Annotated in this window: 65 protein-coding genes (1 of these 65 only partly in view); 40 read left to right on the forward strand and 25 right to left on the reverse strand. The window is 37.9% G+C overall.

Features of this window, described 5'->3' with window-relative positions; all coding sequences use genetic code 11:
* Window positions 1–48: 48 nt before the first annotated feature.
* From V7112_RS11330 to V7112_RS11345, 4 genes are all read left to right on the forward strand, one after another.
* Window positions 49–642 (forward strand): YpjP family protein, encoded by a 594-nt coding sequence (locus V7112_RS11330; protein ID WP_335419247.1) that lies wholly within the window; start codon window positions 49–51, stop codon window positions 640–642.
* 200 nt (window positions 643–842) lie between these two features.
* The gene (locus tag V7112_RS11335) at window positions 843–1,559 is read left to right on the forward strand and encodes an anthrax toxin lethal factor-related metalloendopeptidase (protein ID WP_335419249.1); all 717 of its coding nucleotides are present in this window, start codon (window positions 843–845) and stop codon (window positions 1,557–1,559) included.
* Window positions 1,560–1,616: 57 nt separating this feature from the next.
* The gene (locus V7112_RS11340; RefSeq protein WP_335419252.1) at window positions 1,617–2,573 is read left to right on the forward strand and encodes a thymidylate synthase; all 957 of its coding nucleotides are present in this window, start codon (window positions 1,617–1,619) and stop codon (window positions 2,571–2,573) included.
* A gap of 68 nt (window positions 2,574–2,641) precedes the next feature.
* Window positions 2,642–3,136, forward strand: coding sequence for a dihydrofolate reductase (locus V7112_RS11345; RefSeq protein WP_335419254.1), 495 nt, complete (start codon window positions 2,642–2,644; stop codon window positions 3,134–3,136).
* Window positions 3,137–3,569: 433 nt separating this feature from the next.
* Here V7112_RS11345 and trhA read toward each other — a convergent pair whose 3' ends face one another.
* Window positions 3,570–4,223, reverse strand: a complete 654-nt coding sequence (trhA, locus tag V7112_RS11350) for a PAQR family membrane homeostasis protein TrhA (RefSeq protein WP_335419257.1) — start codon at window positions 4,221–4,223, stop codon at window positions 3,570–3,572.
* Window positions 4,224–4,451: 228 nt separating this feature from the next.
* Here trhA and ilvA point away from each other — a divergent pair, with 228 nt between their 5' ends.
* From ilvA to V7112_RS11365, 3 genes are all read left to right on the forward strand, one after another.
* The gene (ilvA, locus tag V7112_RS11355; RefSeq protein WP_335419259.1) at window positions 4,452–5,723 is read left to right on the forward strand and encodes a threonine ammonia-lyase IlvA; all 1,272 of its coding nucleotides are present in this window, start codon (window positions 4,452–4,454) and stop codon (window positions 5,721–5,723) included.
* Window positions 5,724–5,817: 94 nt separating this feature from the next.
* The gene (locus tag V7112_RS11360) at window positions 5,818–6,069 is read left to right on the forward strand and encodes a DUF2535 family protein (protein WP_335419262.1); all 252 of its coding nucleotides are present in this window, start codon (window positions 5,818–5,820) and stop codon (window positions 6,067–6,069) included.
* Between the two features lie 135 nt (window positions 6,070–6,204).
* The gene (locus V7112_RS11365) at window positions 6,205–7,047 is read left to right on the forward strand and encodes a DegV family protein (RefSeq protein WP_335419265.1); all 843 of its coding nucleotides are present in this window, start codon (window positions 6,205–6,207) and stop codon (window positions 7,045–7,047) included.
* A 37-nt stretch (window positions 7,048–7,084) separates the two neighbouring features.
* On the opposite strand, the gene V7112_RS11370 is transcribed toward V7112_RS11365, so the two are convergent.
* The 3 genes from V7112_RS11370 to V7112_RS11380 all read right to left on the reverse strand — a co-directional run bounded on the left by V7112_RS11370 (window position 7,085) and on the right by V7112_RS11380 (window position 9,315).
* Entirely contained in the window at window positions 7,085–7,564 is a 480-nt protein-coding gene (locus V7112_RS11370; RefSeq protein ID WP_335419268.1) for a PCYCGC motif-containing (lipo)protein, read from the reverse strand.
* Window positions 7,565–7,788: 224 nt separating this feature from the next.
* Window positions 7,789–8,076, reverse strand: coding sequence for a hypothetical protein (locus V7112_RS11375; RefSeq protein ID WP_335419272.1), 288 nt, complete (start codon window positions 8,074–8,076; stop codon window positions 7,789–7,791).
* Window positions 8,077–8,091: 15 nt separating this feature from the next.
* The gene (locus V7112_RS11380) at window positions 8,092–9,315 is read right to left on the reverse strand and encodes an MFS transporter (protein WP_335419510.1); all 1,224 of its coding nucleotides are present in this window, start codon (window positions 9,313–9,315) and stop codon (window positions 8,092–8,094) included.
* Between the two features lie 268 nt (window positions 9,316–9,583).
* Between V7112_RS11380 and V7112_RS11385 the strand changes: the two genes are divergently transcribed.
* The 5 genes from V7112_RS11385 to cysC are packed head-to-tail and all read left to right on the forward strand — an operon-like array spanning window position 9,584 to window position 13,366.
* Complete coding sequence (locus V7112_RS11385; protein ID WP_335419275.1) at window positions 9,584–10,351, forward strand: phosphosulfolactate synthase; 768 nt, start codon at window positions 9,584–9,586, stop codon at window positions 10,349–10,351.
* On the forward strand, window positions 10,336–10,896 hold the full coding sequence (locus tag V7112_RS11390) for a histidine phosphatase family protein (protein ID WP_335419278.1): 561 nt from the start codon (window positions 10,336–10,338) through the stop codon (window positions 10,894–10,896). Before V7112_RS11385 ends, V7112_RS11390 begins: the two co-directional genes overlap by 16 nt.
* 31 nt (window positions 10,897–10,927) lie before the next feature.
* Window positions 10,928–11,584, forward strand: coding sequence for a phosphoadenylyl-sulfate reductase (locus V7112_RS11395; protein ID WP_335419512.1), 657 nt, complete (start codon window positions 10,928–10,930; stop codon window positions 11,582–11,584).
* Window positions 11,585–11,607: 23 nt separating this feature from the next.
* Window positions 11,608–12,756 carry a sulfate adenylyltransferase gene (sat, locus tag V7112_RS11400; protein ID WP_335419281.1) on the forward strand — a complete coding sequence of 383 codons (1,149 nt, stop codon included), beginning with the start codon at window positions 11,608–11,610 and terminating at the stop codon, window positions 12,754–12,756.
* Window positions 12,757–12,766: 10 nt separating this feature from the next.
* Complete coding sequence (gene cysC, locus V7112_RS11405; protein ID WP_335419284.1) at window positions 12,767–13,366, forward strand: adenylyl-sulfate kinase; 600 nt, start codon at window positions 12,767–12,769, stop codon at window positions 13,364–13,366.
* Between the two features lie 30 nt (window positions 13,367–13,396).
* On the opposite strand, the gene V7112_RS11410 is transcribed toward cysC, so the two are convergent.
* On the reverse strand, window positions 13,397–14,017 hold the full coding sequence (locus tag V7112_RS11410) for a YitT family protein (protein ID WP_335419289.1): 621 nt from the start codon (window positions 14,015–14,017) through the stop codon (window positions 13,397–13,399).
* Window positions 14,018–14,236: 219 nt separating this feature from the next.
* Between V7112_RS11410 and V7112_RS11415 the strand changes: the two genes are divergently transcribed.
* On the forward strand, window positions 14,237–14,797 hold the full coding sequence (locus V7112_RS11415) for an SCO family protein (protein WP_335419515.1): 561 nt from the start codon (window positions 14,237–14,239) through the stop codon (window positions 14,795–14,797).
* 40 nt (window positions 14,798–14,837) lie between these two features.
* On the opposite strand, the gene V7112_RS11420 is transcribed toward V7112_RS11415, so the two are convergent.
* Window positions 14,838–14,987, reverse strand: a complete 150-nt coding sequence (locus tag V7112_RS11420) for a hypothetical protein (RefSeq protein ID WP_335419293.1) — start codon at window positions 14,985–14,987, stop codon at window positions 14,838–14,840.
* Between the two features lie 141 nt (window positions 14,988–15,128).
* On the opposite strand from V7112_RS11420, the gene V7112_RS11425 reads away from it, so the two are divergent.
* From V7112_RS11425 to V7112_RS11455, 7 genes are all read left to right on the forward strand, one after another.
* Complete coding sequence (locus tag V7112_RS11425) at window positions 15,129–15,680, forward strand: YkoP family protein (RefSeq protein WP_335419296.1); 552 nt, start codon at window positions 15,129–15,131, stop codon at window positions 15,678–15,680.
* A gap of 72 nt (window positions 15,681–15,752) precedes the next feature.
* Window positions 15,753–16,598: a metallophosphoesterase gene (locus tag V7112_RS11430; protein WP_335419299.1), complete on the forward strand. Its 846-nt coding sequence runs from the start codon at window positions 15,753–15,755 to the stop codon at window positions 16,596–16,598.
* Between the two features lie 189 nt (window positions 16,599–16,787).
* Window positions 16,788–17,570 carry a GDSL-type esterase/lipase family protein gene (locus V7112_RS11435; RefSeq protein WP_335419302.1) on the forward strand — a complete coding sequence of 261 codons (783 nt, stop codon included), beginning with the start codon at window positions 16,788–16,790 and terminating at the stop codon, window positions 17,568–17,570.
* A gap of 24 nt (window positions 17,571–17,594) precedes the next feature.
* On the forward strand, window positions 17,595–18,176 hold the full coding sequence (locus tag V7112_RS11440) for a YpmS family protein (RefSeq protein ID WP_335419305.1): 582 nt from the start codon (window positions 17,595–17,597) through the stop codon (window positions 18,174–18,176).
* 106 nt (window positions 18,177–18,282) lie between these two features.
* Window positions 18,283–19,221, forward strand: coding sequence for an aminoglycoside phosphotransferase family protein (locus tag V7112_RS11445; RefSeq protein ID WP_335419310.1), 939 nt, complete (start codon window positions 18,283–18,285; stop codon window positions 19,219–19,221).
* A gap of 183 nt (window positions 19,222–19,404) precedes the next feature.
* Entirely contained in the window at window positions 19,405–20,649 is a 1,245-nt protein-coding gene (locus V7112_RS11450; RefSeq protein WP_335419314.1) for an aminopeptidase, read from the forward strand.
* A 298-nt stretch (window positions 20,650–20,947) separates the two neighbouring features.
* On the forward strand, window positions 20,948–21,886 hold the full coding sequence (locus V7112_RS11455) for a magnesium transporter CorA family protein (RefSeq protein WP_335419319.1): 939 nt from the start codon (window positions 20,948–20,950) through the stop codon (window positions 21,884–21,886).
* Window positions 21,887–21,906: 20 nt separating this feature from the next.
* On the opposite strand, the gene V7112_RS11460 is transcribed toward V7112_RS11455, so the two are convergent.
* Complete coding sequence (locus V7112_RS11460; RefSeq protein WP_335419322.1) at window positions 21,907–22,434, reverse strand: HD domain-containing protein; 528 nt, start codon at window positions 22,432–22,434, stop codon at window positions 21,907–21,909.
* A gap of 153 nt (window positions 22,435–22,587) precedes the next feature.
* Here V7112_RS11460 and V7112_RS11465 point away from each other — a divergent pair, with 153 nt between their 5' ends.
* On the forward strand, window positions 22,588–23,328 hold the full coding sequence (locus tag V7112_RS11465; protein ID WP_335419324.1) for an AAA family ATPase: 741 nt from the start codon (window positions 22,588–22,590) through the stop codon (window positions 23,326–23,328).
* Window positions 23,329–23,372: 44 nt separating this feature from the next.
* Here V7112_RS11465 and V7112_RS11470 read toward each other — a convergent pair whose 3' ends face one another.
* Window positions 23,373–24,539: a chromate transporter gene (locus V7112_RS11470; RefSeq protein ID WP_335419326.1), complete on the reverse strand. Its 1,167-nt coding sequence runs from the start codon at window positions 24,537–24,539 to the stop codon at window positions 23,373–23,375.
* Between the two features lie 149 nt (window positions 24,540–24,688).
* Between V7112_RS11470 and V7112_RS11475 the strand changes: the two genes are divergently transcribed.
* A complete protein-coding gene (locus V7112_RS11475; RefSeq protein WP_335419329.1) occupies window positions 24,689–25,384 on the forward strand; it encodes an AIM24 family protein in 696 nt (231 codons plus the stop codon).
* Window positions 25,385–25,621: 237 nt separating this feature from the next.
* On the opposite strand, the gene V7112_RS11480 is transcribed toward V7112_RS11475, so the two are convergent.
* Window positions 25,622–25,906: a phage holin family protein gene (locus V7112_RS11480; RefSeq protein WP_335419331.1), complete on the reverse strand. Its 285-nt coding sequence runs from the start codon at window positions 25,904–25,906 to the stop codon at window positions 25,622–25,624.
* Between the two features lie 146 nt (window positions 25,907–26,052).
* Window positions 26,053–27,264 (reverse strand): MFS transporter, encoded by a 1,212-nt coding sequence (locus tag V7112_RS11485; RefSeq protein ID WP_335419332.1) that lies wholly within the window; start codon window positions 27,262–27,264, stop codon window positions 26,053–26,055.
* Between the two features lie 215 nt (window positions 27,265–27,479).
* Here V7112_RS11485 and V7112_RS11490 point away from each other — a divergent pair, with 215 nt between their 5' ends.
* A complete protein-coding gene (locus V7112_RS11490; protein WP_335419335.1) occupies window positions 27,480–27,962 on the forward strand; it encodes a hypothetical protein in 483 nt (160 codons plus the stop codon).
* Window positions 27,959–28,342 carry a hypothetical protein gene (locus V7112_RS11495; protein ID WP_335419338.1) on the forward strand — a complete coding sequence of 128 codons (384 nt, stop codon included), beginning with the start codon at window positions 27,959–27,961 and terminating at the stop codon, window positions 28,340–28,342. Before V7112_RS11490 ends, V7112_RS11495 begins: the two co-directional genes overlap by 4 nt.
* Before the next feature lie 30 nt (window positions 28,343–28,372).
* On the opposite strand, the gene V7112_RS11500 is transcribed toward V7112_RS11495, so the two are convergent.
* Complete coding sequence (locus tag V7112_RS11500) at window positions 28,373–28,654, reverse strand: hypothetical protein (RefSeq protein WP_335419341.1); 282 nt, start codon at window positions 28,652–28,654, stop codon at window positions 28,373–28,375.
* On the reverse strand, window positions 28,638–28,895 hold the full coding sequence (locus V7112_RS11505; RefSeq protein WP_335419344.1) for a CGCGG family putative rSAM-modified RiPP protein: 258 nt from the start codon (window positions 28,893–28,895) through the stop codon (window positions 28,638–28,640). Before V7112_RS11505 ends, V7112_RS11500 begins: the two co-directional genes overlap by 17 nt.
* A gap of 220 nt (window positions 28,896–29,115) precedes the next feature.
* Here V7112_RS11505 and V7112_RS11510 point away from each other — a divergent pair, with 220 nt between their 5' ends.
* On the forward strand, window positions 29,116–30,129 hold the full coding sequence (locus V7112_RS11510) for an acyltransferase family protein (protein WP_335419346.1): 1,014 nt from the start codon (window positions 29,116–29,118) through the stop codon (window positions 30,127–30,129).
* A gap of 121 nt (window positions 30,130–30,250) precedes the next feature.
* Here the strand turns inward: V7112_RS11510 and V7112_RS11515 are convergent, their stop codons facing one another.
* A complete protein-coding gene (locus V7112_RS11515; protein ID WP_335419349.1) occupies window positions 30,251–30,496 on the reverse strand; it encodes a DNA alkylation repair protein in 246 nt (81 codons plus the stop codon).
* A gap of 117 nt (window positions 30,497–30,613) precedes the next feature.
* On the opposite strand from V7112_RS11515, the gene msrA reads away from it, so the two are divergent.
* Together msrA and cspD are read left to right on the forward strand one after the other, a co-directional pair.
* Window positions 30,614–31,576: a peptide-methionine (S)-S-oxide reductase MsrA gene (gene msrA, locus V7112_RS11520; protein ID WP_335419352.1), complete on the forward strand. Its 963-nt coding sequence runs from the start codon at window positions 30,614–30,616 to the stop codon at window positions 31,574–31,576.
* A gap of 251 nt (window positions 31,577–31,827) precedes the next feature.
* Complete coding sequence (cspD, locus tag V7112_RS11525; RefSeq protein WP_229140071.1) at window positions 31,828–32,028, forward strand: cold-shock protein CspD; 201 nt, start codon at window positions 31,828–31,830, stop codon at window positions 32,026–32,028.
* Window positions 32,029–32,463: 435 nt separating this feature from the next.
* Here cspD and V7112_RS11530 read toward each other — a convergent pair whose 3' ends face one another.
* Window positions 32,464–33,330, reverse strand: coding sequence for a LysR family transcriptional regulator (locus V7112_RS11530; protein ID WP_335419357.1), 867 nt, complete (start codon window positions 33,328–33,330; stop codon window positions 32,464–32,466).
* 115 nt (window positions 33,331–33,445) lie between these two features.
* Between V7112_RS11530 and V7112_RS11535 the strand changes: the two genes are divergently transcribed.
* A complete protein-coding gene (locus V7112_RS11535; protein WP_335419360.1) occupies window positions 33,446–34,732 on the forward strand; it encodes an NCS2 family permease in 1,287 nt (428 codons plus the stop codon).
* Window positions 34,733–34,779: 47 nt separating this feature from the next.
* Here the strand turns inward: V7112_RS11535 and V7112_RS11540 are convergent, their stop codons facing one another.
* Entirely contained in the window at window positions 34,780–35,178 is a 399-nt protein-coding gene (locus tag V7112_RS11540) for a nuclear transport factor 2 family protein (protein ID WP_335419362.1), read from the reverse strand.
* 176 nt (window positions 35,179–35,354) lie between these two features.
* On the opposite strand from V7112_RS11540, the gene V7112_RS11545 reads away from it, so the two are divergent.
* Window positions 35,355–35,750 (forward strand): VOC family protein, encoded by a 396-nt coding sequence (locus V7112_RS11545; protein WP_335419366.1) that lies wholly within the window; start codon window positions 35,355–35,357, stop codon window positions 35,748–35,750.
* A gap of 67 nt (window positions 35,751–35,817) precedes the next feature.
* On the opposite strand, the gene V7112_RS11550 is transcribed toward V7112_RS11545, so the two are convergent.
* Entirely contained in the window at window positions 35,818–36,189 is a 372-nt protein-coding gene (locus V7112_RS11550; protein WP_335419369.1) for a VOC family protein, read from the reverse strand.
* A gap of 159 nt (window positions 36,190–36,348) precedes the next feature.
* Here V7112_RS11550 and V7112_RS11555 point away from each other — a divergent pair, with 159 nt between their 5' ends.
* Window positions 36,349–36,714, forward strand: coding sequence for a DUF1801 domain-containing protein (locus V7112_RS11555; protein ID WP_335419373.1), 366 nt, complete (start codon window positions 36,349–36,351; stop codon window positions 36,712–36,714).
* Window positions 36,715–36,803: 89 nt separating this feature from the next.
* Here the strand turns inward: V7112_RS11555 and V7112_RS11560 are convergent, their stop codons facing one another.
* Window positions 36,804–38,258 carry a GMC family oxidoreductase gene (locus tag V7112_RS11560; RefSeq protein WP_335419376.1) on the reverse strand — a complete coding sequence of 485 codons (1,455 nt, stop codon included), beginning with the start codon at window positions 38,256–38,258 and terminating at the stop codon, window positions 36,804–36,806.
* Between the two features lie 163 nt (window positions 38,259–38,421).
* Between V7112_RS11560 and solA the strand changes: the two genes are divergently transcribed.
* Together solA and V7112_RS11570 are read left to right on the forward strand one after the other, a co-directional pair.
* Window positions 38,422–39,555 carry an N-methyl-L-tryptophan oxidase gene (gene solA, locus V7112_RS11565; protein ID WP_335419379.1) on the forward strand — a complete coding sequence of 378 codons (1,134 nt, stop codon included), beginning with the start codon at window positions 38,422–38,424 and terminating at the stop codon, window positions 39,553–39,555.
* 188 nt (window positions 39,556–39,743) lie between these two features.
* The gene (locus V7112_RS11570; protein ID WP_335419382.1) at window positions 39,744–41,525 is read left to right on the forward strand and encodes an adenine deaminase C-terminal domain-containing protein; all 1,782 of its coding nucleotides are present in this window, start codon (window positions 39,744–39,746) and stop codon (window positions 41,523–41,525) included.
* A 70-nt stretch (window positions 41,526–41,595) separates the two neighbouring features.
* On the opposite strand, the gene V7112_RS11575 is transcribed toward V7112_RS11570, so the two are convergent.
* Window positions 41,596–42,492, reverse strand: coding sequence for a LysR family transcriptional regulator (locus tag V7112_RS11575; RefSeq protein WP_335419385.1), 897 nt, complete (start codon window positions 42,490–42,492; stop codon window positions 41,596–41,598).
* A 146-nt stretch (window positions 42,493–42,638) separates the two neighbouring features.
* Here V7112_RS11575 and V7112_RS11580 point away from each other — a divergent pair, with 146 nt between their 5' ends.
* From V7112_RS11580 to V7112_RS11590, 3 genes are all read left to right on the forward strand, one after another.
* A complete protein-coding gene (locus tag V7112_RS11580) occupies window positions 42,639–43,328 on the forward strand; it encodes a CoA transferase subunit A (protein WP_335419388.1) in 690 nt (229 codons plus the stop codon).
* 11 nt (window positions 43,329–43,339) lie between these two features.
* A complete protein-coding gene (locus V7112_RS11585) occupies window positions 43,340–43,999 on the forward strand; it encodes a 3-oxoacid CoA-transferase subunit B (protein WP_335419392.1) in 660 nt (219 codons plus the stop codon).
* Window positions 44,000–44,476: 477 nt separating this feature from the next.
* The gene (locus tag V7112_RS11590; RefSeq protein WP_335419394.1) at window positions 44,477–44,932 is read left to right on the forward strand and encodes a hypothetical protein; all 456 of its coding nucleotides are present in this window, start codon (window positions 44,477–44,479) and stop codon (window positions 44,930–44,932) included.
* Between the two features lie 118 nt (window positions 44,933–45,050).
* Here V7112_RS11590 and V7112_RS11595 read toward each other — a convergent pair whose 3' ends face one another.
* Complete coding sequence (locus tag V7112_RS11595) at window positions 45,051–45,353, reverse strand: EthD family reductase (protein ID WP_335419396.1); 303 nt, start codon at window positions 45,351–45,353, stop codon at window positions 45,051–45,053.
* 363 nt (window positions 45,354–45,716) lie between these two features.
* On the opposite strand from V7112_RS11595, the gene V7112_RS11600 reads away from it, so the two are divergent.
* The gene (locus V7112_RS11600; RefSeq protein ID WP_335419398.1) at window positions 45,717–46,514 is read left to right on the forward strand and encodes a pentapeptide repeat-containing protein; all 798 of its coding nucleotides are present in this window, start codon (window positions 45,717–45,719) and stop codon (window positions 46,512–46,514) included.
* Between the two features lie 246 nt (window positions 46,515–46,760).
* Here V7112_RS11600 and V7112_RS11605 read toward each other — a convergent pair whose 3' ends face one another.
* Window positions 46,761–47,480, reverse strand: coding sequence for an SGNH/GDSL hydrolase family protein (locus tag V7112_RS11605; protein ID WP_335419401.1), 720 nt, complete (start codon window positions 47,478–47,480; stop codon window positions 46,761–46,763).
* A 354-nt stretch (window positions 47,481–47,834) separates the two neighbouring features.
* Window positions 47,835–48,302 (reverse strand): hypothetical protein, encoded by a 468-nt coding sequence (locus tag V7112_RS11610; protein ID WP_335419405.1) that lies wholly within the window; start codon window positions 48,300–48,302, stop codon window positions 47,835–47,837.
* Between the two features lie 149 nt (window positions 48,303–48,451).
* Between V7112_RS11610 and V7112_RS11615 the strand changes: the two genes are divergently transcribed.
* The gene (locus V7112_RS11615) at window positions 48,452–50,185 is read left to right on the forward strand and encodes an ABC transporter ATP-binding protein (protein ID WP_335419407.1); all 1,734 of its coding nucleotides are present in this window, start codon (window positions 48,452–48,454) and stop codon (window positions 50,183–50,185) included.
* A gap of 105 nt (window positions 50,186–50,290) precedes the next feature.
* On the opposite strand, the gene V7112_RS11620 is transcribed toward V7112_RS11615, so the two are convergent.
* Together V7112_RS11620 and V7112_RS11625 are read right to left on the reverse strand one after the other, a co-directional pair.
* Window positions 50,291–50,662, reverse strand: coding sequence for a hypothetical protein (locus V7112_RS11620; RefSeq protein WP_335419410.1), 372 nt, complete (start codon window positions 50,660–50,662; stop codon window positions 50,291–50,293).
* A gap of 182 nt (window positions 50,663–50,844) precedes the next feature.
* Complete coding sequence (locus tag V7112_RS11625; RefSeq protein ID WP_335419415.1) at window positions 50,845–51,003, reverse strand: hypothetical protein; 159 nt, start codon at window positions 51,001–51,003, stop codon at window positions 50,845–50,847.
* Window positions 51,004–51,381: 378 nt separating this feature from the next.
* On the opposite strand from V7112_RS11625, the gene V7112_RS11630 reads away from it, so the two are divergent.
* On the forward strand, window positions 51,382–51,699 hold the full coding sequence (locus tag V7112_RS11630) for a hypothetical protein (RefSeq protein ID WP_335419417.1): 318 nt from the start codon (window positions 51,382–51,384) through the stop codon (window positions 51,697–51,699).
* Window positions 51,671–52,087, forward strand: a complete 417-nt coding sequence (locus tag V7112_RS11635) for a hypothetical protein (RefSeq protein ID WP_335419419.1) — start codon at window positions 51,671–51,673, stop codon at window positions 52,085–52,087. Before V7112_RS11630 ends, V7112_RS11635 begins: the two co-directional genes overlap by 29 nt.
* A gap of 65 nt (window positions 52,088–52,152) precedes the next feature.
* Here V7112_RS11635 and V7112_RS11640 read toward each other — a convergent pair whose 3' ends face one another.
* Window positions 52,153–52,890, reverse strand: a complete 738-nt coding sequence (locus V7112_RS11640; RefSeq protein ID WP_335419422.1) for an AAC(3) family N-acetyltransferase — start codon at window positions 52,888–52,890, stop codon at window positions 52,153–52,155.
* 168 nt (window positions 52,891–53,058) lie between these two features.
* The gene (locus tag V7112_RS11645) at window positions 53,059–53,991 is read right to left on the reverse strand and encodes an aldo/keto reductase (protein WP_335419425.1); all 933 of its coding nucleotides are present in this window, start codon (window positions 53,989–53,991) and stop codon (window positions 53,059–53,061) included.
* A gap of 261 nt (window positions 53,992–54,252) precedes the next feature.
* On the opposite strand from V7112_RS11645, the gene V7112_RS11650 reads away from it, so the two are divergent.
* Window positions 54,253–56,398: the 5' portion of an excinuclease ABC subunit UvrA gene (locus V7112_RS11650; RefSeq protein WP_335419428.1), read on the forward strand. The gene runs 95 nt beyond the window's last position; 2,146 of the gene's 2,241 nt are visible here — the first part of the coding sequence; the start codon lies at window positions 54,253–54,255; its stop codon lies off the right edge, out of view.

Raw genomic sequence — 56,398 nt, forward strand, 5'->3', positions numbered from 1 at the left:
GTGTTAAAATGGGCTTATGGGTAAATGTGTTGAAAGGGCGTTTTGGTTATGAAAAAGTGGTTGCGTAAAGCATTAGTTGTTTCATTCTCCATTTTAACGCTTGGATTGGTAGCGCCTCCACCAGCTCTTACAATGGAGCAAGCAGATGCGGATAAGCCAAGTAAGTTAAATGCGATAAATGAACAAAATGCGGAGTCGAAGCTATATTCTGAGTTTCAATCGAATTATGGATATGATAGTAGAAGCTTTGTTACGTATGCAATGACACAGGCCGAAACGAAATCTTTCGAAAAATTTGGAAGTAAAATCGGACCTGTAATTGAAGATGAATTCCGAACTGAAATTTTACCAAGAATTGAAAGTGTCATTGGGTTATTGGCAGAGCAATACCCAGCAGAACAGCTCGACCAACTTGAAATTTCAGAGCAACCGTCTGGCGGAAATGGGGAGAAGATTTTCCATATTTTCGATAAAACAAGCGGGAAGGATGTTGTTCGCTTCCATGTGCGCAAAGATCATCCACCACAGGATGGCTATTGGTTTAATTTCCACTATCACACACACCATGATGGATTCCAAACACATCATGCTTTAGGTGATATTTATTGGGATAAAAATACACCGCCGAAATGGCTGAGTTAATAATAAGGAAAGGTAGTTCAAGGTCGCATTTGCGAATTCTTGGACTACCTTTTTTGTCGTTCAGTTTCTCTTAGAAGAAGTTTCCACTTCGTGTCTAGCAGACTCATTTTTCGAAACATGTTATACTATCTTTACAATTTACTAGAAGAGTGCGCTATTTTACATCTACAATCTATTTACATTTTAGGGAGAGCATTCTTATGAATAAAACAGCTATTCTTACACTTCTATTTGTGCTAGTCGGCTTTACCTATCATCCTGGTGAAGCATCCCCAGACGGAGTACCACTTAAAGACTATCAATCTCTCACACTTTATACGGAAACATCAAATTTGAAAAACTTTGAGATGTTAAAAGAGATTATTTTTTTGCCAGAGTCGAAGTTTAACGAATCAGATGCAGCAAAAATGATTGAACGAGTGAATCAAATAGATAATATTATTTTGCAGGGATTGGTTGATGAAGGCGTAGTCCTGAAGCTTTTTACTGGTCTTTTAACGGAAGAGCCTACGGCAGCCTATTTGGAGGGGAAAAAGCCCCGTGGGTATAGTAAAAATGGTCCGACATGGGATAATGTGCTGGGCATCGGTGGTTCTGAGGTTGTGCTAGCGAAAATTGGGTTTAGCGAAAAAGGGAAGGGCCATGGGTCTATCAATTTAGAGTTGCATGAGCTCGCCCATTCAATCGACAAATTTGTGTTTGATTCCATTAGCAAGGATCCTTATTTTCTAGCAATTTGGCATAAGGAAGTAAAACAATTATTCCCGAATCGTGCTTATTTTAGCGATTATCCCGAGGAATATTTTGCGGAAGCCTTTGCGATGTACTATCTTTCTGAACAGTCAAGAAATCAATTGAAACATACAGCACCTATGACCTACCAGCTTTTTGTCGAATTAAGTAAAACTCGGCAATGATTTCAGCTTGCTTTTGTAGTAAGATAATAGCATGAAGTTGTGCAAGGAGTGAATCTATTGAAACATGGAGAATATGCGTATTTAGATCTATTAAAACATGTTCTTGGAAATGGTACGAAAAAAATGGACCGAACAGGAACAGGGACAGTCTCTGTTTTTGGTTACCAAATGCGGTTTAATTTAAATGAGGGGTTTCCTTTACTTACAACTAAGAGAGTCCCGTTTCGCTTAATTGCGAGCGAACTGCTTTGGTTTATTAAGGGAGATACGAACATTAGGTATCTACTTAAAAACAACAATAATATTTGGAATGAGTGGGCTTTTAAAAATTGGGTTGAGAGCGATGAATACGACGGTCCGGATATGACGGATTTCGGTAATCGAAGCCAGAAGGATCCAGATTTTAATGAGTTGTATCAAGTTGAGATGGACAAGTTTAAAGCACGGATATTAGAGGATGATGAGTTCTCGAGTAAGTTTGGAGAACTTGGCCCCGTATATGGGAAGCAGTGGAGAGCGTGGGAAACCTCACGTGGTGAGACCATTGACCAGTTGAAGAATGTCGTCAACCAGATAAAAAATAACCCAGATAGCAGACGCCATCTTGTCGTCGGCTATAACCCAGGCGATGTGGAATTCATGGCCTTACCACCATGTCATAGTCTGTTCCAATTCTATGTGGCAGATGGAAAATTGAGTTGCCAGTTGTACCAAAGATCAGGCGACCTTTTTCTCGGAATTCCCTTCAACATCGCAAGTTATGCGCTTTTAACACATTTAATCGCGTACGAATGTGGACTAGAGGTAGGAGATTTCATCCATACAATTGGGGATGCCCATATTTACACAAACCATATCGAACAAGTGAATTTACAGCTAAGTCGCGAGCCACGTCCGTTTCCGACTTTGAAATTAAATCCAGCTGTAGAATCTGTATTTGACTTTGAAATGGACGACATTGAAATCGTGGACTATGAACCACATCCAACAATAAAAGCTCCAGTTGCTGTTTAAAAGATTTCTAATTCCAAGATCCTAAGGTATAATCGACCTTAGGATCTTTTTTTGTGAGGATGATTAAAATGATTTCATTATTAGTAGCAATGGACAAAAACCAATTAATCGGTAGGGACAATGATCTCCCATGGCGTTTACCTGCGGATTTAGCTTATTTTAAGAGAGTGACGATGGGGCACCCGATCATTATGGGACGAAAAACATATGATTCGATTGGACGACCTTTACCTGGACGAGAAAACATTATCGTTACTCGTGACACTTCATACACAGCAGAAGGCTGTAAAGTGATTCATTCAATCGATGAGATTGTAAAAATGAATGAGGAAATCGATCAGGAGCTTTTTGTGATCGGTGGAGCTGAAATTTTTAAAGCAATACTCCCATACTCAGACCGTCTATACATAACCGAGATTGAAGAGGAATTTGAGGGGGATACCTATTTTCCAGCATTTGATAAATCCTTGTGGAAGATCATATCAGAGGAAAAAGGCATCAGGGATGAAAAAAACCCATACGATTATACGTTTTTAGTATATGAAAAGAACCCGCAGAACTAAATCTGATTTAGACCGTGGTGGATAATTGAGTAACCAGTGAAATTTAAAATAGTCGGAGCTTTTCCAGTTATACTGCAAAATAGAGCTCATTTGGGTGTGTATAGGCGGAGCTTTTCCGATTAAGCAAGCGAAATTACCCATTTTTCCCTTTTTATAGTTAATAGTTGGAATCTTTCCGTTTATTTAACCTATTTTCAGCTCTTTTTCTTTAATAAGCGGAATTTCTTCGTATATTTATCAAACTTACTTTAGCTTTTAATGAACTTGTTAAACTTACGGGTGGTTTCGTGAAAAAAGTATAAAAAAGGCTTAGAGAGATTGTATCTCAAAGCCTTTTTGACTGTGAAGTATATGTGTTTTTATATTTGCTTCGGTAAGTGATTTACCGGTTTGCTCCTTACAAGTAAACATACGAATCTAAATCTCTGGTTTTTTAAGATATAAACGGTACATCGACAACATAAAATAGCACAGTGAAAAACATCGCAGCACTACCTGCCAACACGAACAAATGCCAGATCGCATGGTTAAACGGCAACTTCCTCCATACATAAAACACTGCACCAACTGTATATAGAATACCTCCAGTTAACAACAGCATAACACCATTGAACCCAATGCTTTCATACAATGGTTTAATGCCAACCACAATTAGCCAGCCCATTAAAACATAACAAACTGTTGAGAGAATCATAAATTTCTCTACAAAAAAGACCTTAAAGACGATTCCAATAACAGCTAGTCCCCACACAATTCCGAAAATCGTCCAGCCTAGCCAGCCTCCAATCGAAACTAAAACGAAAGGTGTGTAGGTACCCGCAATTAATAAATAAATCGCAGAGTGATCTAATATTGCAAACACTTTTTTCGCTTTTAGATGAGTAATGCTATGCAAAAGGGTTGAGAAAAGGTAAAGAAGAAACATCGTTGCCCCAAAGATAGAGAAGCTTACAACATGCCAGACATCCCCATATTTAACAGCAAACACGATTAACATCACAAGTGCTGGGATGCTTAATAGAACACCGAGACCATGTGTAATAGCATTTGCAATTTCTTCTTTTAATGACTCTTGTCGAAATGTCATAAAGTTCACCTCATACTCCATTTTTTCTTCTTCCCATCATACTGCTAACAAAACCATAATTCAAATTATACTTTAAAATAAAATTGAAAGTGTTTACATTTCGAAAAAATAATAAAATATTTAGAAAACTTTACAACAGAGAGGCTAATTCGTGTTATAATGAACAAATTAAATCTTCATTACTGTACAGTATTGTTGTAGATATATGCGAAAGGGGATATGGGGCTCATGGCGCAAAAGTTAAAACAAAAATTAGATGGGATCCATGTAGAGGATATCATAAAAGCAAATCAAACATTGAAGGATGTTATAATCCATACGCCTTTACAAAGAAATGAATTACTATCTGAACGTTACGAATGTAACTTATTGATAAAACGAGAGGATTTACAAATTGTTCGTTCTTTTAAAATAAGAGGAGCTTATAACCGAATTAAAAATCTTACTGTAGATGAACTAAAAAATGGAGTCGTTTGTGCAAGTGCTGGCAACCATGCACAGGGAGTGGCTTTTTCCTGCTCGGCATTAAAAATTCAAGGGAAAATCTTTATGCCTTCTACTACTCCACGGCAAAAGGTCTCACAAGTAGAAGCTTTTGGTCGTGAATATGTTGAGATTGTGTTAACTGGTGACACATTTGATGATTCTTATGAGAAAGCAGTTGCTTGCTGTGAAAGAGAGAATCGCACGTTTATCCATCCATTTGATGATGCTGATGTGATGGCAGGTCAAGGTACGGTAGCGGTCGAGATTTTAAATGATTGTGCAGAACCTATTGACTATGTATTTGCGGCGATCGGTGGGGGCGGACTCATTTCCGGTATTTCCACCTATATGAAGAGCATTTCTCCAGAGACAAAAGTAATTGGTGTCGAACCAGAGGGTGCATCAAGTATGAAGACTTCGATTGCAAATGGTGCGGTTACAACTTTGCAAAAAATTGATAAGTTTGTTGACGGAGCGGCTGTTAAAACAGTTGGGGAAAGAACGTTTGAAATTAGTCAAGAGCTTGTGGACGATATTGTTGTTGTACCGGAGGGTAAGGTTTGTACAACGATTTTGGACTTGTATAATGAAAATGCAATTGTTGCAGAGCCTGCTGGGGCATTATCACTGGCGGCGCTTGATTCGTACAAGGATAAACTAAAAGGTAAAACGGTTGTTTGCGTACTTAGTGGTGGAAACAATGACATCGGTAGAATGCAAGAAATCAAGGAGCGTTCAATGCTGTATGAAGGCCTACAATGCTATTTTATTGTGAATTTTCCACAAAGAGCAGGCGCATTGCGTGAGTTCTTGCTTGATGTGTTAGGGCCAACCGACGACATTACCCGATTTGAATACACGAAGAAAAATAACAAGGAAAATGGTCCTGCATTAGTTGGAATCGAATTAAAGCATAAGGATGATTACGAAGCTTTAGTAAATAGAATGGAAAAAAAGGGGTTTCCGTTCCGCGAGTTAAATAAAGAAAGTACGTTATTTAATTTATTGATCTGACGACGAATTATTCATTAATTTAACATAAATAGACAAAGACGAAAGGCTTGTTCTCATGTATAATTAAAGAAACGGGTGAAAAAGGACTGATAGTTTGCTATTCAAAAGCCTAGAGTTCAAAAATAGTAATGGACAGAAGGTTAAAGTAATTGAGATTCCAGTATTGGAGAAAGGCAACACGTATCGCTTTATGCTCGATTTTCGTTTGCAGGCATTTTTGTCGAAAATCATGACAAAATCAAGTCCAAATCAAATCTATTCGTTCCGCGAATATTTAAAGACCGTACTTAAATGGACTGATTATGAACGCGTTTTTCAACTAGATACTTTAAAACATAACGCATAGTTTTAGAATGAGCTGATTTTAAAACAAAAATCGGCTCTTTTTTTGCTTTTAATCAGCTATGAGTAATTTACCCGTTAAAATAAGGACAAGCTATTTAGTGAAAATAGATATGCGCCAGACGTAGGAAGTGACCGTATGACAAAGGTAAAAATCGTAACAGATTCTACAGCAGATCTTTCAGAGGGGTTAGTAAAAGAACTTGGTATCTCAGTTGTTCCATTATCCATCACCATTGATGGGGAAACGTTTCTAGACCGAGTGGATATTACCCCAAAGGAATTTTTAATGAAAATGAAGCACTCAACTGAGCTTCCAAAGAGCTCGCAGCCTGCGGTTGGGCATTTCGTTGAGATTTACAATCAATTAGGAAGCGATGGTAGTGAAATACTTTCCATCCACATGACCGGCGGGATGAGCGGTACTGTGGCATCTGCTGAAAATGCAGCTAGAATAAGTGAATCAAACGTCACTGTTATTGATTCTATGTATATTTCAAGAGCCCTAGCATTTCAAGTTGTGGAAGCTGCAAAAATGGCAAACGCAGGCCACACAAAGGATGAGATCGTAAAACGGATTGAGGCAATCAGAGAAAACTCAACCTTATTTGTAATTGTTGATACCTTGGAAAACCTTGTAAAAGGCGGCCGTATTGGAAAAGGGAAGGCATTAATTGGCTCATTATTGAACATCAAACCAATTGCATCGTTGCAGGATGGTGTCTACACCCCGGTAGCAAAGGTAAGAAGCCATGCAAAAATTGTAAAATATTTGACTGAAAAATTTGCCGAGGATGTAAGTGGTAAAACGATTAAAAGTGTGGCAATCGCTCAAGTGGATGCAATGGAGCTTGCTACAAATGTAAAAGATGCGATAAAAAAGCTAACTGGATTTGAAGCCGTTGACATCGTTGAAACCACCCCCGTGATTGCTACCCACACTGGTCCAGGTGCAATTGGGTTTATGTATTATGTAGAATAGAACAAAAAGACGTGTGAGTAATTCACACGTCTTTTACTTATGCTTCCGGCATTGGAGTTGGTGTTGGCTTAGCGTAACCCTCTTTGTAGGTTTCATCGATCATTGCACGAATTTCGCTAGGGGACTTACCCTTTGAATACTCCATTACAGATGTAGCAGCGATTTCTAAACATACCATACATTTTGTACCGTGATCATCCCATACGATATTATCGCCTTTGTTTTCATGAACAAAGCAATCATAATTATCCCGATGACCTACAGAGTCAGCACAGCCACAATAGCAAGGCATTGATTCTAAAAGCTCCTGATGCATAGCAGCAGCTTTATAAATTGTCACCATTTCCTCTGATTTACCATCTAAAAAAGTAGGCATCACATCAATTGAGGCAGTTTCTTCACGAATATCTCCCATCACATGTTCTTGCTCGTTTGCCTCATGTCCTTCATCGTTTTGAGAGCAGCCAAATAATCCAAACACAAGAACAAGCGAAAGAAAGACAACTATTTTTTTCATAAAAACAAACCTTTCCTTATCTATGTAAGCCCATTTTAACATATCCAACCTCTATAAAAAATGAATTCACCATTTTGTCAAAATATGAAAAGCTTAATGCTTCCGTCTATCGGCAACAAGATAAGAAGAGCGCTGGCAGAAGGTGCCATTTACATTGGTTAAGACCACAGATTGGTAATGTCGCCTGGAGCTAGTCAAGCAAAAAGGACATCTAACCGACGTCCTTACTTACCTTCAGATTCTTCATCTGATAAATCTAATTTTTCTCCCCCGATGGATATGTAGGAGAGAATATCTAAGTCAGGCTTGGCTTTTGCCATTCCCTGGATGTACGGTGTGATGGTATCTTGGAAATCCTTACTTACACCCATTTCCTCACAGTGCCCGTAGACATACATTTTTTTATCATCAAAGAAAAATGCAATATAGCCTAGTGCTTTCTTATCTTGATTGACTATATTTAAAATTTGGCATTCTTCCTTCATCAACTCTGGGGAAACAAATATTTGCAAGATAACTCCTCCTTTTTACGTAAATTGTAATTTTTTGAACAGAGAATCATTTGTTTCCTTACTAGGGTTTTTCTTTTTCACACGAATCAGAATCATACATAATAGACCAACGACTAGTGTCAACGAAGCGGTCGTTAAAAACATTCCGGCACGTGACCAATTCATTAGCCATCCATAAATAGGCGGTCCAATTGCCACTCCTAAAAATCGAACAGATCCGTAAAGAGATGTTACGAAACCTCGCTTTTCAGTTGAAACCGAACCCGTAATAAAGCTATTAATACACGGCAATACTAGGCCGGTTCCAATACTGCTGATAGCCAATACGGCAATAAACGGAATCAGGCTTTTAAATAAAACTAATAATGCAAAAGATACGGTCATAAGTACTAAACCAATGATAATAAGCTTTTTCATTAAAGGCATTTTTTTACCGATCTTACTTCCGGTAATGTAGGAAGTGGTTGTCATACATAAAAGGGGAATGGCTAAAATGGCTCCTTTTAATACTCCATCTGTATCATAGGTTTTCTCAAGTACATCCGATAAATAAAAGAGAATCCCAAATAAAGTGAATAAACAAGTTGCACCAGCCAAATAGGCTGTAAATAACCATCTTCCTTCGTTTTTAAATACTGAAAATAATCCGCGCACATATTTTTTAAGCGGTGGTGGTTCCTTCTTTTCCTTTTTTTCTTTGACAAAGAAGATCGTGAGAAGCACGGAAATTAAACAAAAGATTGGGAAAGCGAAAAAGGCTGCATACCAAAATAAAAGTGCGAGTAACGACCCGATAATAGGTGAAATAACTTTTCCGAAGCCATTTGAGGCTTCAACTAACCCCAGGACTCGGCTTTGTTTGCCACCTTTAAATAAATCACCTGTTAGTGCCATAGCGATGGGCGCAGTTCCAGCTGCTCCAATACCTTGCATAACCCGACCAGCCATGATCCAAAAATATGGGCTAGAAAACCAAGCGGCTGAAACCCCTGCCAGTAGTCCGCCTGTACCGTAGAGAATAAGTGCAGGTATGATGACGGCCTTTCTAGAAAATCGGTCCGAGAAATAACCAAGTAATGGAATCGAAATTGCAGCTGCTACTGAGAAAGCAGTAATGACAAGACTCACTTGAAATTGACTGATGTCTAGTTCCTTTTGCATCTGTGGTAAGACAGGGATAAGCATTGAATTTCCAAGTACAAGGATTAGTGGAATTGAACCAATCGCAACAATTGTCATTGCTGAATTCTTTTTGCTGGACAAGTTTTTGCATCTCCTTATAGTACAGTGTGAAATTAGAATCAATTATTGCCTTACTATTTTTTCTAATTGTCCTGATACCTATTCTGTTAGTAGTTTCCAGTTGAAAGAAACAGTAGAAAAGCCCAATCTATACACCATTTACCTATTTTTGAATAACATAGCAACTGTAAGAAAGATGGGTGTATATAACAAAAAAAGATTAAACAGAGGTTTAGCGCTTGTTGAAAAAGGAGGAGTTATGCCTATGGACTTTCTAGATGTTCCTTTGCGAACAAAGGGTAAACGAAGCTATGGAATTACCTCAATAGCTGATTTTGGAACGCCTGTTGCCCTAGTGGAGGCGTATCTACGTGATTACCATGCTTATATAGATGTCGCAAAAATCGGAATTGGCTCTGCTTATGTGACCCCAAACCTACAAGAAAAAATCGAGCTTTATAAAAAATATAAAGTCATCCCATATTGTGGCGGAACGCTTTTTGAAAAATGCTTCATCCAGGAAAAACTTGACGAATATGGTGAAAGTCTTCAAAAGCTTGGGATTGAATGGATTGAAATTTCAAATGGGACAGTTGATATTCCACTTCACAAAAGGCTTTCGGTCATCAAAAAATATAAGAAGCATTTTAATGTGATTGCTGAAGTTGGCTCGAAGGATCAAGATAAGGAAATGCCGTTGTCTGAATGGGAGCATGAAATTAACTTGCTGTTAGCAGCGGGCTGTAAATATGTCATCACAGAAGGTAGAGACTCGGGTACGGCCGGCATTTACAACGCTTCAGGCAATGTCAATACCGAGTTGATTGATCGAATTTCAAATAATATTGATGTTAATAAGGTTATTTTTGAAGCACCGACACCGAAACAGCAAATGTTTTTCATCAACCAATTTGGCACGAACGTCAATCTTGGGAACGTCAAAATCAATGATGTCCTTGTTTTGGAATCACAAAGACTAGGTTTGCGGAGTGAAACCTTTTTCATGGGGGAGAAGACATGGAACTTACCCTAATCAGGCACCTTCCTACAGAATGGAACGAGAAAGGGGTTCTTCAAGGCAGTCACAACATTCCAATAAAAGAAATAAGTAAAGCTAACAAAGAGGAAATCGAACAAAACAAACAAAAGCTTAAACAACATTACTCCTTGATTTTAACGAGCACTTTAATGCGAACCCAACAAACCGCGCGCGCCTATGGGTTTAAGCATTTTGAGATTGAGCCTTTATTGAATGAGCTTCATTTCGGGGAATTTGAGGGGAAAGAAAAAAAGCTACTTATAAAACAGCATAAACATAATTGGTATACAAACCCAAGTGAAATCGTGCTAGGGGAAAAAATTGTGGACTTGGAAACACGTATGCACACCTTTTTAAACAAATACAAGGAATACGCGTCTATTTTAGTGTTTGGTCATGGGGCATGGATACGAGCATGTCTATCATATTACAGATATGGAACAATTAATAAAATGAATCAGCTCGAAATTAACAACAATCAGTTGTTAACGATTGAGGTTGGAGAGGAGGAATTTGAAATTGGGCGCTATTCACTATGATAACTGGAATGAGGAGAGCGTTTCGGACGTTATGAAAACGAACAAGGACTATTACGACATTTTAAAGTGGGCATACAGCTCCTATTCAGCTGAAGATATCGTGTATGCTTGTAGCTTTGGTGCAGAAGGAATTGTCTTAATTGACCTCATTTCAAAAATTCAAAAAGAAGCTAGAATTGTTTTTTTAGACACAGGGCTCCATTTTAAAGAAACCTATCAACTCATTGATAAAATCAAAGCGAAATATCCAACTCTCATGATTGAATTAAAGAAACCAGCATTAAATCTTACAGAGCAGTCAAAACAACACGGTGAAGAATTGTGGAAGATGAATCCGAATTTATGCTGTCGAATTCGAAAAATTGAGCCTCTAAATGAAGTTCTTACTGGAACAAAAGCGTGGATTTCCGGATTACGGCGTGAACAGGGTCCAACACGAAAAAATACCGAGTACCTAAATAAGGATGAAAAATTTAAAAACATTAAGATATGTCCGCTGATTCACTGGACATGGGATGATGTTTGGACTTATATCAAGCTTAACAACCTTCCTTATAATGAATTGCACGACAAGAACTATCCGAGTATTGGCTGTGCACCTTGTACCAACCAGGTGCTAAATGGTGATTTGCGATCAGGCAGATGGGCGAATTCCGATAAAACAGAATGCGGATTACATGTGAAATAAAGTGGGTAATGGAGGTTATGAAAGTGGCATTAAGTAAACCGCATGGCGGTGCACTGGTTAATCGGTTCAATCCAACGATTAATTTTAACGAAATTGATAAACAAATTGAGCTTAGCAATATGGAGTTAAGTGATCTGGAATTACTTGCTGTAGGGGCATATAGTCCGCTTGAAGGCTTTGTCGGAAAAGTCGATTATGAATCGATTCTTCACTCAATGAGACTTGCAAATGGGCTACCTTGGTCAATTCCAATCACATTGGCAGTTGACAATACAGTAGCAAAGAAAATCTCAATCGGGGAAAAGATTCGTTTGGTTCAAAAGGGTGAAGTATACGGTGTTATCGAAGTAACTGAAAAATATATTCCAAACAAAGAGGTAGAAGCATTTAAGGTTTACCGGACAACAGACGTTAACCATCCTGGCGTTAAAAAATTGTATGAACGACCCAACGTTTATATTGCCGGCCCGATTTATCTCGTCAAACCTCCAAAGAAAAAGAAGTTCGAAACTTTTTATTTGGATCCCATCGAAACGAGAGCGGTATTTGAACACTTAGGTTGGAATAAGGTAGTTGGCTTTCAAACAAGAAATCCCGTTCACCGTGCACACGAATACATTCAAAAGTCTGCTTTAGAAGTGGTTGATGGGTTATTTTTAAATCCGTTAGTTGGAGAAACGAAAGCCGATGATATCCCGAGTGATATTCGGATGGAAAGCTATATGGTTCTTTTAGAAAAATATTATCCAAAAAACAGAGTGTTCCTATCTGTATTTCCAGCTGCGATGCGCTATGCAGGTCCAAGAGAAGCGGTTTTTCATGCATTAGTTCGGAAAAATTATGGCTGCACACATTTTATTGTAGGGCGTGACCATGCTGGGGTCGGTAATTACTATGGTACCTATGATTCACAACATATTTTTAGCCAATTTACGGAAGAGGAACTAGGAATCTTGCCATTGTTTTTTGAGCATAGCTTTTTCTGTAAAAAATGCGGCAACATGGCGTCCTCCAAAACATGTCCTCACAATAAGGAAGACCATGTGATTTTGTCAGGGACAAAAGTACGTGAAATGCTTAAAGCGGGAAAAACACCACCAAAGGAATTTAGCCGACCAGAGGTAGTCGAGGTCCTCATTCGAGGAATGGCTGAACAATACACAACGATATAAGGTGGGTATTATGGGCGAAGAACAACATATTATATGGCATCAATCAACAGTAACTAAAATTGCTCGACAACAACAAAATCAACACAAAAGCTGTGTGATTTGGTTTACCGGGCTTTCAGGTTCAGGTAAATCATCCTTAGCAAATGCTCTTGACCAGGTGCTTTTTTCAAACAAGGTGCAAAGTTATGTTCTTGACGGGGATAATATTCGCCACGGATTAAATGCAGGTCTTGGTTTTAGTAAAGAAGATCGAAAAGAAAATATTCGCCGAATTGGTGAGGTGTCTAAGCTATTTGTAGAAAGTGGGCAAATCGTCTCGACAGCGTTTATATCGCCATTTCGAGAAGATCGTAAACAGGTCAGAGATTTATTTCCTGACGGGGAATTTATTGAAGTTTATGTAAAATGTCCAATTTCTGTTTGTGAAAATCGTGACCCAAAGGGCTTATACAAAAAAGCAAGAAACGGGGAGATATCCGAATTTACAGGAATAAGTTCCCCTTATGAAGAACCGAATCATCCGGAACTGGTGATTGAAACAGACCAATTAACTATCCCACAATCAGTTGATACGATTATTGATTATTTAAAACAAAGAGCTATTCTTTAAAGTAAGAAAGTGGAGTTTCGCTTTCTTACTTTATTTTTTTCTCCAACCGAGCTGGTGTGTTGCGATAAAAGACGGAGCTCTAAGGTGATAGATAAAATCGATAATATTCGTTGATACGGTTTGACAGAGAATCGCATAAAAGACGATTCGAATATCAATAACAGATGCCGTTACTAAGAAAATGAAAAAGTTCAACCACAGCATGACTTTGCCTGGGGACCAGTCATTGTATCTTGCAATCATTAGCGTCGGGATGACCATCCCGCCACTTGATGAACCACTTCGGATTAAAAGTCCGACGCCGACTCCAAAAATCATTGCACCACATAATAGGTCAAGCCAGAAAAAAGGTGTAAGAAAGGAGCCAAGTGTTGATACATAACTCACCGTAACAGATGTAATCGTAACAGCAATCATCGTCTTTACCGTCCAGGAAAATCCAAAATATTTTAACGCAACTATCAAAAAGGAGAAATTTACTATCCAAAGGGACATGCCTAGTGGCAGTTCAACCCAGTGATTCATCAAGATTGCCAGACCTGCGGCACCACCGGAAGGAATGTTATGAGGAAATAAAAATAAGGACATACCAAGCCCCTGTAAAAATGCGCCAGCAACGATACAAAAATAGGTAACTACAACTTTAGGCATTGATAAACTGACCTTTCGAAAAAAGGATAATAGGACCTCATCATGTGTAACCTCCCGAAACTCACTCTCCTTGTCCATTTTATGTTGACAGGCTATTCAATATGTTCGAAAATTGTTCACAGCTATATTGTTGTATATTCTTCACATTTTCTTTAAAATGAAATATTGAATGATAAATTGAATGAGAATTGACGAAATGTAGGTGAAAACGTGAAAAAAATAAAATTTTTAGTTGTGATTGCACTTATTCTTGTTTTAGCTGCGTGTGGTAGTGGGATTCCCAATGCGTTAAATTATGAGGTTTCCGATTTCTCGTATGTGGATCAGAATGGCGAAGATTTTAGCCTGAAGGATTTAGAAGGGAAGGTTTGGATTGCGGATTTGATTTTTACAAATTGTGAAACAGTTTGTCCGCCAATGTCAGCTCATATGGCGAAGCTTCAAGGTATGGCAAAAGAAGAGGGACTAGATGTTGAGTTTGTTTCCTTCTCAGTTGACCCTGAAGTGGACACACCTGAAGTGTTGAAGGAATATGCAGAAGGATATAGTGATGATTTAACGAACTGGCATCTGTTAACAGGTTATACCATAGATGAGATGACCGTATTTGCAAAAGACAGCTTTAAAACAATAGTTGCTAAACCTGAAGGGGAAGACCAAGTTATACATGGAATCAAATTTTACTTAGTTGACCAAAATGGTAACGTATTGAAGGATTACGATGGGGTTTCAAATACGCCGTATGAAGAAATTTTAGCTGATATTAAAACAATCCTATAGGTTATAAAAAGGACTCCGGGGTGGAGTCCTTTTTGTCTTCTTAATCCTCCGCCGACTCTACACCATCTACTACAATTGTTTCAAGCTCTTTCCAAAACAGTTCGTGACTTGTGAATGTGAGACATTCGTTTGAGATTTGTTCTGGGAATTCATGTTTGCCATCTGGTTGCTTTTCGCGTTCTTTTTCCATAAGATGACCTCGTTTCGTCAAGTTTTTACTGTATAGTTTTAAAAAAGTTTCTCCTTCTTATCCTTCCTTACTTTCCCAAAATAATTTTTAGTCGAATTAGAGAAAATGAAAATGTAAATGAATGTTAAAGGGGACTTAGTGATGCTTGCAAGAATGAAGCTGTGCTTGATTACCATTTGGACGGTTCTTGATCCGATTTATTATGCGTTCACTAGGCTTACATATGTAGAGGATAAGGAGATTTTGCGGGTGAAAGTGACAAAGTACAAAGGTCGTTCATGCGTTCTTGCAGATGGAACTGAAATTAAGAAAAACGATTTATTAATTAAAATCCATCTGCATAATGTGATTTTGCTAAGGGAGCTGCTTAAGATAAAAAATGAAACATCAAAGGCAAGGCTCATTTATAAGCAAGTCAAGCAAGCATTGCCAGGTGTTGCTGACTATCTCCATAATCATCCGAAGAAAAATGACATTAAAGGGGTCATTGGCATTACTGCGTTAAACAAGGGTAGTAGAAGATTAGGATTTGAATCGATTACGATAACAAATAAAATCTATCTTTGGTTTAAATTAATTGTATTTCTCCCAATGTATTGTATGGCTGTATCGAATATTTCAACACAAAGTCTTCGCAGACATCCAATGTATTTATTTATGTCAAAACATACACTTTTTGAATTGTATCGATAGGTATCCATTCATTACCACTAACTTTTCGAATTCTATTATTTATAATGGAAGGAGAAAAGGTGGTGTTTTTTTATGAAAATTTTTATCGTCTTTATTGCGATTATGATTGTTTTTTATTTTCTTAGAAAAGCGAATAAGAACACATACAAAGTAAATGTAACAAAAATCAATGTCACACCGACTCAAGAGTTTGTAAATCCAATGCAATTGAATGTTCTCCACCTATCGGACTTGCATCTTGAAAATCTATCAATTACTCCGGAAAGCTTATATAATAAGGTCAAAGATGAAAAGATTGATTTAATTGCAATTACAGGTGATTTTTTAGATCGTAAACGTAGTATTCCGAAACTTGCTCCGTATCTTGATGTTTTTAAAAGACTAGCCCCTACACATGGAACTTACGCTGTATTTGGTAATCATGACTATATCTTACGAAAGAAGAATTTTGAAAAATTACAGCTACTTTTAGAGGAATATGGGGTTAAAACATTTCAAAACGAAAATGACTCAATCATGATTCATGGAAATCGTTTGAATATAATTGGGATTGATGATTTTAGTACGAAACGAAGTAATCTACAAGAATCTTATGCGTCGTTAAAGTCTGGCTATAATCTAGTGTTAACTCATGATCCGAATCTTGTTCTGCATATGAAGGATTATCACTTTGATTACCTGTTATCCGGTCATTTTCATGGTGGACAAATTTGCTATCCAAAACCGTATCACTTGGTGAAAATGGGGAAACTTGTTAGAATGGGTATGACAAAAGGTTTTCATACTCATGATGGAAAACCGTTTTATATTAATGAGGGATTAGGGCAGACAGGGGTTAATATTCGTGTTCGAAGCAACCCCGAGATTACCATTCATACACTAACACTTGGAGCTGAAAGTGCTAGACAAGCCATTTAAATTAGAGACGTCCAAATTGACGTCTTTTTCTTCATTTTTTGTAATTTGGTAAAATTTTTAAGACGATTAAAAATATTACTATGCATTCATGATTTTTTATAGAAACCGGAATCGTTAAAGGTTTTTTTACGTATGCTATAATACTAAACTTGTAGACAAAAGTCACAAAGAGAAATTGAGGTGACCAGGATGTACAATCCAATTTTAGCCATTATTATTACTAGCTTATTGATGAGTGGTTGTTCTGGGGGGATGCCGGCAACAACAGGCATAGCTACCAGTAATCATGATACAGGCCTATCTCCAAAGCGTGAAATCCCGGACGATTTTATCGCGAGAGATCTTCATATTGCTTCAATTGGTGATTCTCTTACAAAGGGTGTCGGCGATGAAACAAAGCAAGGGGGTTATACATCCTTGCTAGAGGAAAAGCTGCTTAATGAAAAAGATGTAAAGTCAGTTAATCTTCAGAATTTCGGTGTGAGAGGGCATAAAACATCAGACCTTCTAAACCGTTTGGAAAATGAAAAAGTACAAAAGGGGATTGCAGACGCAGACATCATTATCATAACAATCGGTGGTAATGATATAATGAAAATTGTGAAAGAAAACCTTTTTGACTTATCATTAAATGTGTTTCAAAAAGAACAAGAAAAATATGAGGATAGCCTTCAAAAAGTGCTTGAAACTATCAGAAATAATAATCGTGATGCTGAAATTGTACTCGTAGGGATATATAATCCGTTTGGCTGGTTTATTGATCTTTCTACGGAAATTAATACAATTGTTGATAATTGGAACGAAGGAAGTCAAAGCATCCTTTCGAAATTTGACCATACGAAATTTGTAGTGGTAGATGATGTATTTAGCCAGTCGAGTGATAATCTTTTATCAGAAGATGAGTTTCATCCAAACTCAAAAGGGTATGAATTAATGAGTGAGAGGATTTTTGAAGCAATCATTTTGGAGTGAATTCCTTCGTAGAGGGGGTCTTTGATGAAAATAAAAAATAAATGGAAGGTATTCTTTCTTTCACTATTTGCGATTAATCTCGTTTGTGTGCTCGTTTTTTTCGGGCTGCTTTTTGTACCGAATAAGGAAGTGACCCCAAAGGAAAAGGTTATTTCGAAGGATCATGTGAATCTATCTGTTGAAACGAACAAGGAGGACCTAACGAGGGTCATTAATAACTTTTTAAAAAAAGAGGCAAAGGATAATCCGTTAAAGTATAAGGTGCTGCTGACGGAGCGGGTAATGCTGCTCGGGACAATTACCGTATTTGGAAAAGAGATTGATATGGTGATGACCTTTAAGCCTGAGGTGCTTGAGAACGGTGATTTACTTTTACAGCAGGAAGCATTTACTGTTGGTCAAGTAAGCCTACCGGTTACGTTTGTGTTACGCTATATTAATGACTACTACAATCTCCCTGAGTGGGTTCAAATTGATGCGAATAATCAAAATATCTATGTCTATTTATCTGAGATGAAAATGAAAAGTGACACGAAGGTGGAAGTCGATACCTTTGATTTAAGTAAGGACGAGTTAAGATTCAAATTACAGGTTCCAATAGACTAATGAGCAAATCAATAATTGGTTTGCTTTTTTTTGCAGCAATAAAGGAATGGAACACTTTTTGTTGAAATAGTAAGAATTGAAATTTAGAATGAGAGGGTATTTTTAAATGAAAGGGTATTCAGAAAAATGGCTGTGTTCTGTGACCGAAGAATTAGGATATGAAATTACCGGAAACGTAGACAGGGTTAAAGACTCTGATTTTTGTCTAGTTGTACGAATTCCTACTAATCGCGGAAATTTATTTTATAAGGAAAATGGCCCAGCCACTAGGCATGAAGCTATATTAAATAAGCATTTAGATCGAACATCACAAGGTAAAACGGCTCGTATAGTAGCCTTAAATGAAACAGATGGATGGTTTCTGATGGAGGATTTGAAGGGGAAGTCACTGCGCGATGTAAAGGATAAACAACTCTGGCAGCGAGCGATACAAGAATATGCAGAGTTACAAATTTCACAAATGAAAGATGTGAAAAGCTTTCTCGAAATAGGTGTTCCAGATCGTAGAATGCCGATTCTCAGACAAGAAATTGCCCAGCACTTAAAGGATATGTGTAGAACAGGTTTAACAGAGGAAGAAACGAAAGAGGTCATGTCCCTTAAACCTGAACTTCTATCAATGTGTGATCAAATGGATTCGGCTATATCAGCTTCAATTGAACATGGGGATCTCCACACGAACAATATTAGAATTGTTCATGACAACATCGTGTTTTTTGATTGGGGTGATGCATCGGTTTCACATCCATTTTTTAGCACCCGTATATTCTGGCATGCTCTTGACGATTTACTCATGGATGAATCTGAGTGGCTCGGAACAGTGGACGAATTTCGCCCTTTCTACTTAGAGCCTTGGACAAAATTTGCTACGATGAAGGAATTGGACAATGCGTTGCGAATATCAGATCAATTAGCTTGTGTCCAACGTGCACTCAGTTGGTATTTATATTTGACACCTTACCGTGAGAACAAGACTGAATCCTTTAGTAGGCCTGCACAATGGCTACGACTATTAGTAGAGCATCGTGCGTTGGTTGGGAAGTGATAAATGAATTGTAAGTATATTTATAGAAAATTTCCTAGTATGTTTAATTATATTCTGAAAGGCTAACATGCTTTATGGATTGGAAAATGGTATTTTCACGCTAAGAGATTCTTTGATTCATTAGTATTTTTTAAACGAGTTATGCTAGTATAATAATATACATATGTTATTGGGGGTAATAATATGGTTCTTCCACATTTTGAGGAGAATTTACAAAAATACGCAAAGCTTTTGGTAGCAAATGGACTTAATGTGCAAAAAGGTGATTGGGTGAAAATGACGATTACAGTCGATCAAGCTCCACTCGCTCGACTTGTAACAAAAGAGGCTTATGCATTAGGAGCTGAAAAGGTCATTATAAAATGGTCCGATGACGAAATTACAAAAGAGCATTATCTACACCAGACTGAAGAGGTATTGACAGATATACCTGAGTACGAAATTCAGGAATCAGATGATCATGTTCTAAATCATAAGGTTTGTCGTTTATCGATTGTTTCCAGTGATCCAGGCTTTTTAAGTGGAGTTGATCCTGCTAAAATTTCAGCCTTCCAAAATAAAGCAGCAAAAGCCTTTAAGGTGCAACGTGTGGCTACACAAAACAATGATTTAAAATGGACGGTTGCAGGTGCAGCTGGAGCGGGTTGGGCTGCAAAAGTATTCCCGGATTTAGCAACATCTGAGGAACAAGTAGATGCACTTTGGGATCAAATTTTTAAAACATGCCGAGTGTATGAAGACGATCCTGTCGCAGCGTGGGACGAACATACAAAAGTCTTGAATGAAAAAGCTGCTAAATTAAATGAAATCCAGTTTGACGCACTTCATTATCGTGCGCCGGGAACAGATTTGAAGCTTGGTTTACCGAAAAATCATATTTGGGAAAGTGCAAGAAGCTATAATCCAAAAGAGGAAGAATTTATTGCAAATATGCCTACTGAAGAAGTGTACACAGCCCCGGACACACGCCGCATGGATGGAGTGGTTCGCAGCACCAAGCCCTTAAGCTATGCTGGCACATTAATTGAGGGCATCAAGGTTCATTTTAAAGACGGAAAAATTGTTGACATCTCTGCAGAGACTGGAGATGAAATCATGAAGAAATTAGTATTTGATAATGAAGGTGGAACAGGTCTTGGTGAGATAGCGTTAGTGCCAGACCCATCGCCGATTTCACAATCAGGTATCACATTCTTCAATACATTATTCGATGAAAACGCGTCAAATCACCTTGCAATTGGTGCAGCATATCCGACAAACCTTCAAGGTGGAACTAAAATGAATGAAGATGAATTAAAAGAACATGGCATGAATGTTTCAACAGTTCATGTTGATTTTATGATTGGTTCAAGTGAAATGGACATTGACGGGATTAAAGAAGATGGTACCGTTGTGCCGGTTTTCCGAAAAGGTGATTGGGCGCTATAAGAATAACGGAGTCCAAGGAAAAGATAATAAGCTTTTTCTTGGGCTCTTTTTGTGAATTTTTGGATAAGAAAAATCATGTAGTTACAAACGGGGATTTTTCGAGTACAATATTACGGTATTGAAATGAAAAAAGGAGTTGAATTTTTATGAGTAGTCATTTGTGTAACGACCCTGATCCCGCGTCGAAAAAAGGGGAAGTCATTAATGAACCAATGATAGTTAGTTGGAAAATAAATAAAAATTCAACTTTAACTGGCGGAGATTTTTGACTTCCTCGTTGAAAAGAGGAGGTTATTTCATGTTAAATATTTATCTATCTAATGAGCAAGGGGAGTTACAGGAAACAACAACGATTAAAAACGGTTGCTGGATTAACCTGATTGCTCCAACTGAAAAAGAAATCAACGAAATCACAGCGTCTTTAGAAATACCGATTGAATTCATTAAGGACCCGTTGGACGAAGAAGAGCGGTCTCGGATTGAAAAAGACGGTGAACATATATTAATCATTGTAAATATTCCTTCGGTGTCAATGGATGAAAATGAGATACCGATTTATGACACAATCCCACTGGGAATCATAATTGCGAAAAATTGTTTTGTAACGGTTTGTTTAAAAGACAATCCAATTTTTCATCATTTTTCCGAGGGGAAAATCAAAAACTTTTTTACGTTCAAACGAACACGGTTTGCATTTCAAATCCTATATACGATGGCTACCTTATATCTCAGATACTTAAAACAAATCAGTAAGAAAACTGATTTAATTGAAAAAGAATTGCATCAATCGATGAAAAACAAGGAGCTTTTTTCACTTTTAAACTTTGAAAAAAGTTTAGTTTATTTTACGACCTCCTTAAAATCGAACAATATTGTCATGCAGAAAATGTTGAAAAGTAACTATTTGAAAATGTATGAAGATGATCAGGAATTGCTTGAGGATGTTATTATTGAAAATCAACAGGCGATTGAAATGGCGGAAACTCATACCTCTATTTTGAGTGGCATGATGGATGCCTTCGCATCCGTGATTTCCAACAACGTGAATATAGTGATGAAATTTTTAACCTCGATTACGATTATTCTAAGTTTACCAACGATGGTGGCGAGCTTTTACGGAATGAATGTATCGATTCCATTCCAAGAATATCAATATTCATTTTTAATTGCGATTACAATTTCGTTTATTTTATCAAGCATTACTGCTTATATTTTCTGGAAGAAACGATTCTTTTAGAGTTTTTGGCGTTGGTCCAGTTAGTTGGATCGACGCTTTTTCATTTCCTCATCTACTAAAGTATCCAATCTGGCAATCATATTCTTCGCTTTGTCCTCATCAATTTGGCGATAATGATGTAGACCGCCTTTTTCCTCATCCATCTCATCAGCAAGCTTTGTGATGGCTTGAAGGGGTGTACGCTTAATAAAGCCTTCCTCGATGTAAGAGTCTGTGTGAAATAAAATCGCATAGGCAATTTCCTTTGCATACTTCGGATTTTCACCTAATCGAATCAATAATTTATGAGCACGTTCCGCACCTTTTATAGCATGAATGTCATTTTCTTTGTACATACTGTAGTCCCATTTGCCGTTTTTGTACCAGGTGTAATGCCCCATATCATGAAGTAATGCAGCTTTGGTTGCAAGATTGACTGAAACATTACGCTCCTTGGCCATTTTAAACGCATGGTATGCACAAGCGATTGCGTGAGCCTTCCCTGAACGAGACAGGTACTTTTGCGCAATCCGATGATTAAAGATGTCTGTTAAGGTAACATATCTCATTTGTTAGGCCTCCAGTAAATGATAAATTTTTAGAATCTTAACATGGATGCAAGATATTATCAAGATATAATAATCCGATTTTAATGGAAATGGGTGGAAGTACGGGTAGGGCATGATAAAATGGTTGTATTATTATATGTGTGGTGATTGGACTTGTTTTTAAGAAGTGTGAAGTTAATGGCAGAAAAAATACATAATATACGTGAATATCCTTTTTCAATCCCAGGTATTAGGGGGCTGGATCAACTTGATTTTCACGATCCCGTGACGTTTTTTGTGGGTGAAAATGGGTCTGGAAAGTCCACATTGCTTGAGGCAATTGCGCACCAATGTGGGTTTAATAGTGGAGGAGGCGGTCGGAATAATTTCTACAATTTTGAAGATGCTGCTCCAGCTTTAAGTGGGCACCTTCGGCTTTCTTGGATGCCAAAAATCAATCAGGGCTTCTTTTTACGGGCAGAAAGCTTTTTTCAGTTTGCATCGCATTTGGATCAATTAGCAGAGGATGACCCTACTTTTCAATATAAAGGGTATGGGGGTAAGTCGCTGCATGAGCAGTCCCATGGTGAGTCGTTTTTATCTTTATTTTTAAATCGTTTTGGTGATCAAAGCATCTATCTTTTAGACGAGCCTGAGGCGGCTTTATCTCCGGCACGGCAGCTTGCATTCTTAAGGGTGATTCACGACCTGGCAAAAGGCGGAAATGCGCAATTTATTATTGCAACTCATTCCCCGATATTATTAGGGTATCCAGGCGCTCAAATATACAATTTTGATGCTTCACCCATTGAGGAGATTTCGTACGAGGACACTGACCATTATCAGATCACAATGGGCTTTTTAAATCGACGGGAACGGTATTTGGAGGAGTTGTTTCGGGAGGATGAAGAATAGAAGGAGGGGATTTGTCCTTTAAAAAAGACTACCAAATTGGTAGTCTAGAACAAACTTATAACGGCTCCCCCAATGGCCCCTGTCACAACTACAATCCAAGGAGGTAGCTTCCAATATACCAGCATGCTGAACAAAACGGCAGCAAATGCAAAATCAATTGGTGTAAACACTGTGCTCGTCCATATCGGGTGATAGAAGGCTGAAATTAAAATTCCAACTACTGCAGCGTTTACCCCCATTAAAGCTCCTTTAATTTTAGGATTGCGTCGAAGAGAATCCCAAAATGGCAATGTTCCCAAAACGAGTAAAAATGCTGGTAGGAAAATAGCTGTTGTTGCGAGTAGGCCACCTTGCCATCCATTCATCACTGCCCCAAGATAGGCAGCAAATGTGAAAAGTGGACCCGGAACTGCTTGCGCTGCACCATACCCAGCTAAAAATGCTTCCTCGCTTAGCCATCCTGTCGGAACAAATTCACGCTCCAATAACGGTAAAACAACATGCCCACCACCAAAAACAAGTGATCCTGAACGATAAAAACTATCGAACATGGCAATCCATTCCAAGGAAGTAACTTCCCTTAAAATTGGCAATCCAATGAGTAAACCGAAAAACAATGACAAACAAATAGCAGCAAATCTACGAGAAATAGGGAATTGTAGATTTGTAGTTTCGCTGTCTACTTGATTTTTAAATAAAATAAACCCTAAAATTGCAGCAATAAGGATAACCCCTACCTGTGTATAGGCTGTTTGCCATAATAGTGTTCCAACTAAGGCAAAAAGTGCGAGAGATTTTCTCGTTAAATCTGGGGTAAGCTTTTGTGCCATTCCAAGTATGGCATGTGCGACAACGGCGACAGCGACTAATTTTAAACCATGAATCCAGCCCGCGGTTCCGATATCCAATCCTTCGAGGATCAATGCGAAGACAATTAACGCAATCACGGAAGGGAGGGTAAACCCAAGAAATGATACAATTCCACCTAGAACACCAGCTCGCATTACACCAATGCCGATTCCTACCTGGCTACTTGCAGGTCCAGGTAAAAATTGACACAAGGCCACTAAGTCCGCATATGTCTGTTCATCCATCCATTTTCTTCTTCTGATGTATTCTTCATGAAAATAGCCTAAATGGGCAACTGGTCCTCCGAAGGATGTCAGTCCTAGTCTAGTTGACACAAGAAGTATTTCTAGTAAATTTTTCATACTATTCTCCTTTTTAAATTCTAACGGCATTATAGCATTTGTAAGCAAGATTCTAAAGATTAACCTATATAAAATTACAAAAACTTAATAATATGAAACCTTTTTGCTAGCACATTCGTAAAACTAACTAATGAAAGGATGTGGTGGGAATGAGTAAATATTCAATCGCGGAATTTATTAAAAATACGGAGCAGGAAGACAAAGGCGAAGGGCTATTTGAATTGGAGACTCCTAGAATGCTTGAGGTAAATCTAAACGGGATGATTTGGGCTAAAGCAGGGTCAATGGTTGCGTATAATGGAAGAATTAAGTATGAACGTGAGGGTATCCTTGAGCATGGACTTGGGAGCATGTTTAAGAAAGCGTTGACAGGTGAAGGGGCTTCCTTAATGAAAGCAAACGGTCAGGGGAAACTGTACTTGGCTGATAGCGGGAAAAAAATCATTATTCTTCAGTTGCAAAATGAGGCAATTTACGTAAATGGAAATGATCTTTTGGCCTTCGAACCATCCTTAAAGCACGATATTAAGCTGATGAAACGAATTGCTGGAATGATGGCTGGCGGCTTGTTTAATGTTCGGTGTGAAGGTAGTGGAATGCTTGCAATTACAACTCATTACGAACCACTCACATTGCGGGTATCACCAGGAAGACCTGTAGTAACGGACCCGAATGCAACAGTTGCATGGTCAGGAAATCTTCAACCTGAGTTCCAAACAGACATTTCATTTAAAACTTTCGTCGGACGAGGTAGTGGCGAGTCAATCCAAATGAGGTTTGAAGGAGATGGCTTTGTTATCGTCCAACCGTACGAAGAAGTGTATATGCAGCAGTCCAATAGCTAATGGTATGGAAAAGAGCGGAGATAAATGGAGAAATGAAGGAAGTAAGAGAAAACTATGATAAAAAACCGTGATTCATTAAATTTTTGAATTAAACGTACTAGAAGATTTAAATAAAAAGGGATCATCCTCAACATAAGATGATCCTCGTTTTTTTTACACTCCCACAAAGCATCAACTAGCTTGATTTATAAAAGGGATAAATCAAAAACCTTTTCCAAGGGGAAAAGGTCAAGATTGTTACTCATCCTTTTTACCAATGGTGTTGTTAATGCCGTGGATCGTATTTCTGATAAGATCTTCGGAGATCATCGTTGTTCCAGTAACAAGAATCCCTTGTACCACTGATTGTATTTCGGCTCCATAATAGAGTAAACATGAAATTACTGCGAAGCTTAATTGAATCCATCGATGTGTCCATTCCGGAATAAAAGGTGTTTCTTTTAGGATGAGCCCAATGAAATAGAGAACAGGAATTAAGATAAACGCATCTTGACGAATATATAATTTTAGGTTGAGATCCATTTTTTCACCTACAAGATTTCAATTTCTTATAGGATAAAATATTCGAGAAAGTTGGGATTGGTCAATCGGATATTTATTTTTCTCAAAAAGAGGGAGAATTTACATAAACAAAAACACTAGACCGTAGCCTAGCGTTTCAAGGTGTATTATTTGTTTTTTGCAAATACTTCTCGGTTCACCACGCGTTTACGTTGGTCACTATTTAGGTAGGCTGTAGCGAGGGCAACTAATAGTAATCCACCTGTTACAGAGAACAGGATTTGCGTAGGGAACAATCCTCCTAGTAAACCTCCTATAAGTGGGCCAATCATTCCTCCAATTTGATTGGCTGTTTGGTTCAAACTGAACGCTCTGCCACGGAAATCCTCTGGTGTTGATTTGACGACTAACCCGTTTAAAGCAGGAAAGACTGCACAGAAGAAAATCCCATAAACGAAACGGATAAGAGAAAAGCCCCAGATGTGGGTAAAGACGATTTGAGCTAAGGTTCCGATACCTGCTCCTAAAAGTCCGATGAATAAGATGCGTTGGAAGCCAACCTTATCGGCCCATTTTCCCCATATAGGTGCAAACAGTGCACTCGCAAGACCTGGTAAAGAAATGACAAAGCCAGTAAGTAATGTTGCATAGCTAGAGTGACTTGCGATATCAGCAATGTATAAAGGCAAGATAGGGTCGATTATCATGGTAGAGCAGCTGACCATAAGGGTTAGAATTAATACAAGTAAGAATGGCCTGTTGCTTATCGCGATGCTAAAGTCCTTAAAAACAGATCCCTTTTCCTTGTTCGCTTTGAAGTTTTCTTCTTTTACGAAAAAGATGATTAAAATCGTGGCGAAGAAGACGATGATTCCTGCACTAGCAAATGCCCAGCGATTTCCCCAAAGTTCAGCTAAACCTCCACCTAATAGAGGTCCCAAAATCATCCCGGTCGCTGCCGCCGATGAAATCATCGAAAGCGCATAACCCACTTTTTTCGTCGGTGTATTCGTACCAACAAGGGCAATCGAACCAGGAATAAATCCACTTAGTAAACCTTGCATTAAACGTAGACCTAAAATTTGATAAGGGTTTGTGACGAATGCCATTAACGTGTAAACGACAAAAAGGGCAAATCCTGCCCGTATAATCATTGGTTTACGCCCGTATTTATCGGCAACTCTTCCCCAAAACGGTGTCGCAAATGCACCTGCAAAAAAGGCGGCCCCGTAGATAAGCCCTGACCATAATTCAGTATTTTCGTGTACCCCGATTTCCAATAGAAAGATTGGTAAAAATGGGATAACCATTGAAAAACCTGAAGCCGTAAAAAAGACACCAATCCAAAGAACCCATAAATTACGTTGCCAATTCGGCATATATTTTTCCATCTCCTAAGATAATTCTTCATATACTAATAGTTTAATAATATCATAATTGAGGATTATTTTCATTAACGAAACTTTCGGAAACAGAAATATCCGCAGTTCGAAAAGTAGGAAATTATAAAAACAATCTATTGGGGTTTGGAAAAATATGTTACTCTAAATCATAGTAGGTGCAAGCATAGATCACCCCTTAGATGGAGGCCATTTTGAAAAAGATAATCAGATTCCTTATTGTGGCATTTGTTGTGGTTTGTTTGATTTTGGGCGGGCGGTATTTTTATACAAAGAATTTATATGTGAAACCCCATGATGTTGTTGGTCAGTTAATTGAAGAGGCAAGAAACGACAAAGTAAGTAGTTCATACATACTTGAGGAAAGACAGTGGGATTCGATAAAAGCAGCTTCAGTTTTTGAAATCATAAGAGAGCCCATTAATTGGGAAGAATTTAAGGGTTTCGTAAAACATTGTGATTTTGGGTTGACCTATGACCATGGCGAAGCAACTTATGAATTGATGAAGGAACGATATAAGGACAACCATCGTTATGTTGATGCTGTTTGTTTTGAATATGACCCAGAAAATGGACAGGAACTTGGAGTGAAGGATTCGTATTCACTTCTAGTTGAGAATATTAACCGCTCCTGGGTAGTAGTTGGGGTAGCTAAGAAAGTGGAGGGAGCTAAATGAGATTTGTAAGAATCATTTTACCGTTATTCATGATTCTCGTTTTCACTGGAGCTTGCAAACATGTTCCATCTCGAGCACCTGCAACTATTGGCAATCCGACTCCTGCGGATTTATTAGAGAATGAGAATGCAGATATTTTTCTGCTGGGTGGGATTGTATATTCGAATGCTCAGGGTGTGGACTGGGTACAGGAACTTGAGTATACCATTGGTGAACAGGTCGGTGAGATAAAAAAGAACTCGGAAAAGGCATTTGGTTTTAGCGATGGGACAGCGAATATCCTTCCGGTCGGAACTAGAATTTTTGAATCAGATACACCGGCTTTTATTGCGATCGTTGATGGGAAAGAGATTCCGTATTTGAAAATGATTGAAGGATAAAAAGAAATACTCAGTGGGTCTGAGTATTTTTTAATGTGGAAAATAAATGTGTAAGGTTTCAGTATCATTCCTAAGTTGATAAAAATCACGAAAATCAGGGAGGATTTCTATTGTTTCGTAGTTTGAAAGTGTGATTATTTGTTTTGCCTCATGGTCTTTCATGAAAATCAGGAAATCATCCTCGATTTGTATATGGGTGAAGAAGAACCCGTCCCTAGCGATTAATAGTTCATCCTCATACCAATTCACGACCACTTGTTGGTGCCCGTATTTTACTAGCTTCTTTAATACTTCATTATTTTTTCCAGACACGAAAAACATAGCCACCACATCCACATTGATCAATGAATTTATAAGTCACATCAGATTTGAACTTTTGACTTATGGCTTCCGGAAGATAATGAATAGGGTTGCCAAAATTCGCTGGTGTGACAAGATTTACATAACAGCCAGTTTCCGTTTCTTCTATTGCCTTCAATCCATCCTCAATCACCAACGTCCTATTCAGTTGATAATCCCCATGCTCCAAATCAATCGACCAATCCTTCGTCATACTAATCACCTCATCATTATTATAAATCCCGTGCCAATAATGTAGGATGATATGAATCACAGAGAAACTTTGTTACAGTTTGTTTCAATTTGATTAAGATTTTTCAGTATAATTACAACTGCTCATAATCTTTAAAAAGACATTTACAAATCAAAGACATCGGCATAAAATACCCCCTTGTGATGTTATAATACAATAACAAAAGTTTGGAGGTTTTATGATGGCTACCAAGCGAGAGTATTATTTTGATAACGCGAAGTTTATCCTAATATTCCTTGTTGTCTTTGGACATTTTATCCAGCCTTTCATCGATGATCATAAAATCATCATGACAATTTATCACTTCGTGTATTCCTTTCATATGCCTGCATTTATTTTAGTTTCGGGATTTTTTGCAAAGGGATTTAAGAAGGAAGGCTATATTAAAAAGACGGCGAAAAAGCTGTTGATTCCATATCTCATTTTTCAGCTGCTATATACTATCTATTATTTCTACCTATATAAAGGTGAATCGCTATTATTCGAACCATTTAATCCGCAATGGTCACTTTGGTTCTTAATCAGCTTATTCTGTTGGAATGTGATGCTGTATGCGTATACGAAGTTGCCGATGATGTGGTCGTTGGCACTGGCGGTATTAGTTGGGATTGGGGTTGGCTATATTCCGTTCGTGGAAAATTATTTAAGTTTATCGCGGACATTTGTCTTTTTCCCATTATTTTTATTAGGTTTCTATTGTAAAAAGGAACATTTTACAGCATTAAAACGGCCAGGGGTTCAAGTGGGGTCAGCGATTCTGCTTTTAGCGATTTTTATCGGCTACTATTTCGTGCCAGACTTCAACACTGGTTGGCTGTTAGGGTCAAAATCGTATGAAACGCTGTCACAGGAGAATCTAGGTGGACTTATTAGACTAGCTGTCTATCTGGTTGCGATTGTAATGACAGTTGCATTTTTCTCACTCTTACCGAAAAAACAATATTTCTTCACAAGCTGGGGAACACATACATTGTACGTCTACTTATTACACGGGTTTGTAATTAAATATTTCAGAAACAGCGAATGGCTTGATGTGATTAATGACTCTGGGAATTTAGCAATATTAGTAGTCGCATCCTTGATATTAACATTACTGTTATCAACGAAAACAATTCGAGCAATTACCCAGCCATTAATCGAACTTCGCATCTCGATTATAAAAAGGTTCTTTAGAGTAAAACAGGAAAGTTATTAGGAACCATAGGGACGGTTCTCTTGGTCCAGTAGATACTGGTAAACTAAGAGAGCTGTCCCTTTTTGGATGTTGGAAACGAAATGTGGAACAACAAGAACCGTCCCCGTGGTCCTTTTTTCGTTCAACCTTTAAAATTCTGAGCTCTTTTGACAAAGGATTGTTCTTCTTCGATAAGGCCGCATACTCCACATTGTACTTTGATTTCCGGTCCGCGGTATGGGATATGGAAAGGGTCAAGATTTGCGGTGTATTCTTCAACGACTTCACCACTTTGTGGGTCCATTTTAACCGACTTTGGCACTTGTTCAATAATATTAAATCTCGAACGATTTGTTTTACAATTAGGACATAAATAAGGACTACTCATACTACACCTCCTATTTTTTACTTTTTCCTGTTTTGGAAAATATATGAGCGTATTTTTTTGAACGTACGCTAGAAGTGATATAATGAATTCAAGTAAAAGGTGAAAGGAAGAGGGCACATGGAAAATACACATGAAAAAGTAGAGAAAGCAACATTTGCTGGTGGCTGCTTCTGGTGTATGGTTAAGCCGTTTGATACACAGCCAGGAATAATCGAGGTTGTCTCCGGATATACAGGGGGAACGAAGGAAAACCCTACGTATGAAGAGGTTTGTTCTGATACAACAGGTCATTACGAAGCCGTTCAAATTACATATAACCCAGACATTTTTCCTTATGAAAAATTAGTTGAACTCTTTTGGCAGCAAATTGACCCAACAGATGCAGGCGGACAATTTTATGATCGTGGAGAATCCTACCGTACAGCGATTTTCTATCATACGGAAGAACAGAAAAAAATTTCCGAAGAATCAAAGCAAAAGCTTAACGAAAGCGGGATTTTCACAAAACCTATCGTAACTCCAATACTTCCTGCAAAGGAATTTTACCGTGCTGAAGAGTATCATCAGGACTATTATAAAAAGAAACCTGAACATTATAACCGCTATCGCAAAGGTTCTGGAAGAGATACATTCATTAGAAAGCATTGGGCTGCAAAGGAATTTGAAGATGCGAAGAAAAATCTAACAGACATGCAATATTATGTGACACAGGAACAAGGCACAGAGCCGCCGTTTCAAAATGAGTTTTGGAACAACACAAAGGAAGGTATCTATGTCGATATTGTTTCGGGCAAGCCGTTATTTAGTTCTCTAGATCAATATGATGCTGGCTGTGGCTGGCCGAGCTTTACAAAGGCGATTGATGCGAAGGAAATCGTAGAAGAGCTTGATACATCTCATGGGATGATTCGTACCGAGGTTAGAAGTAATACGGCAGATTCACACTTAGGTCATTTATTTTATGATGGTCCCGGCCCAACTAGAATGCGTTTTTGTATCAACTCCGCAGCACTTCGATTTATATCGAAAGAAGATCTTGAAAAAGAAGGTTACGGGGAATATTTGAAGCTTTTTAGATAAATGGTTTATCTTTACAATATATGAGAGAAAATGACTATTTTCAAAATTGTTGGTTGACTAAGATAATGTACGATGCTATGATGAAATAGACCATTTTGTTGCGTTATATAAGTTTAAAGAAAGAAAGAACGTTAATTTCGGCAATTCTTCTGAAGTTATATGTGAATTTGTTTTAGATTTATGTAAGTGTACAATGGTTAAATTTTTCAATGCACAAATGGTTTGTGTGTTCATTTTAGGAGGCATATTTCATGCAAAATGGTAAAGTAAAATGGTTTAACAGCGAAAAAGGATTCGGATTCATCGAAGTACAAGGTGGAGACGATGTTTTCGTACACTTCTCAGCAATCACAGGCGACGGATTCAAAACTTTAGAAGAAGGTCAAGAAGTTTCTTTCGAAATCGTTGAAGGTAACCGTGGACCTCAAGCATCTAACGTAGTTAAATTATAATTTAACCCATAAATAAGATCGGAAACAGTCCTACATAGGTAGGGCTGTTTTTTTATGAGCTTTTGGTGGTGGTATAAAAGAGAGAGATGGGATTGCAGCCACAGGAATAATTTTGCGGTACATGCTTGGGCGGAAAAGTATTGAACGTGTATCGTAAGATTGCTGTAGTGGTACATGCATCGGTGAAAAAGTATAAAGCATGTACCGCAAGAGTAGTTTCCCGGTACACGCTTGAGTGAAAAAAATGATAGGCATGTACCGCAAGAGTAGTTTCCCGGTACACGCTTAAGTGAAAAAATGATGAGCATGTACCGCAAGAGTAGTTTCCCGGTACACGCTTGAGTGAAAAAATGAAGAGCATGTATCGCGATAGGGGTTTCGCGACACAAAAAAGCGTAGAGTGTGTACCCCAAAGCTAGGTTAGTGCTATTTCCTTCAAGAAAGTTTCTCTTTCACCAACTCAATAAAATTCTTAGCGGTCGTTGATACATAATGATGCTCTAGCCATATGACTCCTAAGGAAGAAATCAGGTTGGCATCTTTAATTGGTGCAGAGTGAAGAATGTTATCCCTGTACACATCCAATACGGATTTCGGAACAATGGTTGCTCCCATTCCACCTTTTACCATCTCCATTAATACATGCATATCCGAGCATTCTGCAATACTCGTAAATTTTAGCTTTTGCTTTGAAAATGCTTCATGAATGATATTATAGCTACCCAAGCCCTCAGTACTAGGAATAATGAGAGGCATTTGCGAAATTTCTTCTAATGAAACCATGTCAGTTTTCTTGTTGCTCACAAAAACGAAGGGCTCGCTAAGAAGGTGCTCATAAATGAAACCTCGATGTTCAAGTGGAAGCCTTACGAATGCCAATTCTATAGCCCTGTTTTTTACCATCTCCGCAAGATAGTAGGAGTCATTTTGAACAATTTTCAAAGTTACGAGCGGATATTTTTTATGAAAGGCTTGAAGCATGTCAGAAAATCCTGAAACAGACAGTGTGTTGATTCCTACAGCAAGAACACCCTTTGTTCCTTCTTCTGTTTCTTGAACTTCATTTTTAATTTCCTCTACACTGTTAACGAGATGTAATGCGCGTTGATAAAGAATATCACCTTTGTCGGTTAACTCCATTCTCTTTCCGTTGCGCTCAAATAATTTAACACCAAGCTCTTCCTCCAGTTGCTTCAGTTGCATGCTTAATGGCGGCTGAGACATGTGAAGGCGAGTAGCAGCAGCCGTAATATTCTTTTCCTCTGCTATTGCGATAAAATAGCGTAATTGCTTAATGTCCATTGTTTTCTCCTTCTATATGAAAAAAGTATGGTTTCTATATAAATTATATATTTTCCATATAGTATAGTCCATGTTATGCTTAGATTCGTTTGCAACGGATAGAAAGGTGATTAATATGGAACGATTTTTTAACTTAAAACAACATGGAACTACAATTGGAAAAGAATTTTCTGCAGGATTCATTTCATATATAACTGTAGTATACATTATTATTGTTAATGCAACGATTCTGGCAGTAGCAGGTATCCCTATGGAGGCGGGAATCATTGCAACCATCTTAACGAGTTTTTTAGGATGTGTAATCATCGGATTATGGAGTAACACTCCGATTCTTCTCATTCCTGGAATGGGGCTTAATGCGATGTTTACTTATACAATTGTGCAATCTGGGGGATTCACATGGCAGGAAGCACTGGCGATGGTATTCGTGTCAGGGCTGATCTTCGTGGTGATTGCTTTTACACCGCTAGCTAAAGTGATCACTTCATCAATCCCGAATTCATTAAAAGAGGCAATTACGATTGGTATCGGAGTTTTACTAATTTTAATCGGCTTTGACAATGCAGGTATTATCACAAGCTCTGAGCACACCTTACTTGCTATCGGAGATTTAAGCAGTCCAACTGTTATCACAACTTTTATTGGGTTGATTATTACGGTATTATTATTTATAAAAAATGTACCCGGTAATCTTTTATTAAGTATTTTGATTACATCCGTATTAGCGATTTGGTTTGGTGGAAGTCATATGGAAGGGTTTAGCTTAATGACTCCCGATTTTCAAGAATACTTTGGTGTGTTCGGCCAATTATCATGGGCAGAAGCGGGTAATATCGTCTTCTGGTTAACTTCTATTTCATTAGCGATGGTTCTCGTTTTTGAAAATATCGGCCTAATTCACGGACATAGCAACATGCTAAACCGTCCAGAAAGCAGTAAAAAATCCTTACAGGCTACTGCTGTTTCAGTTTTATCTTCTGGTATTTTTGGTACGAGTCCAACTGTTGCATCTGTAGAAACGGCAGCAGGCATCACAGCGGGAGGAAGAACGGGACTAACCAGCATCGTAACAGGAGTTATGTTTCTTGTTTCGATTCTTTTTATTCCAGTGATTAAAATGGTTCCGGCAAGCGCGGTTTCACCGATTCTCATCCTAATCGGCGTTCTAATGCTTCAAAATATTGTGAACATTAAAATGGATGATTTTACGGAGAGCTTTCCTGCTCTATTAATTATTGTGTTAATTCCATTAACCTATAGTATTGCGGACGGGATTGCAATCGGGTTTATTTTATACCCTGTGATGAAGCTACTAATGGGGAAAGGGAAGGAGATACATCCTGCACTTTATATGATTGCGATTTTATTTATTAGTAATTTTGTGATTCAATATGTGGTTTAAACAAAGCAGTCCTCTTTGGACTGCTTTTGTTGTTTTGGAGCCAAAATTTAAAACATACCATTTTCATTTGGAGAATTCTCTGGTATGAGTTGTCCAATATCCCATAATTCTATAATTTTGTCATCCTCAAAACGAAAGATGTGTACAACGGCCGCTCCTAGGTCATCTGGATTTTGCCTTATATGGGAGTAGACAGAAACCTTATCACCTTCTTGAATGGCAAGCTTCACCTCAAAAATTTTGTGAGGGTTTTGAACTGCATTTTCTTCCATGGCAAGCATGAGGCTTTCTGCATCACCGGTGAAAAAGGGGTTGTGGTGCGAAAAAATCGGACTTACAAAACTCTCGTATGCCTCGCGAATTTTTCCTGATACAACAAGATTTAAAAAGGATAATGCTTTCTCTTTATGAGTGAGTGGGGAATTTGACTCCTGTTCTGTACTCATTTTTTTACCTCATTTCCAAATATTATCTCTTCTGAAGTGTAAGTTAAAGAAAAATGTGTGTCAATCCATGTCACTGAATAGGATTCTATATTTTCTCCGATAATGAAGAAGGTGTAATTGTGTACTAGGTAGAAATTACATAGTGTAGATAAATTATTGAAAAGTAGGTGGGTATCGTGGGGAGATTAGTTCATTTTGAAGTTCATGTAGATGACATGGAACGTGCAAAAACATTTTATGGTGAGGTATTTGGTTGGAAGTTTGAAGATTGGTCTGACTATGCGGGGATGCCTTATTTTGGGGCAGTAACCGGTGATGAAAACGAACTTGGTATTAATGGTGCTCTGATGCAAAGACAAGGTCCTCCGCCACAGGCAAACCAGCCACTGAATGGCTATGCTTGTACAATGGGAGTAGGAGATTACGATTCTACAGAACATAAAATTATAGCTAACGGCGGTAAGGTCGCAATGCCGAAGTACGCGCTGCCTGGAATGGCGTGGCAGGGCTACTATGTGGACACAGAAGGAAATATATTTGGAATTCATCAGCCAGACGAGAATGCGAAGTAGTTTTTATCATTAAAAGCCTTTCGCCCCTGATTGGGATGGAAGGCTTTCTATCCAATATGTATTAAGATTATCGATGCTGATCAAAAAGAATTTGATTCCCATCTGGATCTTCAAGAACAAAATGTGCGGGTCCTTCGCTTGATTCATCTGCTTCAGTCAGCACTGTAATGCCCTTTTCTTTAAGTTGCTTTTGGATATCTCGAACATCTGTGAAAGAATCGAGATTTTGCGCATTTTGGTCCCATCCAGGGTTAAAAGTAAGAATGTTTTTCTCAAACATCCCTTGAAATAATCCAATCACCGTATTTCCATTTTTCATAATTAGCCAATTTTGAGTTATATCTCCACCTAAGGTCTGAAATCCTAGATTTTCGTAAAAATCCTTTGATTTATGAATATTTTTTACATTTAAACTTACAGAAAATGCACCAAGCTTCATATTTTCTCCTCCTATCCTTTATTTAATTTAACTATAATTGAGTAGCCTACTATATACAACATAGCATGATATAACTTTCTGCTTTTAATAAAGTCTTTAATTTATAATATTGTTAGGTAATACTGATGAAATAATTCGAAATCGTGAAAGGTGATATGAATGGAAAAAGGAAGAACGATAGCTGAAGTTGATCAATATATTTTGAACTTACCAGAGGAAATTCAAAACCATACAGCTGTCTTAAGAAAAATCATTTTAAACGCCTCTCAAAATCTAGTTGAGGAATATAAATGGTCTATGCCTAACTACTCATATAATGGATTAGTATGTTATCTCCAGGCATCTAAAAAACACGTGAATCTAGGATTCCATCGAGGTATTGAACTCCAAGAAATGGACGTAAATAAATTATTACAAGGTTCAGGCAAAGGTATGAGGCATATAAGAATTAATAAAATGGAAGAAATCCAGCCGGAGGTTTTTGAGGAATTAATCAAAGAAGCTATAGCTTTGAATGGGAAATAGACTGATGTGTGAACGGCCTTAGGCCTATAGAATATAGAGCTAAGGCCCCTAAATCATATTTATTATATCCACAGTCTACTAATGACAACCTAGCTTGACTGACGAACAATATGGTCTGCTACTCGTATTGCTAAAGCAGTGTTAGAAAGTGTTGGTCCTGCTGCGGTTAAGCTTGGAAGAGCGCTGTTGTCTGCAACATAAAGACCTCGAACTCCATGTATTTGACCATTACGATTTGTTGCTGAAGTATTAGGATTATTCCCCATTCTACATGTACAAGACTCATGCATATCTGCTCCTGGTGGACGCAGGACTAAACTAGACTCATCTAGGGTGACTCCCATCGCTCTTGCAGCATCTCTTATCCCTTGTTCTACTTTTTGGGCTGTTTGACGATCTTTTTCACTTAAAGAGTATTCAACTTGTTGTAATGGTACACCATACTCATCCCGCCTAGAATCAAGGTATACACGATTTTCTGGTCTGGATTCAACTCTTCCAAAGGCTGCGTAAACAACCATTAACTCGTTCTTCAACGCTTTATCTTCAAATTGCTGGTACGACCAATATTGGTCTGGACCTAGAATCTGAATTTGATAAGGATCTTCTTCTGTTTCGAATTTTAAAATCGATAAATTTCCAAGACGATCAGAAAACTGTTCTCGTCTAACTGTTCCAATTCCGATCATTGATACATGTCCTGTTAAATAACGTCCAATCGCTTGTACCGGAATACTAGAATTCAATAAGATACGTGGAGTTTCTAAAGTACTAGCTGATATTACAATATTTTTTGCACGAACAGTATAGTTTGATTTCGTTTCTGTATCAATTACCTGGACACCAGATACTCTGTTTCCATTTTGGGTAGTATTAACCTTATGAACAAAAGCATTTACAGCAAGATCATAAGGACGGTCTAGTTGCCCCATTGCAAGTGAATTAATCGAGCTATACCAAGGATTTGAATGGACCTCTCCCTGTCTAGAAGGAGACAAATCAATAGCAAGTGGCATATTTTGAGCTTCCAATATACCTGCAGCATGAAGCCTCATTAACATTCGATCCTGCATCGATGAACCTTTTGCCCAATCTGTTGTGACATGTAATAAGGTCTCAGCCATTCGATAGTAAACATCAAGTTCTTTGCGATTAATCGGCCATTTTCTTAATTCTTCTTCAATCGGTCTCGGTGTTGCCGCATTCCAAAACAACGATCTTCCCCCAAGAGCATAGACCATCGTGGCACCGGAAAATTGAGGTAATCGTTGACCAATAGGAGTGGAATTCACAGGTACAAGTACATCACGTGATGTATTTACATTTTGTGTAGGTATATTTTGTGCATGGGAATGAAATAATTTATCTCCCATTTCAAGTATAGCGATCTTTTTTGCGCCTTGATTTTTCCAGATTTGACAAAGTCTTTGTAAAACAGCACCTCCTCCAGGACCGCTTCCAACAATGACCACATCGTATTCTGTCTTAGCAATCTCAGAAATAGGTTTCGTATTAATCCAGTTATTCTTATACCTTATAACCATTGAACCCCTAACTCTCCCATAAATAATTTACCAACTTATCTTATGTAGGGCTGCTTGACCATTATGTTTGAAGGGCTAAATAATATGGATACTTGTCCCTTTCATTTTTTAAGGTATACTAAAACCAATAAAAACAATGAAGGATTGGGTTGGGGGATATCATATGGACTTTGAGGTTATTATCGTGGGTGCTGGTTCGATGGGCATGGCCGCAGGCTACTATTTATCGAAAAAAGGGAAACGTGTTTTGTTAATAGATTCACACGATCCGCCACATATAGAAGGTTCCCATCACGGGGAAACAAGAATTATTCGTCATGCTTATGGTGAAGGAGAAAGTTATGTTGAGATGGCACTCAGGGCACAGGAGCTATGGAATGAGCTTCAGGAGCTGTCGGAAGAAGATGTTTTTATAAATACAGGGGTTATTAATATTGACCAACCTGATTCAAAGTTTATTCAAAATGTAATTAGTAGTGCTGAAAAATATTCGTTAAATGTGGATCAATTATCTGCTGCACAAATTAATCAAAGGTGGCAAGGATTTAATGTTCCAGATGGCTACATCGGCTGTTATGAACTGGATTCAGGTGTTTTGATGAGTGAGAATTGTATACGTGCATATAAAAAAGAGGCAATAAAGAATGGAGCTATTCTTAAACCGAATTCACCTGTGACATCCATCTCCATTTTTGAGAGTCATGTACAGGTGAACACAGAAAAAGATAGCTATACAGCTGAGTCACTTATTTTTACACCGGGAGCTGGTACTAGAAGGCTACTTCCGTTAATTGGATTAGAGCTGCCGTTACAAGAAATAAGAAAAACGTTTTCGTGGTTTGAATCAGATGAGGAAATCTATCATTCTGATACTTTTCCTGCTTTTGCATTTCAATTACCTACTGAAACGTTTTACGGTTTTCCAAGTATTAACGGAGCAGGTGTCAAAATTGGGCGACACGACGGAGGCCAGCCTAGAGATATGGGTAAAGCAATTGAAGAATTCGGCACCTATGAGGAAGATGTAAGTGATGTTGGTCGTTTTGCGGAGCGCTATATATCTAAGGTTGGGTATCACAAAATGGGAAGGGTATGTACGTATACGAACACTCCTGATGAGGATTTCATTATTGATACACATCCTAATCACGATCATGTCGTGATTGCTTGTGGTTTCTCAGGTCATGGGTTTAAATTTAGTAGTGTTGTAGGAGAAATCTTAAGTGACTTAGTTACAGAAGATCGCCAAACAAAGTTTGATATTCGTCCCTTTTCCATTCAGCGATTTAATAAATAAGCGTTTAGAAAAAGATAAGGAAGCCCGCATTCATTTGGGTTTCTTTTTTTATAGTGAATATACTTAATTTTTAATAAATTCAAGCAATACGATTGACATCTACAATCTACTTTTATTAATATTATGTTATATAAACGGAAATTCAATAAACGTAATACGACGGATGTAGTACATGGGGAGTGAGGAGTTTGAAGCTTAGAGCAAAAAGAAGTGAACTCGTGGAAGTAGCAAAGGGGAATCTAGCCGCCGATTTATATATTAAAGGCGGTACTGTAATCAATGTATATTCTGGTGAATTTTTAAAGCTGAATGTAGCTGTATATAAGGATAGTATTGCGTATGTCGGTAAAAGTGAAGCGATGGTTGGCGAACATACAAAAGTCATAAATGCTGAAGGAAAGTATGTATCTCCTGGGTTTATTGAGGCCCATTCCCATCCATGGGTAATCTACAATCCAATCAGTATTACGAGCAAGGTGTTACCACTTGGTACAACAACGTCGGTGAATGATAATCTCTTTTTCTATTTACATATGGGAGCTAAAGGCTTTAAGGACATGGTTCATGATTTAAAATCGTTGCCCGGAAATTTTTTATGGCTTGTCAGGCTAGTTTCTCAGGCGGATTATCCGGGAGAACGCGAGTGGTACAATCATCAGGATATTCAGGAGCTCCTAGCTATGGAGGAAGTTGTTGGATCAGCAGAAGTAACCCGTTGGCCGCTACTTTATAATGGAGACCCATTTTTACTAGAAACAATGGACTATGTAAAAGAAATCGGAAAAATATCCGATGGCCACACATCAGGTTGTTCCTATGACAAATTAAATGCAATTGTTGCAGCAGGTGTGACGGCTTGTCATGAAGCAATTACAGCAAATGAAGCTCTAGACCGTCTTCGTTTAGGCATGTGGACGACGTTACGAAACAGTTCACTCCGACCTGATTTAGAAGAAGTTATTAAAATGATCACAGAAGGAAACGTCAACACAAGTCGAATTGTGATGACAACTGATGGCCCACATCCAGGATTCATTGATAGGGAAGGATTTGTCGATGGACTTGTCCGTCAAGCGGTAGAACTTAGAGTGCCTGTGATGGATGCGATTCAAATGGTGACAATCAATGCAGCAACTTATCTCCGACTTGAAGATTATATTGGTGGGATTGCACCAGGAAGAAAGGCCGACATCATATTGCTTCCTAATCTTGTCGACTTCCGCCCTGAATTAGTCGTTGCTAGTGGAGAAATCGTTGCGGAAAATGGTCAATTATTGGCAACGATGCCGGAAATGGACTGGGCGAAATACGTTGTTCGTGAAGCATTTGAATTTCCGAAATCTGTACTAGAGAATCCAGAACTCTATCAATACCCTCATCCAAATGAAAATGAACCATTACCCGTTTCCTATTTTAAAAGTAATGTCATTACTTCAAGGAAGGACACAATGATTCCTTCAGTAAATGGGTTTGCCGATCTGTCAGGTCATGAAGGGCTTGTGTATTCGGCATTGATTGACCGAAGAGGGAATTGGGTAAGTAGAGCTGTTCTGGAAAGATTTGCCATTACACTTGATGGGATGGCCTCAACGTATAATACGACGACAGAATTGCTTGTTGTTGGTAGAAATCCACAAGCAATGACAAAAGCAGCAACACGAGTACATGAAATTGGCGGGGGAATTGTCATTGTGGATGGTGATGAAATCATCCTCGAAATCTCCTTACCGCTAACGGGGATGATGACAACTAGCCCATCATTTGATAAGGCGGTTGAATACCATGATGAATTGTTGAAAACCTTGCAGGAGCGGGGATTCCCATTCCATGATATTTTGTATACTTTATTATTCTTAACATGTGATTTCCTTCCGGGATTACGGTTGGTGCCATATGGGTTGTATGAGGTGAAGAGGGACGATATTTTGTTGAAGGCAGAGCCGTTTTTTGCAAGAAAAGTTACGAAGTGATTTGGTAAAAACCTACAAACAACGAAATATCAATGTTTGTAGGTTTCTTTGTTGCTAGGAAACTGTATTCCTAGATATCTTTCATATTATCATGAAATTCTTCAGCAAGAAACTCTAGCAATGCCTTCACCGCAAAGGACTGGTATCTGTCTTTTTTCGTTATAACAACAAGTTCCCACATTGGCGGTGCTTCTAGTGGAATCATATTAATTTGAGATTCATCCATTTTTGTATAAATTGATTTAGGTAGAAGTGTGATCCCGAGTTGTGCAATCACAAGTTCCGTTATTAGGTCCCATTGAGAACTTACATAAGCGATTTTAGGGGAAAAGCCTGCATACTGACAATGTTGTATGATTAAATTATGTAGCGCGAATTCTTGGTTGAAGAGAATAAAAGATTCATTTTCTAGTTGTTCTAGTTTTACTGATTTCTCATATGATAATGGATGAGTAGGGTGAGTATAAAGCATGAATTCCTCTTTGATAAATGGGTAGACCAAAAATTTATTGTAATCCGTAGGGTTTACAACAATACCCACGTCAACTTGTCCCTTGTCTACTAAATGTTCAATACGTTTGGCTCCAAGTTCTATTAATTCAAGTGAAACTTGCGGATGCTTCATCCCAAATTTTCCGGCAATGGTTGGGAAAAATAGTGTTCCAATTAAGGGAGGGATCCCAATTTTAATATTCCCGGTCGGTAGGTTCATTAAGTCGTCTAATAATGTATGAAGTTCATTAGTGGTACCTAGTATTTTAGATGCTTGCTTATAAACGATTTCACCGGCATCTGTTAACACCAGCTTTCTGGTTGAGCGTTCGAATAACTCAACCTTGAGTTCTGTTTCTAATTTTTTAATGGACTTGCTTAAGGTTGGTTGCGAAATATAGGTGTTAACTGCTGCTTTTGTAAAACTACCGTAATCTACAACTTCCATAAAGTAGCGTAAATCTTTTAACTCCATTGGACCACCTACTATTCCATTTCGTAATAAAGTTTATTCTTTATATTCATTTTACTGATAAATCATTGTATTGTAAAATTTTAATTAGAAGATATAGAAAATTAGGACAAATAAATAATATACATATAAACGGGAGGGGAAACGATATGAAAACAATATTTACAAGCTTTGAAGAAGCTGTAAGCGGTATTAAAAATGGAATGACCCTTATGGTAGGTGGATTTGGGCTCGTTGGAATTCCAGAAAATCTGATTCAAGGCATACGTAATACAAACGTTAAGGATTTAACGATTATCTCGAATAACTGTGGTGTAGATGATTGGGGACTTGGGATTCTATTGCAAAATAAACAAATCAAAAAAATGATTTCTTCGTATGTAGGGGAAAACAAAGAGTTTGAAAGACAGGTTTTGAGCGGTGAGCTCGAGGTTCAACTCGTTCCACAGGGATCATTAGCTGAAAAAATTCGTGCTGGTGGAGCCGGGATCCCTGCCTTTTACACGCCTGCAGGGGTAGGAACTCCAATCGCTGAAGGTCGTGAAACAAGAGAGTTTAACGGAAAAGAATATTTACTAGAAGAAGGATTAACAGCAGATTTTAGTTTAGTAAAGGCATGGAAAGCTGATAAACTAGGAAATTTAGTCTATCGAAAAACAGCTCAAAACTTTAATCCAATGATGGCCACTGCAGGTAAAATCACCATTGCTGAGGTAGAGGAAATTGTTGAGGTGGGCCAACTCGACCCTAACGAAATTCAAACACCAAGTATTTATGTTCAAGGAATCATTGTAGGTAAGCATGAAAAACGAATTGAACGTTTAACGATTAGAGATTAAGGGGGCAGACGATGTCTAATAACGTAAGAGTGAAGATAGCACAAAGAGCTGAACAAGAAATCCAAGACGGAAATTATGTGAATTTGGGAATTGGAATGCCAACAATGGTGGCCAATTATATTTCAGACAATAAACATGTGGTTTTACAATCAGAAAATGGGTTGTTGGGAATTGGACCATATCCTACAAAAGAAGAGGTAGACCCAGACCTAATCAATGCAGGGAAGGAAACCGTCACAGCGATGACAGGTGCCAGCTTTTTTAGCAGCGCAGAATCCTTTGCGATGATTCGCGGCGGACATATTGATATTGCAATCCTAGGCGGAATGGAAGTAGCTGAAAATGGAGATTTAGCTAACTGGATGATTCCTGGAAAAATGATTAAAGGTATGGGTGGGGCGATGGATTTAGTTCACGGTGCCAAAAAGACGATTGTCATTATGGAGCATGTGAATAAGCATGGGCAAGCGAAAATCCTCAAAGCATGTAGCTTACCACTTACTGGACAAAAGGTAGTTGATCGAATCATTACGGATAGAGCTGTTATTGATGTTTCGAAGAATGGTTTGAAATTGGTTGAGGTGGCAAAAGGGTATAGTATTCAGGATGTTGTTGAATCGACTGAAGCTGAATTGATTGTTTCTGAAGATGTAAAGCTAGAAGCTTATTAAATGGTAAAAAACCTCCAAACATTCGTGTTTGGAGGTTTTTTGTACGTAAAAACAGATAGCTCAACAAATCATTAGAGGAACAATTTTTATTATGGTTAAATAATGGTTAGTGATAAAAATAAAGAAAATCAGGTGAGGATATGAATTGCAATCAACAACCAGAAGACAACATAAAAGAAGAAAATTATAAAGTATTTGTTTACTGAGCAATTATTTTACAGTTGGAAGAAATGTTTATGTATAATCGTTTGTTTATGGACGATTCCGACTAATGTGTCAATCGTATATAAAAAACTAATAAAGTTAATTTTTTGAGTTATTCAGAGTGTTTACATTAATGATTTATTGAAGTGTATTCAAGAAATCAATAATATGTAAACTAAATCATTCTTCATATAGAACATTTTTTTCGGACAGACATGAAAATAGGTCTTTTATAATAAGTATAATTGACTGTTATCAAGAGGAGGAATCTGTGTGAAAAAATTAGTGAGCTTAATAATCGGCGTTGTAGTTTTATTTGTGATGTCTTCAGTTGTTGGGGCGGAAGGTAAATCAGAAATAGCAGAAGCTAGACAAGGAACGGCTAAGTATCATAATGTGCAAAAAGCACTTAAAGATGGCTATTTACCTACAGACTTTTTTGTGGAAGTCCCAGGATTAGGTGTAATGGGATACCATTATGTAAATCCAAATCTTATCGATGGGGTAGTAGATGCATCCAGTCCGGAAGTCTTACTTTACGTACCTAAGGGAGGCGGTGGTTTACAATTGGTTGGTGTTGAATATTTATCTGAAACTCCTAATTCATTGTTTGGTCAAGAATTTGATCCTCCTGGTGCAGTTCCGGAGTATTCGCTACACGTATGGATTTGGAAAAATAATCCTAACGGTATGTTCTTCCCATTTAATCCGAGTTTAAAATACAAGTAACAACCATACAATTAAATTTGGGTTTAAAACAGTCATCATTACTCAAAACTTTAATGAAAGAAAAAAACCTACAAACGCCGAAAAAAATGTTTGTAGGTTTATTATTTTAAGAAGATAGTTAATCAACAATCGTGATAATGGGTGGCTTTTCTAAAAATTGAAATAGATTTGGACCATCTGCTTCTGCTTCTCTTGCTTCAGGGCTTGCAAAGGCTTCAGTTAGTTTTTCCATATTCTCAAACTCTAAGACTGTTACTAGATATAGGTTTAAGTTCGTATTTTGTGAATCAATGACACGATGAACGGAATCTTTTAAAATGTTTGGGATTTTTCGTCCTAGTGGGACATGAAGATTAAAATAATGTTTGTCAAAAGCCTCTTTATCCTTTGGTTCCTCATACATAATGATCATTTTCGCCATATTCATCCACTCCTCTTTTTCTTTTTCTAGTAAACTATATTCATTTGCTAGCAGAATATTCGTGGTTTGTTCGCCATTAAGAATTTGGTTGAATGAAACTGATTGCAAAGTATTAGACAGGAAGAAATTTGAACTGTCTTACTCTGAAAAATTTATAACATAAGGAAAGGGAGTCAGTGTAAAAACACCAACTCCCATTTTGTTGTGCCCCTGCCAAGGAATTCTATTTTATCACATTTAGGGACATGGAGACAGGTTCACTGACCCAACACATGGTTATAAATTACAATTAATCAGTATTCATTTAATATTCTTTCATTTATACTTGAAGTAAAAATAAGGGAATGCGGAAGTGTGATATCCATGAATGATTATTTAATATCGGATTGTGCTAATTGTTTCGCGTTATGTTGTGTAGCCCTACCTTATGCTAAATCAGCAGATTTTCCATTTAATAAAGATGCAGGTGAGCCATGTCGAAACTTATGTTCAGACAATCGTTGCGATATTCATGAACGATTAAGAGGAAAAGGGTTTCGTGGATGTGTTTCTTATGAGTGTTTTGGGGCTGGACAACATGTATCACAGACCATTTTTGAAGGTCGTGATTGGAGAGAAACACCAGAGCATGCCTCAGAAATGTTTGAAGTGTTTCCACTCGTTCAACAACTACATGAAATCCTTTGGTATCTCAATCAAGCGCTTTGCTTGGAAGAGACAAAGTCATTTCATTCAAGTCTGCAGGACAAGTATAATGAAACGTTAAAATTAACAGAGAAAACGCCTGAAGAAATTTTAAAGTTTGACATTGTCGTACATAGAAGTACGGTAAATGAATTATTGCTGAAAACAAGTGAAGTGTACCGTAAGGATATAGCTAAAAACATGAAAAGAGGACTAGATTACGTAGGAGCAAATCTAAAAGGGGCAGATTTACAAGGTGTTAGTTTACGAGGAACACTAATGATTGCTGCTAATTTAAGTCATGCTGATTTACGAAAAGCTGATTTTATTGGCGCTGACCTCAGGGATGCAGACCTTAGCAATGCAAACTTAATTGGGGCTATTTTTCTAACACAATCTCAACTGAACTCAGCTAGAGGGAATGTACAAACAAAAATACCAAATTACTTAAAGAAACCAAGTCATTGGTTAGGATAAAAATGAGTGGGACAGTACCCCTTAGTCCCAACTATTTTTTTATTACCGTCTTCACCATAGAGTCTGCTCGGTTAAATCTGATAATTTCGAGGAGCTGCTCCGCCATGAAATGGGGACTGTACTTAAATCCGCCATTAGTTAGCATGGATTTCCTTGTCATATTTAAAACACCATTATTCAGGTAAAAAAATGAGAGCCAGCAAAATAGTTGACTCTCTTTTTGGTACTTCTAATAAAGTAATTTTTTTAATGTTTATCTTTACTTTTATCAACCTTTTTCCAAAATTCTTTTGCGATGATTTGATATCCTTCAGAACTTAAGTGGATATTTTGAGGATTTGGAATATAGGTTTCGTAGTTTTTGGCAATTACCTTACCTGTCGGAATAAAAGTATCATTGTTTAATACGACAGCAGTTTCGATTACTTGATTTAATCCATCGAGTAGAGGGATTAAAAATTCTTTTTCTTGATCTGAAGCATATGGGAATGGGAAGTAGTAGCCCATTACATACACTTTAGCATCAGGGTTTAATTGTTCAATAGTACTCAAGATAATAGATATATTAATACCAACTTGTTTAGTTGCCTGTGGAATTTCTTTTGGAGTACGAATTAACGGTAATAGATCGTTCGCACCAACATCAATTGTTACGTATTCGGCCTGCCTAATTTTTGTTTGAACTTCAGGTTTACTGGTAACATCGATTAAAACATTTGCTGAAGTATAACCAGGTACCCCTAAATTAGCAAAATTGACTGTGTACTGAGACTGTTCAAAACGATCAACCAAATAATCGGTGTATCCCTTACCACTTTCATTATACGGTGTTGTACCTGCGGCTAATGAGTCTCCTAATGCTACATAATCAATGTTCTTTTTAGCGGGGCCTTTCGCAAAAGCTGTTACTGGTACTGTTAGGAACAAAGCAAAGACAATCAAACTAAGGAAAATTTTTCTTTTCATTTCAACTCCTCCTTTTTGTTCTTAATTAAGAACTACCTAGATTATAACAATTTATATAATAACTTGTAAATGTGTTGTGCTGTGAAAGATATTAATTTTGTTATCAAGTCAGTAGGAGGCAATCCAATTCATTGTTAAATTTGTAAAATTCATCCCCACTTAATTCGTAAAGGGTTTCATTTTGAGGTGCCTTTCTTAAATTATGTACAAAAAGATGTCTTGTCCTTTATCAAGTAAACATCAAAAGTAACATAAGCGGAGGATTTCCAGTTTTTATGCAGAATGGTGCTTATCTAGATCGGTACGGATACTTTTCATCCTAGTAGAGGGAATCCTGAACAGGACTGAAAAAACTCAGTCCTGTTTTTGTTCTTGCTTTTTCATATCAAACATACCTGTTGAAATATCATTTAGTTTATTGAGAAAACGGTTAAAGCCAAATCCGACAAAAAAAGCGACACTGACCTGCGCATATGGACCTTTAAGATTATCGGCGAAATCAATCATTAATATGCCACTTTCAATTAAATTGACGGCAATGACAGCTGTACCTGTTGCAAACAGTGGAAAGAAAATATACATGATCCAGTGCCGAGGATCGATAACTTGATCGTTCATATAATGCGAACAGAACATATAAAGATGCCTAAGCGATCCACCTATGGCGCCAGCGAAAAAATAATACAAGAAGGGTTCAATTTCTATTAACTTGGGAAATGTTTCTTCAAATGCACCAATCCACAATGCACCAACAGCTATAAAACTCCCGAAAAACAGTATTGAAAGGTACGATAAAATCAGTATCTTTAACCATCTTTTCATAAGAACACCCCATTTTAAACATTTTATGGGTGGGCATAGAAAAAGGTGACTGGGACAATGGAACTGTCCCTCTGTCCCAGGATTGTGTAACTTTTTGGGTTTTGATTCGTAGGTATTGGGGTAGGATTTTTATGAAGGAGATAGTACATATGAGAAATGAAGATAATGGGTTGAAGCCGTTTTTACGATTAATTTTATCTACGAATATTCCGAAGGCTGCTTTGACTGTCGGATTAATCGGGAGTATTATTACGACATTTGTGGGTCTTTCGATTCCGTTATTAACAAGGGAGCTTGTAGATGGATTTTCCGGTTTATCAATTAACGCCACGCTCATTGCGATAATTGCAGCGGTGTTTATTTTACAGGCTGTGATTGACGGAGTATCGACCTATATGTTAGCAGCAGTCGGTCAGCGAATTGTTGCACGGTTGCGTGAAAAAATGTGGGAGAAGCTTATTCGTTTGCCAGTCAGCTATTTTGATAAGCAACAAAGCGGGGAGTCTGTCAGCCGGGTAGTCAACGATACTGGAATTGTAAAAGATTTAATTTCACAACATTTCCCACAATTTATTACCGGAGTCATTTCGATCATTGGGGCACTCATCATCTTACTTATAATGGACTGGAAAATGACGCTTCTCATGCTTATTTCCGTACCGCTCACATTGGTCATCATGATGCCGTTAGGGAAAAAGATGGCGAAAATCTCACGTGGCTTACAGGATGAAACCGCAACTTTTTCAGGTAAAATTCAACAAACAATTAGTGAGATTCGCTTAATGAAATCATCAACTGCTGAAGGCTTTGAAGAGGAAAAAGGAATCAGCGGGGTTCGAAATTTGCTTACATATGGGCTAAAAGAGGCGAGGATTTTTGCACTGATTGGTCCAATCATGTACACCATTGTCATGATTGTCATTGTCATCATTATCGGATATGGGGGAATTCGTGTCGCAAATGGATCGATGACAACAGGTTCTCTTGTCGCTTTCTTGCTTTATCTGTTTCAAATTATTTTTCCAATCACATCATTTGCGATGTTTTTCACCCAACTTCAAAAAGCAAAGGGAGCAACTGAACGAATTATAGATATCATTGAACTTCCATTAGAAGAGGGACAACAGGGAAGAGACATCGATATTTCAAACCTACCGATTCATGTTGAACATGTGTCCTTTGCCTATAGTGATGAGGAAACAGTAATCCTGGATGTGTCCTTTGAAGCGAAGCCTGGCCAAATGATTGCCTTCGCGGGACCGAGTGGTGGTGGTAAAACAACGATGTTTGGTTTGTTGGAACGTTATTATGAGCCTACATCGGGTGAGATTCGAATTGGGGACACACCAATCCACGAGCTCTCATTGGAATCGTGGCGAAGTCAAATCGGCTATGTGTCACAGGAAAGTGCGATGATGGCCGGAACCATTCGGGAAAATTTATGCTATGGACTGAAAAATGCACAACACATTTCAGATGAACTTTTATGGGAAGTCACAAAAATGGCCTATGCTGATGAATTCATTCGTGAATTCTCACAAGGGCTAGATACAGAAGTAGGCGAGCGCGGTGTAAAATTATCAGGAGGACAAAGACAGAGAATTGCGATTGCAAGGGCGTTCCTTCGAAATCCAAAAATTCTCATGATGGACGAAGCAACCGCAAGCCTTGATAGCCAATCTGAAAGCATCGTTCAAGAAGCACTTTCACGATTAATGGAAGGACGCACGACCTTCGTCATTGCCCATCGATTGTCAACCATCGTCGATGCTGACCAAATCATTTTTATTGAAAAAGGTAAAGTGACAGGCAAAGGTACGCATCAGGAATTGATAGAGACGCATGAGCTGTACCGGAGCTTTGCGGAACAGCAACTGACATGAGTATTAGCAGTTGATTTTTTAGCACAGGAGGAAATTTAGGGAAAACACTCACAAATGTTGTTGTATCAATGTTTGTGAGTGCTTTTTATTGCCAAAAAGTCTATTTTATTTTTTACTAATGGACTCGACTATATTTTGACCATCTACATTCTCATAAAATTTCACGACAACTGCATCATGTTCCTTGAATCCATTTGTATTTACTTCAGATACTCTAAATGCCATTGGTCCTGATTCTGTTGCAACTTCAATTGATTGGTGATCAATCCAACCTGTGATAGTTCCTTTAATTATATGTGATGTGACTTCTTCTTTTTCATCCACTGGACGAGTTACTTCAGCATCTTTTTTCTCTTGTACAACGAATTTTGGTTCAACATCATTATTCGTGTTGGCCTCTGCTCCGTATGTTATAACTCCAAATATTCCGCCCACAATTGTCAAACCAAGTACACCCACAGCAATTAAATTTTTCATTTGTTAACACTCCATATTCACAATAAATTGTTTTACCAATGACTTAGACGGAGATGTTACCAAATAGTTACAACTTCTTTTCTGAATATTTTAAAGGTAATTTGGACGGGATTGGTTACAGAAATTGTTATTATGTTACTAAAAAATCACATCCAATATATGCGATGTGATTTATTGAGGCTTTATAAGATTTTTCTAGTATTTAAGATTTTAATAATTCGTTCGTCCAATTCCTTATACGAAAATGCCGTTTGAATTTTCATTTCTTCACTATTTTGTATTAGCTTAGTTGGTTGATTAGTTAAGATTGAGTGAATATAAAGATCTAGTTTTTTGTACATCTTTTTTCCCCCTTTTTACATTAAGATATGCTTCAAAATTGCAAACATGTCCGTGAAAAAGGTAGAAAGTAGAAGACTTTTGGGAATAAGAGAACTCCCAAATGCCCCTGTCAAATCTCTGAACAAAGTATATTTGATTCACTGTTTCTTTACATTCGTTCCCGCAATCAAGAAAATAAACTTAGGCCTTTTTTAGTGGGACGAAGAGACAGGTTTTTTGACCCAGAAGGGACAGTAACAACGCTCCGTCCTAAATTCATTTACTAGAATTATTCCTTATTTTGGATGGTTTAATTACATATGTACACTCCCATTTTATCTTCTTTCATATCCTAATAAAAAAGGAAGGAAGTAAAACTATGGGAAGGAAATGTAATTGTGATTGTAATTGCAATGAACTTTGTAGTTGTTGCGATTGTATCATGTTCTCATCAAAAACCGGACGACCTGGACCTCCGGGTGAAAGGTCCGAATGGACCTCGAGGAGAAACTGGCCCGACCGGTCCAAAAGGTGAACCTGGACCACCTGGCATTCTACCATTAATTAATCCAGATAATCCATGTGATTGTTCCTCATCGTTTGCAATTAATCAGGAGATAACTCTAGAGTTTAGAACTTTTACTGAACAAGGAACAGAAATCCAAACTCAATCCGGGATCTTAACTTTTGCTGGAAGCACCCTGCCCAAATTGTAATAACACAGGTAATAATTTTTCACTTATTTTCACGGATACAGAATCCTCTGACGGCATAAGCACTTTTTCCTTTAATCCTCTGTCAGTAAATGTTAAGCAGTGTATAGAAAACTATTTTATTAGTGAAAAAATCCCAAGTAGCACTTACCAAGAAATAACTGCATTTGGATTATACAACCCAACGATTAATCCTCCTAGATATGCTAACTTTTCCTTGATTTTCCTTGAGAACAACAACCCAAGTGAACCTGACCTTATGTTCTTTTCATTTGAAACAATCATTATTGAGCCGACATTAAGTATTAGTAGTCTTGGAGATCCAAATTGGGAAGGTGCAGTCCCGATACCAGATAATAGTTTATCTATGACGTTGTGTTCGGATGAATAAAAATCAAGGTATAAAAGAAGAAACAGAGTGAGTTCTCTGTTTCTTCTTTTATAATCCCAGTTATGCTAAGAAAACAATTCAGGGTCCTCTTTAAGTATATGAGTGAGCAATTCGGTCATTTTAACAGTATCGCAAACCCTTACTGTCGCATCGCCAAATTGACCTTTGTACATCACCTGATTATTAAGGAAAACCTCGTCAACCCGTTCGTACTTTTCAGAGGTGTGTCCGACATGTCTTCTTTGTGGGATAGAAATTTCAGTTTTATCGGGTAATATACTATAAAGTTGTTCGTGAGAATCGGTTAATCGACCTGGTATATCGAGCCATTCCTCAACACCATGAATATACGTACATCTTCGTAAGTCGACTCCTATTAACAAAATGGTCGCCTTTTGATCTAATAATTTCCCCCAACTCGATCCACGCGCACAAGGTGTGTCGAATTTTTCATTTCCTTCAACAAATTCATGAGCCCCTTTTCCTAATGCGGCTACAGAATGTGTGGGATGCCATGAGCGGACAACACCGGGACGTTTCCGGAAAAGTTCTGTTAATAGACCAACACAAGATGGTGACTCGTCTACATAAAATCGAGGGTTATCTGCTTTAATATAGGACCATGTATGGGTCGGAAAAACTAATAGTCCATTTTTCATATATTCAGACAAAGCGTCAAGGACGGTATCTGCACCACCCTCTACCTTGCCAATACTTTTCATCGATGAATGAACAAGCAACGTTCCATTCCCATCGATACCTAACTGTTTAAGATGATCTAGTAAGTCTTGTTTAGTGTACATTTCAATCTGCCTTTCTATCATTTTAGTAATAGAATATCATATATATAAAACTAGTCTATTGGAATGCGTGGGACATGGGGACAGGTACGTTGTCCCAAATAAAAAGCAAGTTAGCCATATTACGGCCAACTAGCTTTTGTTAAGGCCCCTCATGTATAGAAGTGAACTTTATCTAAAAATCTGGTCAATCACTTGAATTTCATCTGGTGTTAAAATCACATCTAACGTTTTTAAGTTATCTAAAACTTGTTCAGCTCGTTTCGCACCAGGTATTACAGCATCAATCTCGTCTCTGGTTAAATACCAAGCTAATACGAGGTGTGCGACTTCCACTTGTTTGTCATTTGCAATTTCACGAAGAAGTTCCACTTTCTCTAGGTTCTGCTTGAATGCCTCACCTTGTAGATGAGGCTTCTTTTTACGCGAGTCATTGAATGTGGTGTCTTTATTGTATTTCCCAGCTAACAAACCGGATGCAAGAGGGAAGTAGGGAACAAACGAAATCTTTTGTTCGGCTACGTATGGCAGTAATGCTTCTTCTGCGGAACGATCAATTAGGTTATATCCGCCTTGATAGACATCGACATATTCATCTTTATTGGCTTCTCTTATTTGATCTATTGAAAAATTAGATAGACCAATTGCACGAATGATTCCTTCCTCTTTTAAACGTTGTAAAGCTCCAACCGCCTCATCTATAGGTGTTTTTTCGTCAGGGTAATGGATATAGAATAAGTCGATATAATCGGTTTGAAGTCGTTTTAAGCTATCTTCGATGGCTTGACGCAAGAACTCAGGTGAATTATCAAATACAATTTCATTACCATTTTCACGATGCGCAGCTTTGGTAGCAATAATGAGATCGCCGCGATTACCAGTTTCTTTCATAACCTCTCCAATTAATTCTTCAGAACGACCTTTCCCATACCAATAGGCAGTATCAATGAAGTTAGTTCCATTGTTAATCCCAACACGAACTAACTCTTTTCCCGCTTGTTCATCAAGATTTGGGTATAGATTATGTCCTCCAACAGCATTTGTACCAAGACCAATTGGGTTTATGTATAGATCTGTTTTACCTAGTTGCACTTTTTTGGTCATTTTCATAACCTCCTTTAATCTATAAAATGCTTATTTCTTTATTTTACCATTACCTTTTCAAAATGCTGAATGTTTTGGCTTTTATTACCTGATTTTTACGCGTACCAATTCAAATATGAATCATGGAGTACGTGCGCGAAAAAGTCTGGCCACTGCCGAAAGCTTCTTTGACCCAAACCCTGTTTCCTCCCTTAATCTTATGTGATAAGATGGACAAGCCGCTACATAGAACGTAAAAAATGATAAAGGAGATGATGATAAGTGAATAAGGAATTTATTGAAGTTATTAATGGACGAGAGAACAATTTGAAAAATATTCATGTCCAGATTCCAAAGGGGAAAATAACGATTTTCACAGGGGTATCTGGGTCTGGAAAGTCATCCATTGTTTTTGATACAATTGCTCAGGAAGCTGGTCGACAGTTAAACGAGACTTTTAGTAGTTTTGCCCGTCAGTTTCTTCCAAAATACAGCAGGCCTGAAGCTGACGAAATTAATAATTTGTCCACAGCTATCATCGTGGATCAAAAACGACTTGGTGGAAACGCAAGATCTACTCTTGGTACGGTTACCGACATTCATCCACTTTTCAGATTACTATTTTCGAGGTTTGCTGAACCAAGTATTGGTTGGAGTAATGCATATTCCTTCAATGATCCAATTGGAATGTGCCCACATTGTGAAGGGATTGGCAGGACAATAACGATAAATCTCGATGCTGCGTTAGATAAGGAGAAATCCTTAAATGAAGGCGCAATTTTACTTCCAGGGTTTGGACCAGGCACGTGGCAATGGAAAGCATATGCCGAAACAGGTTTCTTCGACAATGATAAAAAAATCAAAGATTATACAAAAGATGAATTTGATAAGCTTGTTTATGCAGATGAGGAAAAAGTAGCAATAAGCTACATGAATGGTGAGATCAATACTACATATGTAGGCTTAGCTGTGAGGTTTATGCGCCAAAATGTGAATCGAGATAAAGATACATCGAAAGCTGCAGAGAAGAAGCTCAAAGAATTTACCACAACAGGTACATGCCCTAGCTGCAATGGGAAACGCTACAATGAGAAAGTCATGTCTTCTAAAATCAAGGGATATTCCATCTATGAGCTGACAGCGATGCAGCTGGATGAGTTATGTGATGTGCTTTTACAATTCAATGATTCAAATGCGAAACCAATTGTAGACGGGATTTTAGAACGTGTGAAAAATCTCTGTGATATCGGATTAAGTTATTTAACGCTGACACGGGAAACACCTACCTTATCAGGAGGGGAGTCTCAACGTGTTAAAATGGTGAAATATTTGTCCAGCAACTTAACTGGATTAATGTACATATTTGATGAACCAAGTACCGGACTTCACCCACGTGACGTCTACCGGTTAAATGAATTACTTGTGAAATTACGTGATAAGGGAAATACGGTTTTAGTCGTGGAGCATGACCCAGATGTCATTCAGATTGCAGACCATGTCATTGATGTTGGTCCGAATGCAGGTACGAATGGCGGAAACATTATGTTTAGTGGAAGTTACCAAGGCTTATTATCTTCTGATACACTAACTGCTAAGTATCTAAACAAGAAAATGGAAATTAATGTTACCCCTAGACCCTTTAATGAGTTTTTGGAGAGCAAAAAAAGTAGCCTCCATAATTTAAAAAATGTCAGTCTTCAGGTACCAATCGGTGTTTTTACTGTAGTGACGGGAGTAGCGGGCTCAGGAAAAAGCACGCTTGTAAACGAGGTTTTTGCAAAAGACTTTCCAGAGTCCATTCGGATCGACCAAAGCCAAGTACACGGTAATATACGTTCCAATCCAGCAACCTTTTCGGGTATTATGAATTCGATTCGAAAAGCTTTTTCTGATGCGAATAATGTGGAGAGTGGGTTATTTAGCTATAACTCTAAAGGGGCCTGTGAAAAATGTGGTGGAACAGGAACGGTAGAGCTTAATCTATCGTTTATGGATAAAATGGAAATGGAATGTAGCGAATGTCATGGCGATCGTTATAGACAGGAAGTGCTCCAATACCTCTATAAAGATAAAAACATAGTAGACATCATGGAAATGTCTGTGGCAGAAGCTGTGGAATTTTTTGAAGCAAAAGACATCCAGCGACAGCTAAAAAGTATGGCAACAGTCGGACTTGGATACATCTCATTAGGACAACCACTAAACACATTATCCGGTGGGGAAAGTCAAAGACTAAAACTTGCAAAAGAGCTAAACAAGAAGGGAAATATCTATATTTTAGATGAGCCAACAACTGGATTGCATCTATCAGATGTCTCCAATATTCTACTGATCATCGATAAATTAGTAGAAAAGGGTAACACAGTTATTGTCATTGAACATAACCTCGACGTCATTCGAAATAGTGATTGGATCATTGACCTAGGTC

This window comes from Bacillus sp. JJ1566, from assembly GCF_036962685.1.
Lineage (GTDB): Bacteria > Bacillota > Bacilli > Bacillales > Bacillaceae_L > Ferdinandcohnia.

What these genes read in the sequence shown, in the direction of transcription:
- V7112_RS11495 (WP_335419338.1), top strand. Translation starts at nt 27,959, where the DNA reads ATGAGATTTGTAAGAATCATTTTACCGTTATTCATGATTCTCGTTTTC.
- V7112_RS11540 (WP_335419362.1), bottom strand. Translation starts at nt 35,178, where the DNA reads ATGAGTACAGAACAGGAGTCAAATTCCCCACTCACTCATAAAGAGAAA.
- V7112_RS11505 (WP_335419344.1), bottom strand. Translation starts at nt 28,895, where the DNA reads ATGACGAAGGATTGGTCGATTGATTTGGAGCATGGGGATTATCAACTG.
- V7112_RS11555 (WP_335419373.1), top strand. Translation starts at nt 36,349, where the DNA reads ATGGAAAAAGGAAGAACGATAGCTGAAGTTGATCAATATATTTTGAAC.
- V7112_RS11625 (WP_335419415.1), bottom strand. Translation starts at nt 51,003, where the DNA reads ATGTACAAAAAACTAGATCTTTATATTCACTCAATCTTAACTAATCAA.
- V7112_RS11390 (WP_335419278.1), top strand. Translation starts at nt 10,336, where the DNA reads ATGGAACTTACCCTAATCAGGCACCTTCCTACAGAATGGAACGAGAAA.
- V7112_RS11640 (WP_335419422.1), bottom strand. Translation starts at nt 52,890, where the DNA reads ATGTACACTAAACAAGACTTACTAGATCATCTTAAACAGTTAGGTATC.
- V7112_RS11605 (WP_335419401.1), bottom strand. Translation starts at nt 47,480, where the DNA reads ATGAAAAGAAAAATTTTCCTTAGTTTGATTGTCTTTGCTTTGTTCCTA.
- V7112_RS11460 (WP_335419322.1), bottom strand. Translation starts at nt 22,434, where the DNA reads ATGAGATATGTTACCTTAACAGACATCTTTAATCATCGGATTGCGCAA.
- V7112_RS11510 (WP_335419346.1), top strand. Translation starts at nt 29,116, where the DNA reads ATGGCTACCAAGCGAGAGTATTATTTTGATAACGCGAAGTTTATCCTA.
- V7112_RS11575 (WP_335419385.1), bottom strand. Translation starts at nt 42,492, where the DNA reads ATGGAGTTAAAAGATTTACGCTACTTTATGGAAGTTGTAGATTACGGT.
- ilvA (WP_335419259.1), top strand. Translation starts at nt 4,452, where the DNA reads ATGGCGCAAAAGTTAAAACAAAAATTAGATGGGATCCATGTAGAGGAT.
- V7112_RS11515 (WP_335419349.1), bottom strand. Translation starts at nt 30,496, where the DNA reads ATGAGTAGTCCTTATTTATGTCCTAATTGTAAAACAAATCGTTCGAGA.
- V7112_RS11580 (WP_335419388.1), top strand. Translation starts at nt 42,639, where the DNA reads ATGAAAACAATATTTACAAGCTTTGAAGAAGCTGTAAGCGGTATTAAA.
- V7112_RS11430 (WP_335419299.1), top strand. Translation starts at nt 15,753, where the DNA reads ATGAAAATTTTTATCGTCTTTATTGCGATTATGATTGTTTTTTATTTT.
- V7112_RS11530 (WP_335419357.1), bottom strand. Translation starts at nt 33,330, where the DNA reads ATGGACATTAAGCAATTACGCTATTTTATCGCAATAGCAGAGGAAAAG.
- V7112_RS11380 (WP_335419510.1), bottom strand. Translation starts at nt 9,315, where the DNA reads ATGACAATTGTTGCGATTGGTTCAATTCCACTAATCCTTGTACTTGGA.
- V7112_RS11610 (WP_335419405.1), bottom strand. Translation starts at nt 48,302, where the DNA reads ATGAAAAGATGGTTAAAGATACTGATTTTATCGTACCTTTCAATACTG.
- trhA (WP_335419257.1), bottom strand. Translation starts at nt 4,223, where the DNA reads ATGACATTTCGACAAGAGTCATTAAAAGAAGAAATTGCAAATGCTATT.
- V7112_RS11410 (WP_335419289.1), bottom strand. Translation starts at nt 14,017, where the DNA reads ATGCCTAAAGTTGTAGTTACCTATTTTTGTATCGTTGCTGGCGCATTT.
- V7112_RS11420 (WP_335419293.1), bottom strand. Translation starts at nt 14,987, where the DNA reads ATGGAAAAAGAACGCGAAAAGCAACCAGATGGCAAACATGAATTCCCA.
- V7112_RS11585 (WP_335419392.1), top strand. Translation starts at nt 43,340, where the DNA reads ATGTCTAATAACGTAAGAGTGAAGATAGCACAAAGAGCTGAACAAGAA.
- V7112_RS11435 (WP_335419302.1), top strand. Translation starts at nt 16,788, where the DNA reads ATGTACAATCCAATTTTAGCCATTATTATTACTAGCTTATTGATGAGT.
- V7112_RS11370 (WP_335419268.1), bottom strand. Translation starts at nt 7,564, where the DNA reads ATGAAAAAAATAGTTGTCTTTCTTTCGCTTGTTCTTGTGTTTGGATTA.
- V7112_RS11600 (WP_335419398.1), top strand. Translation starts at nt 45,717, where the DNA reads ATGAATGATTATTTAATATCGGATTGTGCTAATTGTTTCGCGTTATGT.
- solA (WP_335419379.1), top strand. Translation starts at nt 38,422, where the DNA reads ATGGACTTTGAGGTTATTATCGTGGGTGCTGGTTCGATGGGCATGGCC.
- V7112_RS11595 (WP_335419396.1), bottom strand. Translation starts at nt 45,353, where the DNA reads ATGGCGAAAATGATCATTATGTATGAGGAACCAAAGGATAAAGAGGCT.
- V7112_RS11385 (WP_335419275.1), top strand. Translation starts at nt 9,584, where the DNA reads ATGGACTTTCTAGATGTTCCTTTGCGAACAAAGGGTAAACGAAGCTAT.
- V7112_RS11645 (WP_335419425.1), bottom strand. Translation starts at nt 53,991, where the DNA reads ATGACCAAAAAAGTGCAACTAGGTAAAACAGATCTATACATAAACCCA.
- V7112_RS11445 (WP_335419310.1), top strand. Translation starts at nt 18,283, where the DNA reads ATGAAAGGGTATTCAGAAAAATGGCTGTGTTCTGTGACCGAAGAATTA.
- V7112_RS11330 (WP_335419247.1), top strand. Translation starts at nt 49, where the DNA reads ATGAAAAAGTGGTTGCGTAAAGCATTAGTTGTTTCATTCTCCATTTTA.
- V7112_RS11450 (WP_335419314.1), top strand. Translation starts at nt 19,405, where the DNA reads ATGGTTCTTCCACATTTTGAGGAGAATTTACAAAAATACGCAAAGCTT.
- cysC (WP_335419284.1), top strand. Translation starts at nt 12,767, where the DNA reads ATGGGCGAAGAACAACATATTATATGGCATCAATCAACAGTAACTAAA.
- V7112_RS11550 (WP_335419369.1), bottom strand. Translation starts at nt 36,189, where the DNA reads ATGAAGCTTGGTGCATTTTCTGTAAGTTTAAATGTAAAAAATATTCAT.
- V7112_RS11470 (WP_335419326.1), bottom strand. Translation starts at nt 24,539, where the DNA reads ATGAAAAATTTACTAGAAATACTTCTTGTGTCAACTAGACTAGGACTG.
- V7112_RS11455 (WP_335419319.1), top strand. Translation starts at nt 20,948, where the DNA reads ATGTTAAATATTTATCTATCTAATGAGCAAGGGGAGTTACAGGAAACA.
- cspD (WP_229140071.1), top strand. Translation starts at nt 31,828, where the DNA reads ATGCAAAATGGTAAAGTAAAATGGTTTAACAGCGAAAAAGGATTCGGA.
- V7112_RS11335 (WP_335419249.1), top strand. Translation starts at nt 843, where the DNA reads ATGAATAAAACAGCTATTCTTACACTTCTATTTGTGCTAGTCGGCTTT.
- V7112_RS11620 (WP_335419410.1), bottom strand. Translation starts at nt 50,662, where the DNA reads ATGAAAAATTTAATTGCTGTGGGTGTACTTGGTTTGACAATTGTGGGC.
- V7112_RS11345 (WP_335419254.1), top strand. Translation starts at nt 2,642, where the DNA reads ATGATTTCATTATTAGTAGCAATGGACAAAAACCAATTAATCGGTAGG.
- V7112_RS11365 (WP_335419265.1), top strand. Translation starts at nt 6,205, where the DNA reads ATGACAAAGGTAAAAATCGTAACAGATTCTACAGCAGATCTTTCAGAG.
- V7112_RS11615 (WP_335419407.1), top strand. Translation starts at nt 48,452, where the DNA reads ATGAGAAATGAAGATAATGGGTTGAAGCCGTTTTTACGATTAATTTTA.
- V7112_RS11425 (WP_335419296.1), top strand. Translation starts at nt 15,129, where the DNA reads ATGCTTGCAAGAATGAAGCTGTGCTTGATTACCATTTGGACGGTTCTT.
- msrA (WP_335419352.1), top strand. Translation starts at nt 30,614, where the DNA reads ATGGAAAATACACATGAAAAAGTAGAGAAAGCAACATTTGCTGGTGGC.
- V7112_RS11440 (WP_335419305.1), top strand. Translation starts at nt 17,595, where the DNA reads ATGAAAATAAAAAATAAATGGAAGGTATTCTTTCTTTCACTATTTGCG.
- V7112_RS11560 (WP_335419376.1), bottom strand. Translation starts at nt 38,258, where the DNA reads ATGGTTATAAGGTATAAGAATAACTGGATTAATACGAAACCTATTTCT.
- V7112_RS11535 (WP_335419360.1), top strand. Translation starts at nt 33,446, where the DNA reads ATGGAACGATTTTTTAACTTAAAACAACATGGAACTACAATTGGAAAA.
- V7112_RS11485 (WP_335419332.1), bottom strand. Translation starts at nt 27,264, where the DNA reads ATGCCGAATTGGCAACGTAATTTATGGGTTCTTTGGATTGGTGTCTTT.
- V7112_RS11395 (WP_335419512.1), top strand. Translation starts at nt 10,928, where the DNA reads ATGAAAACGAACAAGGACTATTACGACATTTTAAAGTGGGCATACAGC.
- V7112_RS11480 (WP_335419331.1), bottom strand. Translation starts at nt 25,906, where the DNA reads ATGGATCTCAACCTAAAATTATATATTCGTCAAGATGCGTTTATCTTA.
- V7112_RS11475 (WP_335419329.1), top strand. Translation starts at nt 24,689, where the DNA reads ATGAGTAAATATTCAATCGCGGAATTTATTAAAAATACGGAGCAGGAA.